At 67.0% G+C, this 56607-nt stretch carries 58 protein-coding genes and 1 pseudogene (1 of these 59 only partly in view); 22 read left to right on the top strand and 37 right to left on the bottom strand.

Annotation, left to right across the window (positions count from 1 at the left end):
* From ORI27_RS23025 to ORI27_RS23005, 5 genes are all read right to left on the bottom strand, one after another.
* On the bottom strand, positions 1-199 hold the beginning of the coding sequence (locus tag ORI27_RS23025) for a xanthine dehydrogenase family protein molybdopterin-binding subunit (protein ID WP_265999350.1). 1949 nt of this gene lie to the left of the window's left edge; 199 of the gene's 2148 nt are visible here — the first part of the coding sequence; it begins with the start codon at positions 197-199; its stop codon lies beyond the left edge, outside the window.
* A 125-nt stretch (positions 200-324) separates the two neighbouring features.
* On the bottom strand, positions 325-537 hold the full coding sequence (locus tag ORI27_RS23020; protein ID WP_265999351.1) for a three-helix bundle dimerization domain-containing protein: 213 nt from the start codon (positions 535-537) through the stop codon (positions 325-327).
* A gap of 98 nt (positions 538-635) precedes the next feature.
* Positions 636-1226: a hypothetical protein gene (locus ORI27_RS23015; RefSeq protein ID WP_265999352.1), complete on the bottom strand. Its 591-nt coding sequence runs from the start codon at positions 1224-1226 to the stop codon at positions 636-638.
* A gap of 102 nt (positions 1227-1328) precedes the next feature.
* Entirely contained in the window at positions 1329-2837 is a 1509-nt protein-coding gene (locus ORI27_RS23010) for a multicopper oxidase family protein (protein WP_265999354.1), read from the bottom strand.
* A 7-nt stretch (positions 2838-2844) separates the two neighbouring features.
* Positions 2845-4515: an FAD-binding dehydrogenase gene (locus tag ORI27_RS23005; RefSeq protein WP_265999355.1), complete on the bottom strand. Its 1671-nt coding sequence runs from the start codon at positions 4513-4515 to the stop codon at positions 2845-2847.
* 91 nt (positions 4516-4606) lie between these two features.
* On the opposite strand from ORI27_RS23005, the gene ORI27_RS23000 reads away from it, so the two are divergent.
* The gene (locus tag ORI27_RS23000; protein WP_265999356.1) at positions 4607-4972 is read left to right on the top strand and encodes a hypothetical protein; all 366 of its coding nucleotides are present in this window, start codon (positions 4607-4609) and stop codon (positions 4970-4972) included.
* 130 nt (positions 4973-5102) lie between these two features.
* On the opposite strand, the gene ORI27_RS22995 is transcribed toward ORI27_RS23000, so the two are convergent.
* From ORI27_RS22995 to ORI27_RS33200, 3 genes are all read right to left on the bottom strand, one after another.
* A complete protein-coding gene (locus ORI27_RS22995) occupies positions 5103-5267 on the bottom strand; it encodes a hypothetical protein (RefSeq protein ID WP_265999357.1) in 165 nt (54 codons plus the stop codon).
* 191 nt (positions 5268-5458) lie between these two features.
* On the bottom strand, positions 5459-5923 hold the full coding sequence (locus ORI27_RS22990) for a GatB/YqeY domain-containing protein (RefSeq protein ID WP_265999358.1): 465 nt from the start codon (positions 5921-5923) through the stop codon (positions 5459-5461).
* 10 nt (positions 5924-5933) lie between these two features.
* Complete coding sequence (locus tag ORI27_RS33200; protein ID WP_407666399.1) at positions 5934-6188, bottom strand: hypothetical protein; 255 nt, start codon at positions 6186-6188, stop codon at positions 5934-5936.
* Between the two features lie 35 nt (positions 6189-6223).
* Here ORI27_RS33200 and ORI27_RS22985 point away from each other — a divergent pair, with 35 nt between their 5' ends.
* The 5 genes from ORI27_RS22985 to ORI27_RS22965 are packed head-to-tail and all read left to right on the top strand — an operon-like array spanning position 6224 to position 11299.
* Positions 6224-7210, top strand: a complete 987-nt coding sequence (locus ORI27_RS22985) for a DUF7847 domain-containing protein (RefSeq protein WP_407666400.1) — start codon at positions 6224-6226, stop codon at positions 7208-7210.
* A gap of 12 nt (positions 7211-7222) precedes the next feature.
* On the top strand, positions 7223-7876 hold the full coding sequence (locus tag ORI27_RS22980) for a DUF4129 domain-containing protein (RefSeq protein WP_265999360.1): 654 nt from the start codon (positions 7223-7225) through the stop codon (positions 7874-7876).
* Entirely contained in the window at positions 7873-8997 is a 1125-nt protein-coding gene (locus tag ORI27_RS22975) for a DUF4350 domain-containing protein (protein ID WP_407666401.1), read from the top strand. The genes ORI27_RS22980 and ORI27_RS22975 overlap by 4 nt, the downstream gene beginning before the upstream one ends.
* The gene (locus tag ORI27_RS22970) at positions 8994-9977 is read left to right on the top strand and encodes an AAA family ATPase (RefSeq protein ID WP_265999361.1); all 984 of its coding nucleotides are present in this window, start codon (positions 8994-8996) and stop codon (positions 9975-9977) included. The genes ORI27_RS22975 and ORI27_RS22970 overlap by 4 nt, the downstream gene beginning before the upstream one ends.
* Positions 9977-11299, top strand: a complete 1323-nt coding sequence (locus tag ORI27_RS22965; protein WP_265999362.1) for a DUF58 domain-containing protein — start codon at positions 9977-9979, stop codon at positions 11297-11299. Before ORI27_RS22970 ends, ORI27_RS22965 begins: the two co-directional genes overlap by 1 nt.
* A 78-nt stretch (positions 11300-11377) precedes the next feature.
* Here ORI27_RS22965 and ORI27_RS22960 read toward each other — a convergent pair whose 3' ends face one another.
* Entirely contained in the window at positions 11378-12370 is a 993-nt protein-coding gene (locus ORI27_RS22960; RefSeq protein WP_265999363.1) for a stage II sporulation protein M, read from the bottom strand.
* An 86-nt stretch (positions 12371-12456) separates the two neighbouring features.
* Here ORI27_RS22960 and ORI27_RS22955 point away from each other — a divergent pair, with 86 nt between their 5' ends.
* On the top strand, positions 12457-13347 hold the full coding sequence (locus ORI27_RS22955; protein ID WP_265999364.1) for an RDD family protein: 891 nt from the start codon (positions 12457-12459) through the stop codon (positions 13345-13347).
* A 100-nt stretch (positions 13348-13447) separates the two neighbouring features.
* Here the strand turns inward: ORI27_RS22955 and ORI27_RS22950 are convergent, their stop codons facing one another.
* From ORI27_RS22950 to ORI27_RS22935, 4 genes are all read right to left on the bottom strand, one after another.
* Positions 13448-14518, bottom strand: a complete 1071-nt coding sequence (locus ORI27_RS22950; protein WP_407666405.1) for a cation:proton antiporter — start codon at positions 14516-14518, stop codon at positions 13448-13450.
* A gap of 174 nt (positions 14519-14692) precedes the next feature.
* A complete protein-coding gene (locus ORI27_RS22945; RefSeq protein WP_407666402.1) occupies positions 14693-15202 on the bottom strand; it encodes a nuclear transport factor 2 family protein in 510 nt (169 codons plus the stop codon).
* Positions 15195-15947, bottom strand: a complete 753-nt coding sequence (locus tag ORI27_RS22940) for an SDR family oxidoreductase (protein ID WP_265999367.1) — start codon at positions 15945-15947, stop codon at positions 15195-15197. Before ORI27_RS22940 ends, ORI27_RS22945 begins: the two co-directional genes overlap by 8 nt.
* 49 nt (positions 15948-15996) lie before the next feature.
* Entirely contained in the window at positions 15997-17343 is a 1347-nt protein-coding gene (locus ORI27_RS22935; protein WP_265999368.1) for a carotenoid oxygenase family protein, read from the bottom strand.
* Between the two features lie 104 nt (positions 17344-17447).
* On the opposite strand from ORI27_RS22935, the gene ORI27_RS22930 reads away from it, so the two are divergent.
* Complete coding sequence (locus tag ORI27_RS22930) at positions 17448-17972, top strand: PadR family transcriptional regulator (protein WP_265999369.1); 525 nt, start codon at positions 17448-17450, stop codon at positions 17970-17972.
* Between the two features lie 83 nt (positions 17973-18055).
* On the top strand, positions 18056-18772 hold the full coding sequence (locus tag ORI27_RS22925; RefSeq protein WP_265999370.1) for a PadR family transcriptional regulator: 717 nt from the start codon (positions 18056-18058) through the stop codon (positions 18770-18772).
* 73 nt (positions 18773-18845) lie between these two features.
* On the opposite strand, the gene glpK is transcribed toward ORI27_RS22925, so the two are convergent.
* The gene (gene glpK / locus ORI27_RS22920; protein WP_265999412.1) at positions 18846-20324 is read right to left on the bottom strand and encodes a glycerol kinase GlpK; all 1479 of its coding nucleotides are present in this window, start codon (positions 20322-20324) and stop codon (positions 18846-18848) included.
* A 102-nt stretch (positions 20325-20426) separates the two neighbouring features.
* Between glpK and ORI27_RS22915 the strand changes: the two genes are divergently transcribed.
* Positions 20427-21185 carry a class I SAM-dependent methyltransferase gene (locus ORI27_RS22915; protein ID WP_265999413.1) on the top strand — a complete coding sequence of 253 codons (759 nt, stop codon included), beginning with the start codon at positions 20427-20429 and terminating at the stop codon, positions 21183-21185.
* A 3-nt stretch (positions 21186-21188) separates the two neighbouring features.
* On the opposite strand, the gene ORI27_RS22910 is transcribed toward ORI27_RS22915, so the two are convergent.
* The gene (locus ORI27_RS22910) at positions 21189-22427 is read right to left on the bottom strand and encodes a BMP family lipoprotein (protein WP_265999371.1); all 1239 of its coding nucleotides are present in this window, start codon (positions 22425-22427) and stop codon (positions 21189-21191) included.
* A gap of 4 nt (positions 22428-22431) precedes the next feature.
* Positions 22432-25347 carry a YncE family protein gene (locus ORI27_RS22905; RefSeq protein ID WP_265999372.1) on the bottom strand — a complete coding sequence of 972 codons (2916 nt, stop codon included), beginning with the start codon at positions 25345-25347 and terminating at the stop codon, positions 22432-22434.
* On the opposite strand from ORI27_RS22905, the gene ORI27_RS22900 reads away from it, so the two are divergent.
* From ORI27_RS22900 to ORI27_RS22885, 4 genes are all read left to right on the top strand, one after another.
* Entirely contained in the window at positions 25313-25819 is a 507-nt protein-coding gene (locus ORI27_RS22900) for a hypothetical protein (protein WP_265999373.1), read from the top strand. The genes ORI27_RS22905 and ORI27_RS22900 overlap by 35 nt on opposite strands.
* 513 nt (positions 25820-26332) lie before the next feature.
* Positions 26333-27814 carry a glutamate--cysteine ligase gene (locus ORI27_RS22895; RefSeq protein ID WP_265999374.1) on the top strand — a complete coding sequence of 494 codons (1482 nt, stop codon included), beginning with the start codon at positions 26333-26335 and terminating at the stop codon, positions 27812-27814.
* 10 nt (positions 27815-27824) lie between these two features.
* Positions 27825-28502 (top strand): class I SAM-dependent methyltransferase, encoded by a 678-nt coding sequence (locus ORI27_RS22890; RefSeq protein ID WP_265999375.1) that lies wholly within the window; start codon positions 27825-27827, stop codon positions 28500-28502.
* Positions 28503-28744: 242 nt separating this feature from the next.
* Positions 28745-28945 carry a hypothetical protein gene (locus tag ORI27_RS22885; protein ID WP_265999376.1) on the top strand — a complete coding sequence of 67 codons (201 nt, stop codon included), beginning with the start codon at positions 28745-28747 and terminating at the stop codon, positions 28943-28945.
* A 3-nt stretch (positions 28946-28948) separates the two neighbouring features.
* Here ORI27_RS22885 and ORI27_RS22880 read toward each other — a convergent pair whose 3' ends face one another.
* A complete protein-coding gene (locus ORI27_RS22880; RefSeq protein ID WP_265999377.1) occupies positions 28949-29746 on the bottom strand; it encodes an alpha/beta fold hydrolase in 798 nt (265 codons plus the stop codon).
* Between the two features lie 55 nt (positions 29747-29801).
* Between ORI27_RS22880 and ORI27_RS22875 the strand changes: the two genes are divergently transcribed.
* A complete protein-coding gene (locus ORI27_RS22875) occupies positions 29802-30362 on the top strand; it encodes a TetR/AcrR family transcriptional regulator (RefSeq protein ID WP_265999378.1) in 561 nt (186 codons plus the stop codon).
* Between the two features lie 6 nt (positions 30363-30368).
* Here ORI27_RS22875 and egtE read toward each other — a convergent pair whose 3' ends face one another.
* From egtE to ORI27_RS22815, 12 genes are all read right to left on the bottom strand, one after another.
* Positions 30369-31484, bottom strand: coding sequence for an ergothioneine biosynthesis PLP-dependent enzyme EgtE (egtE, locus tag ORI27_RS22870; protein WP_265999379.1), 1116 nt, complete (start codon positions 31482-31484; stop codon positions 30369-30371).
* Positions 31481-32446, bottom strand: a complete 966-nt coding sequence (gene egtD / locus ORI27_RS22865; RefSeq protein ID WP_265999380.1) for an L-histidine N(alpha)-methyltransferase — start codon at positions 32444-32446, stop codon at positions 31481-31483. The genes egtE and egtD overlap by 4 nt, the downstream gene beginning before the upstream one ends.
* The gene (gene egtC, locus ORI27_RS22860; RefSeq protein ID WP_265999381.1) at positions 32443-33141 is read right to left on the bottom strand and encodes an ergothioneine biosynthesis protein EgtC; all 699 of its coding nucleotides are present in this window, start codon (positions 33139-33141) and stop codon (positions 32443-32445) included. The genes egtD and egtC overlap by 4 nt, the downstream gene beginning before the upstream one ends.
* Entirely contained in the window at positions 33141-34427 is a 1287-nt protein-coding gene (egtB, locus tag ORI27_RS22855) for an ergothioneine biosynthesis protein EgtB (RefSeq protein WP_265999382.1), read from the bottom strand. Before egtB ends, egtC begins: the two co-directional genes overlap by 1 nt.
* The gene (gene egtA, locus ORI27_RS22850) at positions 34424-35713 is read right to left on the bottom strand and encodes an ergothioneine biosynthesis glutamate--cysteine ligase EgtA (RefSeq protein WP_265999383.1); all 1290 of its coding nucleotides are present in this window, start codon (positions 35711-35713) and stop codon (positions 34424-34426) included. Before egtA ends, egtB begins: the two co-directional genes overlap by 4 nt.
* Positions 35714-35803: 90 nt before the next feature.
* Complete coding sequence (locus ORI27_RS22845; protein ID WP_265999384.1) at positions 35804-36475, bottom strand: sensor domain-containing protein; 672 nt, start codon at positions 36473-36475, stop codon at positions 35804-35806.
* Between the two features lie 4 nt (positions 36476-36479).
* Positions 36480-36908 (bottom strand): organic hydroperoxide resistance protein, encoded by a 429-nt coding sequence (locus tag ORI27_RS22840; protein ID WP_265999385.1) that lies wholly within the window; start codon positions 36906-36908, stop codon positions 36480-36482.
* Between the two features lie 56 nt (positions 36909-36964).
* Positions 36965-38413, bottom strand: coding sequence for a catalase (locus ORI27_RS22835; protein WP_265999386.1), 1449 nt, complete (start codon positions 38411-38413; stop codon positions 36965-36967).
* Positions 38414-38543: 130 nt separating this feature from the next.
* On the bottom strand, positions 38544-38969 hold the full coding sequence (locus tag ORI27_RS22830) for a hypothetical protein (protein ID WP_265999387.1): 426 nt from the start codon (positions 38967-38969) through the stop codon (positions 38544-38546).
* 525 nt (positions 38970-39494) lie between these two features.
* Positions 39495-40580, bottom strand: a complete 1086-nt coding sequence (locus ORI27_RS22825) for a DUF4185 domain-containing protein (RefSeq protein ID WP_265999414.1) — start codon at positions 40578-40580, stop codon at positions 39495-39497.
* A 72-nt stretch (positions 40581-40652) separates the two neighbouring features.
* Positions 40653-41723, bottom strand: a complete 1071-nt coding sequence (locus ORI27_RS22820; RefSeq protein ID WP_265999388.1) for an aspartate-semialdehyde dehydrogenase — start codon at positions 41721-41723, stop codon at positions 40653-40655.
* Between the two features lie 2 nt (positions 41724-41725).
* Positions 41726-42991: an aspartate kinase gene (locus ORI27_RS22815; protein WP_265999389.1), complete on the bottom strand. Its 1266-nt coding sequence runs from the start codon at positions 42989-42991 to the stop codon at positions 41726-41728.
* Positions 42992-43081: 90 nt separating this feature from the next.
* On the opposite strand from ORI27_RS22815, the gene ORI27_RS22810 reads away from it, so the two are divergent.
* Complete coding sequence (locus tag ORI27_RS22810) at positions 43082-43717, top strand: nitroreductase family protein (RefSeq protein WP_265999390.1); 636 nt, start codon at positions 43082-43084, stop codon at positions 43715-43717.
* Here the strand turns inward: ORI27_RS22810 and ORI27_RS22805 are convergent.
* Positions 43658-44101, bottom strand: a complete 444-nt coding sequence (locus ORI27_RS22805) for a hypothetical protein (protein WP_265999391.1) — start codon at positions 44099-44101, stop codon at positions 43658-43660. The genes ORI27_RS22810 and ORI27_RS22805 overlap by 60 nt on opposite strands.
* Positions 44102-44164: 63 nt before the next feature.
* On the opposite strand from ORI27_RS22805, the pseudogene ORI27_RS22800 reads away from it, so the two are divergent.
* A pseudogene (locus ORI27_RS22800) lies at positions 44165-44242 on the top strand (helix-turn-helix domain-containing protein); the annotation flags it as partial.
* On the opposite strand, the gene ORI27_RS22795 reads toward ORI27_RS22800, so the two are convergent.
* Together ORI27_RS22795 and ORI27_RS22790 are read right to left on the bottom strand one after the other, a co-directional pair.
* Complete coding sequence (locus ORI27_RS22795; protein WP_265999393.1) at positions 44214-45083, bottom strand: hypothetical protein; 870 nt, start codon at positions 45081-45083, stop codon at positions 44214-44216. The pseudogene ORI27_RS22800 and the gene ORI27_RS22795 sit on opposite strands and share 29 nt — an antisense overlap.
* A gap of 102 nt (positions 45084-45185) precedes the next feature.
* The gene (locus ORI27_RS22790; protein WP_407666403.1) at positions 45186-46070 is read right to left on the bottom strand and encodes a TauD/TfdA dioxygenase family protein; all 885 of its coding nucleotides are present in this window, start codon (positions 46068-46070) and stop codon (positions 45186-45188) included.
* Positions 46071-46137: 67 nt separating this feature from the next.
* On the opposite strand from ORI27_RS22790, the gene ORI27_RS22785 reads away from it, so the two are divergent.
* From ORI27_RS22785 to ORI27_RS22775, 3 genes are all read left to right on the top strand, one after another.
* Positions 46138-46716, top strand: a complete 579-nt coding sequence (locus tag ORI27_RS22785; protein ID WP_265999394.1) for a helix-turn-helix domain-containing protein — start codon at positions 46138-46140, stop codon at positions 46714-46716.
* A 190-nt stretch (positions 46717-46906) separates the two neighbouring features.
* Complete coding sequence (leuA, locus tag ORI27_RS22780; protein WP_265999417.1) at positions 46907-48706, top strand: 2-isopropylmalate synthase; 1800 nt, start codon at positions 46907-46909, stop codon at positions 48704-48706.
* Between the two features lie 40 nt (positions 48707-48746).
* Entirely contained in the window at positions 48747-49133 is a 387-nt protein-coding gene (locus ORI27_RS22775) for a PLDc N-terminal domain-containing protein (protein WP_265999395.1), read from the top strand.
* Here ORI27_RS22775 and ORI27_RS22770 read toward each other — a convergent pair.
* The 4 genes from ORI27_RS22770 to ORI27_RS22755 are packed head-to-tail and all read right to left on the bottom strand — an operon-like array spanning position 49130 to position 53546.
* On the bottom strand, positions 49130-49702 hold the full coding sequence (locus ORI27_RS22770) for a TetR/AcrR family transcriptional regulator (RefSeq protein ID WP_265999396.1): 573 nt from the start codon (positions 49700-49702) through the stop codon (positions 49130-49132). The genes ORI27_RS22775 and ORI27_RS22770 overlap by 4 nt on opposite strands.
* Complete coding sequence (locus ORI27_RS22765) at positions 49702-50142, bottom strand: hypothetical protein (RefSeq protein ID WP_265999397.1); 441 nt, start codon at positions 50140-50142, stop codon at positions 49702-49704. Before ORI27_RS22765 ends, ORI27_RS22770 begins: the two co-directional genes overlap by 1 nt.
* Positions 50143-50195: 53 nt before the next feature.
* Positions 50196-52508: a putative bifunctional diguanylate cyclase/phosphodiesterase gene (locus ORI27_RS22760; RefSeq protein WP_265999398.1), complete on the bottom strand. Its 2313-nt coding sequence runs from the start codon at positions 52506-52508 to the stop codon at positions 50196-50198.
* A 45-nt stretch (positions 52509-52553) separates the two neighbouring features.
* Entirely contained in the window at positions 52554-53546 is a 993-nt protein-coding gene (locus tag ORI27_RS22755; RefSeq protein WP_265999399.1) for a DEDDh family exonuclease, read from the bottom strand.
* Between the two features lie 102 nt (positions 53547-53648).
* Between ORI27_RS22755 and ORI27_RS22750 the strand changes: the two genes are divergently transcribed.
* Both ORI27_RS22750 and ORI27_RS22745 read left to right on the top strand, forming a co-directional pair.
* Positions 53649-54875, top strand: a complete 1227-nt coding sequence (locus ORI27_RS22750) for a Mur ligase family protein (protein WP_265999418.1) — start codon at positions 53649-53651, stop codon at positions 54873-54875.
* Positions 54872-55573: a type 1 glutamine amidotransferase gene (locus ORI27_RS22745; RefSeq protein ID WP_265999401.1), complete on the top strand. Its 702-nt coding sequence runs from the start codon at positions 54872-54874 to the stop codon at positions 55571-55573. The genes ORI27_RS22750 and ORI27_RS22745 overlap by 4 nt, the downstream gene beginning before the upstream one ends.
* A 22-nt stretch (positions 55574-55595) precedes the next feature.
* On the opposite strand, the gene ORI27_RS22740 is transcribed toward ORI27_RS22745, so the two are convergent.
* On the bottom strand, positions 55596-56477 hold the full coding sequence (locus tag ORI27_RS22740) for a hypothetical protein (RefSeq protein WP_265999402.1): 882 nt from the start codon (positions 56475-56477) through the stop codon (positions 55596-55598).
* Between the last annotated feature and the right edge of the window lie 130 nt (positions 56478-56607).

Raw genomic sequence — 56607 nt, 5'->3', positions numbered from 1 at the left:
CTCGGGCACGCGCCGAGGATTCGGCCATCGACTCGGCGATGATCTCCGCACGGGCAATACCGGCACCGACGAGCACCGCGTATACCGAGCCGGGCACCTCGGTATCGGCCGTGTAGCGGGCCGCACCGGTCACCTTGGCTTCGCCGTCGACCCGGTTCACCGGTGCCCCGACGCGGGGCGCCGCAGGCCCGAGTGCCATGGGGCATCACCTCCGCGCTACGAGCCATCACCCTAGGACCGCCACCGGCCTTCGGCCACCCAACCGCGCGGATCGCCACGGACGCGTGACCAAGTGGGTTTCGTTGGCCAGGCTGCCAGTCGGCACTAGTCGTAGGACACGTTGAGTTCAGTCAACGCGGTGTGGGCCCGACGCTCGACGAAGAGCGGAACGTATTCGCGGATCCGGGCGCCGTTGAACCTGGCATGCAGTTCGCCCACCACCTCGGCGATGGTCGACGCCGACAGGGTCGGATAGCTCAGCGCCAGCCGTTCGATGACTTCCCCGAGCTGCGCCTGTTCGTCCAGCGCCTTGGCCATTACCCAATTTCGCACCACGTTCACCGGCCGTCAACCGGCAAAGCCAGGAAACGACGTTCACCCCCGGGGTTTGCCCCCGAGGGTGAACTATCCCCGCGTCAGAACGATGGCGGCGGCGGCAACGGCGGCGGCCCCGGCAACGGCGGTGGGCCGGGCAGTGGCGGTGAGCCCGGCAGGAACGGAATCCACGGCGGCGGCGGCAACGCCGGAGGCGGTGGCAACGCCGGCGGGCCGATGGCGGGCGGCGGTGGCAGCGGGCCCACCGCCGGCGGCGGCGGCAACGCGGGTGCGCTCAGTGCGGGCACCGCGGCCGCGGCCGGTACCGCCGCGGAGGTCAGGCCCGCGAACGGGTTGAAACCGTTCTGGAATGCCGCGAACACCAGCGCCGATGCCCCAGCCCCAGCCGCCGCGGGCACAACGCCGGCGGCACTATTGGCGATCGGCACCGCGACGGCGGTCGCGATGTTGGCCTGGGTCTGCTCGGTCGCCGAATCGCGCGCCTGGTCCACCGACCGGCCGATGGTGTTGTTGTAGGTGGTCGTCAAGCTGTCGAGATACGTCTGCAGATCCGACCCCTGATCGGCCGGCTGTGCGGGGGCAGCTGATGCCGTGCCCACCGCCGCAAACAACGCCGCCAACGACAATGACGTGGCGGCTACCGCACCCAGCGATGCGTTTCGAAGGCTCATCTCGGCCCCCTTCCTGATGGGGCCATAGTACGGGGCCGAACCACAAATGGACACTTATGGTCTTCTAAGGTTCGACGATTGCACCCAGCAACTCGGGAAGGCTCAGTTCAGGTAGTCGAACGTCGTCATCATCCCGGCTTCCAGGTGGTAGGTGTTGTGACAGTGCAGCGCCCAATATCCGGGGTTGTCGGCCAGGATCGCGATCCGCACCGACTGGTTGGGGAGCACGATCACGGTGTCCTTACGCGCGCCCATCTCGCCATTGGCGTTCAGCACCGCGAAGGTATGCCCGTGCAGATGCATCGGATGCCACATGGCCGTCTTGTTGGCGAACGTCATCATGACCTGCTGACCCTGGTTGATCGCGAACGGCTTGCTGTTCGGGTACGACCCGTTGACTCCCCATTGATAGGTCTTCATGTTGCCGCTGAGCTCCGCGGTCAGATCGACGTCGGCCTGCGTGAACGCCAGCCGCGCCTCCGGTGCGGCGGTGAACATATCGACGGTGCCGATCAGCCCGTCCAGCTCGGGCGGTTTGAATCCCGCGTCGGGCGCGGATCCCGCTCCGGTGGTCAGCAGGGCGCGCGCCAGCGCGTTCTTCCCCTCGGCCAGCGCGACGAGGGGGAACACGCCGTCGCCGACGGTGACGATGGCGTCATAGCGCTCCGCCATCCCCAGGAGGAGGGCATCCACCTCGACGGGTACCACCGGGTATCCGTCGGTGTGGGTCACCGTCATCCGATGTCCGGCGAGCGCGATCCGAAAGGCGGTATCCGCGCCGGCGTTGATGATGCGCAACCGAATCCGCTGGCCGGGCTTGGCGGTGAATGCTGTCGGGGCTTCCGGGATCCTGCCGTTGATCAGATAGTAGGGATAGCTGACGTCACCGGGGTCGCCGCCGAGTAGCTTACTGTCGCTTAGACCCGCGTCGACATCGGCCGCCTCGCCCTTGCGCAGATCGGCGAAGATCTGCCAGGGCGACTTCCCGACGCCGTCGGTCCAATCGTCAAGTACCACAATCCACTCGGCGTCGTAGTCGGCGCGCTCGTTGGGATCGTCGATGATCAGCGGCAGATACAGCCCGGTATCGGCGTTGACGCCGGTGTGCGGATGGGCCCAGTACGTCCCCGGATCGGGAACCGAGAACTTGTAGGTGAACTCGCCGCCCGGCGGGATGTTGGGGGTTGCCGGCTCGACCCCGTCCATGTTGTTGCGCAGCGTGATGCCGTGCCAGTGGACCGATTGCGGCATGTCCAGTTTGTTGGTCACGGCGGCCACGATCTCGTCGCCGACGTTCGCGCGGATCAGCGGACCGGGGACGGCGTCGTGATAGCCCATTGTGTTGGCCACACGCCCACCCAGATCGACGGTGACCGGGCGCGGGGTCAGCGCGACGGTGACGGTCTTGCCACTGTGCGGGCGCGCCGCCTCGGCCGCGTCGATTGCCGCGGTGAGGCTCCCGGGGACTGTGGTCGGCTGGGCCTGCAGCGGCGGAGCGGGGGTGTCGCCCTGTCCACACGCCGCCAGAGCGGCGCCCGCACCGGCGGCCATGGTTGACGCCAAGAATGCTCGTCGGTTCCATAACCAATGCGGAGAACCGGATTCGCTCATACCTACCTCACATTGCCGCCGCGGCCGCCCGCCCGGCGGCCCGACCGGAGAACAGGCAACCGCCGAGGAAGGTCCCCTCCAAAGCGTTGTAGCCGTGTACGCCACCGCCGCCAAAACCGGCGACCTCACCGGCGGCGTACAGACCGTCGATCGGGTTTCCGTCGAGACCCACCGCCCGTGACGATAGATCGGTCTGGATACCGCCGAGGGTCTTTCGGGTCAAGATGTGCAGCTTCACCCCGATCAGCGGGCCCGCGGCCGGGTCGAGGATCCGGTGCGGTGTTGCGGTGCGGCCGATGCGGTCACCGATGTATCGGCGCGAGTTGCGAATCCCTTGCACCTGGGCATCTTTGGAGTAGGGGTTGGCCATCTGCAGGTCCCGGGCCTCGACCTGCGCGCGGATAAGCCCGGGGTCGAGCAGGGGTTCATCGGTCAGCGCGTTCATTTTCGCCACCAGATCGTCGAGGCCGTCGGCCACGACGAAGTCCGCACCATGGCGTTTGAAGGCCTCCACCGGCGCCGGTGCTCCCTTGCTGAGCAACCGCTCTTTGAGGAAGCCGGCGCGGTCCTTGCCGGTGATATCCGGGTTCTGCTCGGACCCCGATAGCGCGAACTCCCGCTCGATGATCTTCTGGGTGAGGATGAACCAGCTGTGGTCGTAGCCGGCGATCTCCGCGGTGGTGCGCAGATAGCGCAGCGTGCCCAGCGTGTCGTAGCCCGGCAGGTACGGCTGCGGTAGCCGCCGACCCAGGGCGTCCAACCACATCGACGACGGCCCGGGCAGGATGCGGATGGCGTGTGCCGGCCAGATCGGATCCCAGTTCTGCACCCCCTCGGTGTAGTGCCACATCCGGTCCCGGTTGACCAGGCGCACCCCGGAGTCGGCGGCGATGTCGAGCATCCTGCCGTCGACGTAGGCGGGCACGCCGGTGATCATCGACTTGGGTGGGGTGCCCATCCGCTGCGGCCAGTACCGGCGCACGATCTCGTGGTTCCCGCCGATGCCCCCGGTCGTGAGGATGACCGCCTGGGCGTGAAGTTCGAACTCACCCAACGGATCCCGATTCGATGGTGCGCCGCGGGGGGCATCGTCGGGAGCCAGCACGGTACCCCGCACACCACTGGCGGTTCCGTCTGCCAGGACAAGTTCGTCGACCCGGTGCCGATGTCGGAAGGTCACCAACCCGCGTTGTGCAGCGTCCAGCGCCGAGGCGACGAAGGGCTCCACCACGCCGGTGCCGGTGCCCCAGGCGACATGGAAGCGTGGCACCGAATTGCCGTGTCCATCCGCGCGCAGGTCGCCGCGTTCAGCCCAGCCGACGGTGGGCAGGAATTTGATGCCGTGCCCGAGCAGCCATGAGCGCTTCTCCCCCGCCGCGAACTCGACGTAGGCGCGAGCCCACCGCACCGCCCAGCGGTCTTCGTCGTCGACCCGGTCGAACTGGGCGCTGCCCGACCAATCGCTCCACGCCAACTCGAAGCTGTCCCTGACGCCGAGTCGCCGCTGTTCAGGGCTGTCGACCAGGAACAGTCCGCCGAACGACCAGAACGCCTGCCCACCGAGGTTCGCCGCGTTCTCCTGATCGATCAGCACCACCTTCTTGCCACGGCTGGTCAATTCATGGGTGGCGACGAGACCGGCCAGGCCGGCGCCAACCACGATGACATCTGCATCCATAGCTCAGAGCCCTTCGGTGTCGAGACAGCCCACGCTACAACTCGGGGCATCCACCGTCCGCGCAGCTGATCAGAGCACTATCGTCGCGACCATGACGGAGATCCGTTTCGACAGCTGGTATCGGCCGCTGGCTACACCGCTGGGCCTCGGCCCGAGCCGTTGCGACGTCACCGTCGCCGACGGCACCCTGCATGTGTCGATGGGCTGGGGTTTCTCGGCCGACATTCCATTGGCGTCCATCACCGAAGCCAAACCTGCCCGCGGACCCTTCCTGGGCTGGGGCGTACACGGCTGGCGCGGACGCTGGCTGGTCAACGGTTCCTCCAAGGGCGTCGTCGAGTTGACCATCGACCCGCCCGTCCAGGCCAAGATCATCGGTGTCCCGACGACGCTGCGCACCCTGCTGGTCAGCGTCACCGACCCTGAAGCCCTCATTGCCGCATGCACCCTGAAGTGACGCACGGGGTTTAGCGTCACACCCGCTCGGCAAAGGTCGATAGGTGACGCGATCAAACGCTGTGAATCATGTTGTGGCGCATAGCCCGCTTACCGGCCGCTGCGAAACCCGCTGATCCGGACTCGCCGAGTCAGTCGGGCGGCTCGTCGCCGGGCAGGTCCGCGACGTCAGGAGCGAGGTCGCGGATGTCCTCGCCGCGCTCGGGACCCGACCCGAGCCGGTCGGCTCTGCGCAACTCTTTGTGGGCGTCGGTGTAGTCGGCGTGGTCGTCTTCGTCGGAAGTCGGATCGGTCATGGCCGTCGGGGTTACCCGCGAGGGGCCGGTTTCAACCCGACGGTGGGCGATATCACGTGCCGGATCCGGCGACGGCGGCGTCGAGCCGAAACCCATCCGCAGCCGAAACGGTGCCAATACACAACATCTTTGGCGCCACTCGGCTCGCGCGTGCCGGATACCCGCACCTCACCCGGGGAAACGGCGCACGACTACAGGCGGGCCTTGACCGCCGCGGACAGCCGCGAACCGTCGGCCTTGCCCGCGGCGATCGCGGTGGCGGCCTTCATCACCAGACCCATGTTCTTCATCGATGGGCGTTCCCCGAGCTCTTCGGCGACCTGGGCGATCGCGGTGTCGGCCACGTCGGCCACCTCGGCTTCGGTCAGCGGGGTCGGGAGGTACTCGTCGATGATCCGGGCCTCGGCATGCTCCTCGGCGGCCAGCTCACCGCGACCGTTCTGGGTGTAGATCTCGGCGGACTCGCTGCGCTTCTTGGACTCCCTGGCCAGCACCTTGAGCACGTCGTCGTCGGAGAGGTCACGCGACTGCTTGCCCGAGACCTCCTCGGTCTGGATCGCCGCGAGCAGCAGCCGCAGCGTCGCGGTACGCAACTTGTCCTGGGTCTTCATCGCTTCGGTGAGGTCCGATCTGAGCCGGTCCTTGAGCTCCGCCATGGTGCAAACGCTACGCGACCGAGATGAGCGGGACGTTGAGAAATGCCCCGCCGGTCGACAGGATGGGCTCATGAGCAACGACGTCGGGAGCACCGCCCGGTGACGGCACCACCTGCCGGACCGCCTGGATGGCCTGGTCAGCCATCGTTCCCGCCGCCCGGGTACCCACCGTATGGGCCAGGGGCCGGATATCCGCCACCCGGATACCCGGCGCCCGGCTACCCGCCACCGCCATACGGCCCACCGGGATACCCCCCTCCGCCATACGGCCCACCGGGGTACCCGCCCCCGGGTTACGGCATGCCGGTACCCATGGCGGCCAAGCCCGGTGTCATCCCACTGCGGCCGCTCTCGCTCAGCGACATCTTCAACGGTGCGGTCGGGTACATCCGGGCCAATCCGAAGGCGACCCTGGGCCTGACCACCGTTGTCGTGGTGGTCACCCAACTTCTGGCGCTGATCCTGCAGCTGGGACCGCTGATTTCCATGGGCGCCAAGGTCGGCGCCCCGACCGGGGAAGAGCTGTCCACCCCGGTGCTCGTGGGGTCCGCGCTGTCCAGCCTCACCACGGCGCTGACCACCTTCCTGGCGGGTATTCTGCTGTCCGGCATGCTCACAGTGGTGGTCGGGAGGGCGGTGTTCGGCGCCAAGATCACCGTCGGCGAGGCCTGGCAGCGGGTGAAGAGCCGGCTGCTGGCACTGCTCGGTTTCAGCGCACTGGAGATACTCGCCGCGATGGTGCTGGTCGGGGTGGTGGCGGGCGTCATCGCCGGAATTGCGGCGGCCGCCAACGGCGCCGCTGCGGTGATCATCGGTATCCCGCTGGTACTTGCGTTGATCGCCGCCCTGACCTACCTGTACACCGCGCTGTCGTTCGGACCGGTGGCGGTCGTGTTGGAGCGAAAGCCCGTGATGGCGTCGATCCGCCGCTCATTCGGACTGGTGCGCAACCACTTCTGGCGAGTCATCGGAATACGGCTGCTGGCCGGACTCGTCGCGGCGGTGATCGCCGGCGCGGTCTCGGTTCCGTTCAGCATCGCCGGACAGGTGCTGCTGCTCGGGGAGACGTCCTCGGGCGGCGTCATCCTGGCGACCACACTGACCGCCGTCGGCGGTGCGATCGCCCAGATCATCACCGCACCATTCACCGCCGGGGTGGTGGTGCTGCTCTACACCGACATCCGGATCCGTGCCGAGGCATTCGATCTGGTGTTGCAGACCGGGGCCGCCGCCGGGCCCGGCGACACGATGGCGGCCGACAATCTGTGGCTGACCCCGTCGAGGTGACGCCATAACACCATGCCCACCATCGACATCGACCGTGAAACCGCGCATGAAGCGGCCCAGCATGAGCTGGCCAAAGCGATCTATCCCAAGCCGTCATTGACCGACCGGCTCGGTGAATGGCTGCAGGAGTTGATCTATCGGGTGATCCTCGAGGGTTCCTCGATCCCGGGTGGTTGGTTGACCATCACGGTGCTGGCCCTCGTCGTACTGGTGGCGTTCATCGTCGCGGTCCGGGTCGCCAGGCGCACGATGCGGACCGACCGCGGCGCGGGTGCCGGACTGTTCGGCGCCCATGAACTCAGCGCGGCCGAGCACCGGGCAACCGCGGAGACGTATGCCACCCAAGGTAACTGGGCGGCCGCGATCCGGCACCGGCTTCGAGCGGTGGGCCGCCAACTCGAACAAGGAGGGCTGCTCAACCCCGTCCCGGGCCGCACCGCCAACGAGCTCGCCCGTGACGCCGGCGAGCTGATGCCCGCATTCGACGGTGAACTACGGCGCGCGGCAGCGGTATTCAACGACGTCACCTACGGTGAGCAACCCGGTACCGAACCCGACTACCGGATGGTCGCCGAACTCGACGATGCGCTGCGTCGTCACGGCGCCCCGAGCACCGCCGACGTGGCCGCTCCCGCCACCCCTGACACCTGGGCACCGCTGCGGTGAGCACCACTATCGGCCAACGCTGGCGCACCGGACGTTGGATTGCCCTGGCGCTGATCACGATCGCGGCGATCGCCGCGGTCAGCGCCTTCCTCACCGCGCCCCGCCCGGGCGGCCGGATGGATCCCGACTCCACCCGCCCCGCCGGTGCACACGCCGTGGTCACCCTGCTTCGCGAGCGCGGTGTCGATGTCGTCGTCGCCGACGACGTAGCCGATGTGGAGCGGGCCGCCCGCCCGGACACGCTGCTGCTGGCGGCAGAGACCTACTACACCCGTGATACGGATCTGCTGAGACGCCTGGCAGCCGTCCCCGGCGACCGCCTGCTGGTGGAACCCACTTCACGCGTGCGGGAGGCGCTTTCTCCCGATATCCGCCTCGGCGGCGCCAGCATGCTCACCATGGAGCCCGATTGCGATCTGCCGGAGGCGAATCGGTCCGGGACAGCGCAACTGGACACCGCCGATACCTATGAGAAGGCCGGCGACATCGATCTGACCCGGTGCTACGGCGGGGCCCTGGTCCGCTACCAGGCTGGGGGCCGCACCATCACCGTCGTCGGCAGCGCGGACTTCATGACCAACGGCGGACTACTCAAACAAGGCAACGCCGCGCTGGCGCTGAACCTGGCCGGCAACCGTCCGCGACTCATCTGGTACGCACCGCAACGCCCCGAGGGTGAAAGCGTCTCGGAGGGCTCTTCGCTGACCGACCTGATGCCCGATGCGGTGGGCTGGATGGTCTGGCAGCTGTGTCTGGTCGTCGTACTGCTCGCCGTGTGGCAGGGCCGCCGGCTGGGCCCGCTGGTCGCCGAGAAGCTACCGGTGGTCGTACGGGCTTCGGAAACGGTCGAAGGACGTGCCCGGCTGTACCGATCCCGGCGCGCCCGCGGGCAAGCGGCCCAAGCACTGCGCGCCGCGACATTGCAGCGACTGGCACCGCGACTGGGGCTGGGCCCCAACGCTTCTCCCGCCGCGGTCGTGGACGCGATCGCTGCGCGCTACCCGGGAGACCCGAACACCGTGCGGCATGTGTTGTTCGGCCCACCACCCTCCACCGATTCCGATCTCCTCCATCTGGCCCACGCACTCGACGACATCGAAAGGCAGGTCACGACGTCGTGACGCATTTTGCCCCACCACCCTCGCCCACCGCCGAGAGCGATGCGGCCCGGGCCGCACTACTGGCCTTGCGCGGTGAGATCGCCAAGGCCGTCGTCGGACAGGACGCCGTGATCAGCGGACTGGTGATCGCCCTGCTGTGCCGCGGCCACGTCCTGCTGGAAGGTGTTCCGGGTGTTGCCAAGACGCTGTTGGTGCGGGCGATGGCCGCGGCACTGCAGCTGGACTTCAAGCGGGTGCAGTTCACACCGGACCTGATGCCAGGCGATGTCACCGGGTCGCTGGTCTACGACGCCAGGACGGCAGCCTTCGTCTTCCGCGAAGGCCCGGTGTTCACCAACCTCATGCTGGCCGACGAAATCAACCGCACCCCACCGAAAACCCAGGCGGCCCTGCTCGAGGCGATGGAGGAACGCCAGGTCAGCGTGGACGGCGAGCCCCGACTGCTACCCGACCCGTTCATCGTCGCCGCCACCCAGAACCCGATCGAGTACGAAGGCACCTATCAGCTGCCCGAGGCGCAGCTGGACCGGTTCCTGCTGAAGCTGAACGTCCCGCTGCCCCCGCGCGACCAGGAGATCGCGATCCTGTCCCGGCACGCCGGCGGCTTCGACCCCCGCGATCTGAGCACCATCCACCCGGTTGCGGGCGCAGCCGAACTCGCCGCAGGCCGCCGGGCGGTGAAACAGGTGCTGATCGCCGATGAGGTGCTCGGCTACATCGTCGATATCGTCGGCGCGACAAGGAATTCGCCATCGCTTCAGCTCGGGGTGTCGCCACGCGGCGCCACCGCACTGCTGGGCACGGCGCGGTCGTGGGCGTGGCTGTCGGGCCGCGGCTACGTCACTCCGGACGACGTCAAGGCCATGGCCCGGCCGACGCTCCGCCACCGGATAGCGCTACGCCCGGAAGCCGAACTCGAGGGTGCCACCCCCGATGGGGTGCTCGACGGCATCCTGGCCTCGGTGCCGGTGCCACGCTAGTGGTCCTCACCGGGCGCGCCGGGCTGATCGCCCTGTTGGGCGTACTGCCGATCGCGCTGTCACCATGGCCGGCAACCACATTCGTGGCCGTGCTGCTGGTGTTGCTGGCCGCGATCGGCGTCGATGTGGCGTTCGCCGGACATCCGGGTGCGCTGCGGTTGACCCGGGCCGGCGATGCATCTGCCCGGTTGGGTCAACCCGTCAACGCCGCCCTGCAGGTACACAACGCCGGATCCCGCCGGTTCCGTGGCGCCTTGCGCGATGCCTGGCCACCCAGCGCATGTGCCGAGCCCCGCGCACATTCGATCGCTGTTCGTGAGACTGAAACACTCACCGTCACAACGGTGCTGCGGCCGGTACGTCGCGGCGACCTGCACTCCGACGGCGTCACCGTCCGCTCGATCGGACCCCTGGGCATCGCCGGCCGCCAGCGGTCCTACCCCGTCACCGGTCAGGTGCGCATCCTGCCACCGTTCCTGTCTCGTAAGCACCTGCCGTCCCGGCTGGCCCGGCTGCGCGAGATCGACGGCCTACTGCCCGTGCTGATCCGCGGCCAAGGCACCGAATTCGACTCGCTGCGCGAATACGTCGTGGGCGACGATGTCCGCTCGATCGACTGGCGGGCCACTGCCCGCCGCGCCGACGTGGTGGTGCGCACCTGGCGACCCGAACGTGACCGGCGGGTGGTGATCGTGCTCGACACCGGCCGGACATCGGCGGGGCGCGTCGGTGTGGATCCCACCGCCAGGGACCCGGGCGGCTGGCCCCGACTGGACTGGTCGATGGACGCCGCGCTGCTGTTGGCCGCGCTGGCCGCGCGCGCCGGCGACCACGTCGACTTCCTCGCCCACGACCGGATCACCCGGGCGGCGGTGTTCGGCGCCTCCCGAACCGAGCTGCTCGCCCAACTGGTGGAGGCCATGGCACCGCTGGAGCCGGCTCTGATCGAGTCGGATGCCACCGCCATGGTCGCCTCCGTGCAGCGCCGGGTGCGCCGCCGGGCGCTGGTGGTGCTGCTGACCGACCTCAACGCCTCGGCGCTCGACGAGGGCCTGCTGCCGGTGTTGCCGCAGCTGTCGGCCCGGCACCAGGTGATCGTCGCGGCGGTGTCTGATCCACGCGTCGATGATCTCGCGGCCGGCCGCTCGGACGCCGCCCAGGTCTACGACGCGGCGGCGGCCGAACGGGCCCGCAATGACCGGCGCACCATCGCCAGCCGGTTGCGGCACAGCGGCGTGGAGGTGGTCGACGCGCCGCCGGAGGACCTGGCGCCGGCCCTGGCCGACCGCTACCTGGCGATGAAGGCCGCCGGCCGCCTCTAACCTCTCTCCCGCGACCAGACGCAAACGTTCCCGACACGCCGAGATTTCGCGCCCGTTTATGTCTGCTCGCCAGGAGAGTTAGCCCGTGGGAACGACGTCGGGGGCGTCCTCGACGTCCCCGGTCTCACCGGCTCGGCCGGCCTTGCGGCCGAAGTAGACGACATAGAACAGGAAGGCTGCCTCGGCGGCCACACCGATGCCGATACGCAGGAAGGTCGGCAGCGGCGACGGCGTCACCAACGCCTCGATCAACCCCGACACCAGCAACACGCCGGTGAGCCCGACCGCCGCCGCGACCACCGCGCGGCCCTGCTCGGCCAGGGCTTGGCTGCGGGGCCGATCACCCGGCGAGATCACTGTCCAACCCAGCCGCATGCCGACCGCGCCGGCAAGGAACACCGCCGTCAGCTCCAACAGCCCGTGCGGGATGAGCAGCCCGAACAGCACGTCGGCCTTGCCGGCGTCCATCATCAACCCACCCATGACGCCGAGGTTGGCGGCGTTCTGGAACAGCACCCACGGGATCGGGATGCCCAGCAGGATCGCGAAGGCGATGCACTGCGCGGCGACCCAGGAGTTGTTCACCCACACCCGCAACGCGAACGAACCGGCCGGGTTCTCGCTGTAATACGAGGCGAAGTCGTGGTTGACCAGGTGTTCGATCTCCGCCGGCGTGCTCAGCGCCGACTGCACCTCGTGGTTTCCGCTCACCCAGATCCCGATGGCCACCGCGACAGCGAAGAACACGATCGCCGTGGCCAGCCACCACCGCCACGCCCGGTAGGCCACCACCGGGAACGACACCGTCCAGAACCGGCCGAACTCGTGCCACATCGGGGCGTGCGCCCCGGTCACGGCCGCGCGTGCCCGCGCCACCAGACTGGACAGCCGGCCGACCAGAACGGAATCCGACGATGCCGAGCGCACCATCGACAGATGGGTGGAGACCCGCTGGTAGAGCTCGACGAGCTCATCCACCTCGGCACCGGACAGCCGACGACGCCGTTTGACCAGCTCGTCGAGCCGCTTCCAGCTGTCCTGGTGAGCGAGCACGAATGCGTCGACGTCCACCCGGCCGACTTTAGCCGGGCGACGATGCCGGCCGGAACGGCCGGAGGCGGGAGGCCGGCACGCCGACACTAGTACCGTTGATCGTCATGGTGCCCGAGACCGTGGTGACCGGGGACGCGGTTGTCCTCGACGTCCAGATCGCCCAGCTGCCGGTGCGGGCCGTCGGCGCGCTGATCGACATCGCCGTCATCATGATCGGCTACATCGTCGGCATCCTGCTGTGGGCGGCGGTCCTCACCCAGCTCGACGATGCACTGTCGGCTGCGATCCTGATCATCTTCACCGTGCTGGCGCTCGTGGGTTATCCCGTCGTCTTCGAAACCGCCACCCGGGGAAGGACACTGGGCAAGATCGTGATGGGCCTTCGGGTGGTCTCCGATGACGGCGGCCCGGAACGGTTCCGGCAGGCCTTGTTTCGCGCCCTGGCCGGGTTCGTGGAGATCTGGATGTTCACCGGTGGCCCCGCGGTGATCTGCAGCCTGATCTCGCCGCGCGGCAAACGCATCGGCGACGTATTCGCCGGCACCGTCGTGATCAGCGAACGAGGCCCCAAGCTGCCGCCGCCACCGGTGATGCCGCCCGCCCTCGCCTGGTGGGCGTCCTCGCTCGAATTGTCCGCGCTGAGCCCCGACCAGGCTGAGCTGGCACGCCAATTCCTGGCACGGGCGCCACAATTGGAGCCATCGGTGCGCGACGAGATGGCCTACCGGATTGCCATCGATGTCGTCGGCCGCATCTCACCACCGCCGCCGCCCGGCGTCCCGCCGCAGTACGTTCTCGCGGCGGTGCTCGCCGAACGGCACCGTCGTGAACTGGCTCGGCTGCGACCGTCCGGACCGCTCCCACCACCGACCCATCCGGCTCCGCCGCCGTCATATCCCAGCGCTCCGCCACCGCCCTACCCCGCCGTCCCACCGCAGGGGCCGGTTGCGCCTGCGCCTGAGCCCCGCACGGACGGGTTCGTGCCGCCGAGCTAGACATCCCACATCGACTCAGAACCGAGAGTGACGGAATCGTCTTAGGCATCGCTCTCACGTCTGACTCGATGTGCCAAGCCGCAATGCCGCCGGAATGCCGTCACGCAGCCGGCGGCGTCGGCTGCTCCCGGTTCCGGCGCGCCGCGGCAACGCTGGCCACCGAGGTGACGCCGATGGTCAGCAGCGCTCCGAGCATCAGCGCCGATGGTTCGCCCGGCGACAGCAGATCCTTCTGGGTGCCCAGGGTGGCCGCGGCAACCGGCACCCCGAGTTGGGCCGCGACACAGTGCGCCAGTACCGCACCCACTCCAAGGCCGACCCCGAGCAGGATGTAGGCGGGATCGTCCCCGAGTTCGCGCACCCGCAGCGAGGCGCCCAGCCAGACGAAGAACAGCGGACTGAACAATCCCTCGGTGATGCCGAACAGCTGGCGCGCCAATCGACGCGGTTCGCCTGCGGCCTTGACCGCCAGGCCCAGCGCGAAACCGGCCAGCATGATCGACACGTGCGTGGTGACCGCAAGGGCGGCGAGCGCGAACAGCACGATCAGGCTGATCCGCAATTCCAGGGCGAACTCGTTGTCCTCGGAGAAATGGTGCAGCCGCTTGCGCAGCCCCCAGCGGTCGAAACCCCACAGCGCACCGAACAGGAGTGCGGCACACAGTGCGATCAGCACCGCCCCGATCGCCGCGGTCACCGCACGGTCCGGGTCGATCACCAAGGGCAGCAGGATGATCGACGTCGCGTCGGCGATCGCGATCTGGGCGGTGACGCTCTTCACCGAGGGCCCGTCGATGCCGAGTGACTGGATGACCGGCAACACCAACGCCGCCGAAGACGAGAACATCAACACCGCATACACGGCGGCGTGGCCGGTGTGGAACACCGTGGCCAACCCGATCGCGAAACCCGTCGCCACGGCGCCGACGAGCACGGCCCGCAATGCCGCCCCCGGAATCGACGAACGCAGAGTGACATCACGGATCGGGACGTGGGTGCCCACCACGAACATCACCAGGGCGAATCCGATGTCGGCCAGCAGGCTGAAAGTCGGATCGGCGGCGTCAACGATCCCGAATCCGGTTCTGCCGATGAGCAATCCGACCGCGAGCTCGCCGATGACCACCGGGATGCGTAATCGCGGTACCGATGCCAGCAGCGGCCCGACCATGCCGACGACCGCGATCAGGGCCAGGGTGGAGAACCCGAAGCTCACGTTGTCCGCCCCCAGGGCAGGGGGCGGCGCGAAACCGACGGGTTCCCGACGGTCAGATAGTGGTCGTCGTGGGCTTCAGGGGCGTCGAGCCAGTTGACCGCCATGGTGTGCTGAGGGTACTCGCACTGTCTACAGGCCAAAGCGTTTCACAAGGACGGACAGCGGGTCGTCACCGTCACGAGTGCCGCGTGGGCCGGGCCGCTCGGGCGCGACGAACACGTCCGGGCGGGTCCATTCGCGCACCGCCCAGCGCTCGGCGATGGCCCACCGACCGTCGCGGCGCTCCATGAGGTCGACGTATCGGGCGCCGGTGGTGAAGTTGGCGCGCCGGTCCTGATCGGGCCGGCCCCAATGCGTTGCCATCAGGTAGGTCTCGCTGATCGCGATATCGTCGCCGACGAAATCGACATGCTGGTTGCCGATGAAATGCATTGTTCCCGCAATGGATTCGAGGTTCTTGTGTAACCACGACACGAACTCGTCAACCGTCCCGTCGAAACCGGTGTGATGGTCGATGCCGTCGGCGTGATACGCCCGTCGCACCAGCTCGAGATCGAGCCGGTCGACGCCGCGACAGTACATCGCCACCACGTCACGAATCGCGTGAATGTCTGCCAGTCGCTCGGGGAGCTCAGACACCGTAGCCTCCGTCGACATCGAGCTTCTGGCCGGTGATGAATCCGGCCCTCGGCGAGGCCAGGAAGCACACCGCTTCGGCGATATCGGTGGCGCAGCCGAAACGTCCCAGCGGTGTGTTCCGCCGAGCGGCCTCGAGTGCCTTCTCGTCGAGGTCGCCGTTCGCGATCAGCCGCTGCGCGTTGCCGTCGACCAGCATGCCGGGGCCCACGCAGTTGGCCCGCACCCCGAACCTGCCCTCCTCGGCCGCGATGCCCCGGATCAGCGCCTCGATGGCAGCCTTCGGAGCGACCGACAAACCGTCGCGAACGGCAAAGCGCCGTGTCGCCGCGGTGGTCACCGCCACCAGGCTGCCGTGTGAGCCGCGTAGGTGCGGTAGGGCTGCGGCCACGACATGGAAGAAGCCGCCGGTGTCGGTACCGAGCTGATGATCGAAGCGATCCGGTTCGAGGGTACTGAGGTGCCGCATCGGCACGTGCGCACCGGCCGCGTGCACGACCGTGTGTACCCCGCCCGCTTGCTCGGCGAATACGTCGACAACCCTCCGTACCTCGGCGGCGTCGGTGATGTCCAGCCGCTCGGCGCCGACGTCATCGGTAACCAGTTCGGCCGCCTTGTCGTGGTTGCCGTGGTAGGTGAAGCCCACCTGGGAACCCCGCGCGGCCAACATCGCGACGATCTCGGTTCCGATCCCGCCGGTGCCGCCGATGACGATCGCCGTGCCAGGCAGCGCGCTGAAGTCACCCATGAGGTCACATCGTCGCAACCGCCCGCGGGCGCTGGTGGCAGCAGTACCGCTAGGCAGGAATCCAGTTGCCGTGGAAGCCGTACGGAACCCGGCGGGGCAGCCGGATCCGGGCGACCGGGTCCCCGGCGAAATCGGACGCGTCGAGGATCACCAGATCGCTGCCGTCGCGCGCGGCGTCGTAGACGTAGCCGAGGTACCAGCCGTTGCTCTCGTCGGCCGGTCCCGATGCCGAGGGCACGAAGACCGCCTCCCCCGGTCCGCCCGGCGCCAACCCGGTGCCGAAGTGGTGTTCGACGGCGCTGCCGGTGGTCAGGTCGTGGCGCACCAGGCTGGCATCGCCGACCGAGACCGAATAGCGGGCCGGCAGGCCGGCCAGCCGGTCGTCGATGCGCGGGAACTCCACCGCCCGGTCGTCGAGCTGGCGCTCGCTGACCGCGCCGGACTGCAGGTCGATCGTCCAGCTCCACAGCACCGCACTTGCGTCGAAACCGCCGTTGTCGCGCCACAGCTCTGGATAGCGAATAGCCTGCAGGACAATCGATTTCCCGTCGGTGCTGTCGTGGGCGTTGGCGACGTGGAAGACGTAGCAGGGGTCGATCTCGAACCAGCGGATCTCGCCGAACGGGTCGTCACGGCGCAACACCCCCAGCCGGGCGCCGTAGTCGTCGTCCCACCGGTAGGGCATATCCCCCTCGCCCTTGAGCGCGATGTCGATGTTGAACACGATCGGCAGGTCCATGAAGATGACGTGTTTCGCGGTCAGGGCGAAGTCGTGCATCATCGTCAGCGCCTTGACGTCAACCGGCCGGTTGATCGTCAGCTCGCCGTTGGCGTCGGCGCGGTGGTAGGTGACATGCGGGGCGAAGATGCTGCCGTAGCCGAAGAAATGCAGTTCGCCTGTGGTGGGACAGATCTTGGGGTGCGCGGTCATCGAGTCGGTCAGCTTGCCGCCGAAGTCGTAGCAGCCCACGGTTTCCAGATCGTTGGTGATCTCGTAGGGGAAGGACGATTCGACCAGCGCGAGCGTCTTACCCGCATGGTTGACGACATGGGTGTTGGCGACCGCCGCGCGCAAGTCGCGGGTTCCGTCCTCGCGGTAGAGCGGGAACGGATCGGTGAAGCTGTCGGTGCGCACCCAGCGGTTGCGGTACCACTTGGCCGCCCCGCCCTCGATACGGACGCCGTGGATCATTCCGTCGCCGGTGAACCAGTGGCCGGTGGCCTCACGCGGGTTCGGTCCGTTGCGCAGATACCAGCCGTCCAGTTCGGGCGGGATGGCACCCTCGACGGGCAAGTCGTTTTCGGAGAGCTCGTCGGGCACCGGCGCGTAGTTGCCGCGCTGGAAGAACTGCCCCTCGGTGGGCAGGTTGGCCGATTCGGTGGTGATGTCCGTCATACCGACCACTGTGACAATCCACTGATGACATGTCAATAGTGAAATATTGCCGGTTCCAGCGCGGGACATTCCACAACTGACATGTCGAGTTCTAGGATGGCCGGGTGAGTCTTCGGTATGCGGCGCTGGGGCTACTGGCACAGCAGCCCGGCAGCGGGTACGACCTGCTCAAACGTTTCGAACTGTCGATGGCCAACGTCTGGCCGGCGACCCAGAGCCAGCTCTACGGTGAACTCAACAAGCTCGCCGACAGCGGGCTCATCGAGGTCAGCGACATCGGCCCGCGGGGGCGCAAGGAATACCGGGTCACCGAGGCGGGCCGCCGGGACCTGTTGCGCTGGATGACCAATCCGGCAGACGACCCGCCGTACCGCAGCGCCGAGCTGCTGCGGGTCTTCCTGCTCGGTGAGATGACAGCCGAGCAGGCCAGGGCCTATGTGGCGTCGGTCGCCGAGCGCGCCGAAGCCGATCTCGTTCGCTACGAGCAGTTGCGCGACGCCGTCGACTGGGACGACAGCGCCGCTAATTTCTACGGACGCGCCGCCCTGGAATTCGGGTTACGCGCCGAGGCGATGGAGGCCGACTGGGCCCGCTGGCTGATCGAGGAGATCGACAAAAAGTTCAACTGACCGTTGCATCGCGATAGTTTCCGATATATCGTCAACGTATCGGAAGCGCATTCGGCGTTTCCTGACCAGAAACGAGAACTTTCATGAACACCCCATTTCCCCAGTTCGGCGGCCCAGACATGGGTCGCCCGGGCTTCGGCCCCGGTTTCGGCTTCGCCCCTGCGGGCCGGTCCCGCCGCCACGACCGCCGTGAGTTCCGCAACCAACTGCGTGAGCAGTTCCGCGAGCACGCCGGCCACGACGGTCCTCCCTTCGGCCCGCGCGGCGGGTTCGGACCCGGGTTTGGTCCCGGGTTTGGTCCCGGCTTCGGCTTCGGTCCCGGTGGTGGACGCGGCGGTCGCCGCGGACACGGCCGTGGCCGCGGTAAGCGCGGCGACGTGCGCGCCGCCATCCTCAAGCTGCTGGCCGAGCGGCCGATGCACGGCTACGAGATGATCCAGGAGATCGCCGAGCGCAGCCAGGATCTGTGGAAGCCGAGCCCCGGCTCGGTCTACCCGACCCTGCAGCTGCTGGTCGACGAAGGTCTGCTGGTGGCAAGCGAAACCGAAGGCAGCAAGAAGCTTTTCGAACTGACCGATGACGGTCGCGCCGCCGCCGAGAAGATCGAGACCGCGCCGTGGGACGAGATCACCGAAGGCGCCGACCCCGGCCAGGTCAACATCCGCGCCGCCGTCGGCCAGTTGTTCGGCGCCGTACGGCAGGCGGCCTTCGCCGCCAACGCCGAGCAGCAGCAGCGCATCATCGACATCGTCAACAATGCGCGCCGCGAGATCTATCAGATCCTCGGCGAATCCGAGTAGAACGATCTGCGCGAGCAGTCACAAAAACCCCGCACGCCTCGGCGTGTCGGGGTCTTTTGTGACTGCTCGCGGGCTAGACCTCGACCCAGTCCAGCGTGCGCTGGACCGCCTTGCGCCAGCCGGCGTAGCCGGACTCGCGCTGCTCGTCAGTCCACGCCGGTGACCACCGGCGGTCCTCCTGCCAATTCGCCCGCAGGTCATCGGGATCGGACCAGAATCCGACAGCCAGCCCGGCCGCGTAGGCCGCGCCCAACGCCGTCGTCTCGGCGACCACTGGGCGCACCACGTCCACGCCCAGTACATCGGCCTGGATCTGCATGCACAATTCGTTCTGGGTGACGCCCCCGTCGACCTTCAGAACCTCAAGGTGCACACCGGAATCGGCTTCCATCGCGTCGACGACATCGCGGCTCTGGTAGCAGATCGCCTCCAACGTCGCCCTGGCCACGTGGGCATTGGAGTTGTAGCGGGACAGTCCGACGATCGCCCCGCGCGCATCCGAGCGCCAGTACGGGGCGAACAATCCCGAGAACGCCGGCACGAAATACACCCCGCCGTTGTCGGTGACCTGCGCGGCCAGCGTCTCACTCTGTGCGGCGCCGCTGATGATACCCAGTTGATCGCGCAACCACTGTACGGCCGATCCGGTCACTGCGATCGAACCCTCAAGGGCGTAAACGGGTTTGGCTTCTCCCCCATCTCTGGGCGCGAACTGATAGCAGACCGTGGTCAACAGTCCGTTGTCACTCCGCACGATCTTCTCACCGGTGTTGAGCAGCAAGAAGTTTCCGGTGCCGTAGGTGTTCTTGGCCTCCCCCGGCGCCAGGCAGACCTGCCCCACCATCGCCGCCTGCTGGTCGCCGAGGCTGGCGGTCAGCGGCACCTCACCGTCGGCGGGACCGTCCGGGTGGGTCATCCCGTAGGGGTCCGGCGACGAGGACGGCCGGATTCGCGGCAACATCGCGCGGGGAATTCCGAAGAGCGCCAACAGTTCGTCGTCCCAGTCCAGGGTCTCCAGGTTCATCAACATGGTGCGGCTGGCGTTGGTGACGTCGGTGATATGCACCCCGCCCTGAGTCCCGCCGGTCAGGTTCCACAGCACCCAGCTGTCGGCGGTGCCGAACAGGGCGTCCCCGCGTTCGGCGTCGGCACGTACGCCGTCGACGTTTTCCAGAATCCACTGCAGCTTGCCGCCGGAGAAGTAGGTCGCCGGCGGCAGACCGGCTTTGCGCCGGATGATGTCGCCCCGACCGTCGCGGTCCAGAGCCGCCGCGATGCGGTCGGTGCGGGTGTCCTGCCACACGATCGCGTTGTAGTACGGCCTGCCGGTTTTGCGATTCCACACCAGCGTGGTCTCCCGCTGGTTGGTGATACCCAGCGCTGCCAAATCGGCCGCGGCCAGCTTGGTCTTGTTCAGCGCCGACATCACGACCGTCTGGGTGCGCTCCCAGATCTCCACCGGGTTGTGCTCGACCCAGCCGGACTGCGGCAGGATCTGCTCGTGTTCGAGCTGGTGCCGGCCGACTTCGGCGCCCTTGTGGTCGAAGATCATGCAGCGGGTACTGGTGGTGCCCTGGTCTATCGATGCGACGAAGTCGGCCAACGGTGCTCCTCTGACGTGGGGTGCTGCCGGCCCGGCCGGCGTTCCTCCATGATGGCCTACATGGCAGAGCAGATCACCGACATCGCCGACATGCCCCGGGGCGGCCCGGATGCTTCCTGGCTGGACAGGCTGCTGGAGACCGACTGTCCCGAATACCTCGACCGCGACGACGTAGACGACGACGTCAAGCGCGGAATCGTGGCGGCCCTGGACCGGATCGGCACCTTGTTCGGAGAACACGACCGCAACGCCGAGCTGGTGCTGCGCGAGGTCGCCGACATCGCCGATCCCGCGATTCTCGAACTCGGTGCGGGCCATGGGGCGTTGTCGCGCAAGGTCCTTGAGCAACACCCCACCGCTCACCTCACGGTCTCCGACCTCGATCCCGAGTCGGTGGCGGCGATGGCGGCCTCAGACTTGGGTGACAACTCACGGGCGACGGTCGCGGTAATCGACGCGACCGCGATCGACGCCGCCGACGGGTCGTTCGATCTCGCGGTCTTCGCACTGTCGTTTCATCATCTGTCGCCGGCCCAGGCGGCGAGGGTCATGGCCGAAGGCACCCGGGTGGCCGACAAGCTACTCGTCATCGATCTCCCGCGACCGCCCTCGACGGTGCACCTGCTCAGGTTGGCCGTCATCGCGCCGTTCGCATTGTGGTGGCCCTTCGCCCACGACGGCCTGATCAGTTCGCTGCGCTCGTACAGCCCCTCGGCGCTGCGGGCGTTGGCCGACCACGCGGGTGTCGACGTCGCGATCGGCGCCGGCCTTCTCGACCCCCAGGTGGTGGTGGCGCGACGACGAAGCTGATCCCTACCCCTGTGCGCTTTTCCCCGTGATGCGGGCCAGGAGCTGCTCGGTATGCCAGAGTTGTTCGTCGGTAGGCGTTGCGCCGGGTGCCAGAAACGGGGTTCCGTCCCGGTAATCGAGCGGCCCGGTGAACAGCGCTAGGCCACCGGCCAATTCGTCGGTGAAAGCGTGTAGCTGAGCTGCGTGCAGTGGGCTGAGTGCGGGCCCGTTGCGGAAGCCCACCAGGCCGCCGTCGGGGCCGGTCAGGTGGTCCCAGTCCGGAGCGATCCAGTCGAACGACTGTCGTAGCTCGCCGGCGCGTGCCGCGGTGATCAGTCGAAGATACTCAGGACCCCAATTGAGGTAGTTCACGCCCAGGCACGCCACGGTGGCGTCAAGGCAGGCCCGCTCGGTGTCGTGGGCCACCGTCCACACGGGCGTGCCTGCGGCGCTGGCGGTTTCGGCGGCAACGATCGGCTCGGGGCTGTCGATGCCCGACACGATCACATCGTTTCCCTGCGCGATCATGTCGGCAGCGACGGTGGCGGCGTCGAGGGTGACGCCGGGGATACTGACCCAGAAACCTATCCAGGTGACCGACAGCGCCACCGCGTCGGCCGATTGATTCCGGTAGTTCTGCATGCAGTACCGGGCACCCAGGTAGGTCGAGTTGACCATCCTGCGTGTCTCGTCGTTGATCAGCGGGCCCAGGTAGGCGATCTTCCCGGTTGCGGTCCGCAATGCCGCCGCACAGCCGGCCAGCATCTTGGCGTACTCGGTGCGACCCATCAGGTTGACGACGTTGGGCGGGGACTTTCCGGCGAGCACATTGTCACCGGAGGTGTGTACGAAGTACACGTCGGGATGTGCCCTGGCGACCGTGTCGGTGGCGTCGGCAAACTCCGCGGAGTTGGTGATCACGAACTTCGCGCCCTGGTCGATCAGTTCCTCGGCCGCCTGTTCGAGGGTCGCCTCCGGCCGATCGGTCGGATTGAGCACGTCGACGTAGATGAATCGGGTTCCGGGTGAGTGCTCGACGGCGTATCTCGCTCCCTCGAAGTGGCTTTGATTCCAGGAGTCGTCGTCGACCGGGCCGGTCAGGACCATGCCGAAGGTGTAGTCGTCGCCGCTGCTGGCGGCCTTGGTCACGGCGATGCGGTCCGGTGCGGCGGAGGGGTCGACCGAGGCCGGCGGGCCGCTACACGCGGACACCACGGCGCACAGCGCCACCAACGCGCGCAGCCAACGGCGGTTCGTCCACATACGATCAACTGCTGCTGATCGTGATTTCGATGACGTCGATGGTGTCGTCGAGGGCGTTGCCGACGTAGACGAAGTAGACGCCGGCGCTGCCGTCAACGACGGCCAGGCTGGCGGGTCCGGAGCCGGCGTCGATGGTTCCGGCGACTTCGGCGGAGTCGATGCGGATGACGGTGATGGTGTCGTCGTGGAAGTTGGCGACGAACGCGTATTCGCCGTCACTGCTGATGACGACATCCGACGGCGCAGAACCCACAGCGACGGTGGAGGTTTCGCCGCTCGCGGCGTCGTAGATCGTCGCTGTGCTGTCACCGGCATTGGCCACCACGACCGTCTGACCGTCGGCGGTGGCCGCCACCGCCGACGGGTAACTGCCGACCTCGACAACGGGGTTCGCCACTCCGGACGGGACAGTGGAGGTCGGGCTCTCGTACGGGGTCAAGTATCCCTCGATGTCCACGACGTAGAGATAGGCCACGCCCGTGGTGCTGTCGTAACCGTAGGCGATGTCGATCGGAATGTAGGTGGCGTCGGCGGCGCGAGACAGCGCATTACCGTCGCTGAGGTCGATGAGGTCCACCGCGGTGGCGCCCTGGTCGACGACGTAGAGCCACTCTTCGCTTTCGTCGAGGGCTAGCCGGGTGGGGATGCCGTCGGTGGTGACGCTCGACTGGCTATCGGTGTGGATGTCGTACACCCACACCGCGTCGGCGGTGGGTTCGGTGACGTAGACAAAGGTGGCGTCGGAGTTGAGCAGGATTCCCAAGGCCGGTTCGTACAAGGCTATTTCAGTCAGGTCGTCCTCGCCCAGGGCGCTAGAGACACGAACGGCCTCTTCGCCCGAGTAGCTGGTGGCCCACAGCGTGAGGCCGTCCGCACTGAGCGCCAAACCGCGCACGTCGTCGAGGTCGGTACTGGCCTGGATGGCTCCTGCCGCGGTGTAGCCGGTGGTGCTGGCCAGGTCGACGTCCGACTGCGAAGTCGTCACGGCGATCAGTGACGCCGCTGAGGTCGTCTCGTCAGAATCAACCTCTTTGGCCACATAGCCGCAGCCGTCGTCGGCGCAGCTGACGTCCCATTCGGCGTCGCCCAGGGAGGTGCCGTCGGACTCGGCGGAGACGACCTTGTAGGTGGTGTCCTGGAGTTCCCACTCGGCATATTGGAGGGTGACGTCCCAATCTCCCTCGATCACATAGATCGGGTATGCCGCGTATAGCGAGCCCGTGGAGTCGGCCGGGACATCGGTGATCTGCAGATCGTAGGTCTTCGACCAGTCATCGGAGACGGTGTAGCCGAATGCCTCCAGTATCGCGGTGTCGATGGTGTCGAGCACCGTGTCCTGCTGCGTGGAGCTCAGGGCCACACTGTAGGTGGTGGAATTGGTGACGGTTTCCTTGGACACCGTTGAGTTAGCGGCCGTGCCGGAGGTGTTGTAGTAGGTGAAGACCGGATCGGAGCCGTAGTCGGTGTAAGACGGGGAGCTCGCTGTAACCGTGAACGTGCACGTCGCACCGGATGCGCTGCACACCGTGTTGAGGATGTCGGCCTGCTTGGCCGCATCATCGGAGTCATAGATCACCGACGCGCCGATGGCGTCCGACATCCAAGACTCGGTGTAGTCGTCGTAGTCACCCGACGAGGTTTCGATAACCGTCGTCGACTCCTCTACCACTCCGCATCCATGAAGGCCACTTGCGGACTGGCATCCGGACACGGAGTTGGCGCCACCCCCCGGATTTGCCTTGAAGACATAGACGCTGATGGTTTCGTTGTTGGTGTTGTCGTCGTTGGGCAGGCCGACGAAGACCGGGTAGACCTCGTAGCCCTCCTCGACTTTGATCGTCGCGGACTCACCGGGCTGGTACATCGCGCCTACGACCGGATAGTCCTCCACGTTGCCCGGATCGGCGGCCAGGTCAGTCTTGTCCCCGCCGACGGCGAAACCGGCGAACATGACCGTTTGGCTGGAGAAGTTGTCGTAGGTGTAGGTGTAGTAGTCACTGTTGCTGGAGCTGGTGCTCAGGTCGCTGCCCGTCAGCGCTGCGGTGTCAATAAGGCTGGCGCTCGCCGGCGGTTCGGCGACTGCTGTGACGGAAATGGGTTCGTCGACTGCGAGCAACCCGTTCTCATCGGAGAGGGCGACGTCAACCCGAACAGTGTGGATGGTGACGACGCCGTTCACCTTTCCGGCATCGACAATGCTGATGTTGACGTGGTCGAACGTCTCCAGGCCGAACTCGGCAGCGTCAGTGGTTTGGGTGTACAGGTAGTTGCCCGCCTCATCGACAGTGAGCTCACCGTAGGCGCCCGGTCTGGCGACGTAGTACTTCAGGTCGGCGTCGGCGCTTTTGGCGTAGTTGAGGCTGCCGGTGGCAACGGTTTTGCCGTCGACGGTGCTGTGGGTGATGTCGTGGTCGTCGACCGATCCAACGGTCACCGTGGTGAAGGTCGACCGCCGGGTGAACAGATGCACGGCCTCGTCGAAGACCCTGACGGTGAATTGATCGGTTTGGCCTTCGGCGAGGTCACCGGTGTACTTGAACCGGCCGTCGTCGAGCAACTCGACGGTACCCAGCTCGGCGTCGTCGACGAGCTCGTAGCGCACGCGGTTGCCTTCGGTGTCGGCGCCGTTGAGGTCACCGATGAGCTCCCCGTCGACGGTCAGGCCGTTGGCGCTCTGGTCGTAGTTTGTGGTGGGGGCCTGGTTGAAGAAGGTGTGTTCGATCTCGCGGCGCACCCAGGCCAGCACCGCCAGGCCGAAGGGCTGGCCGGGATTGGCGTTGGGATCAAACCCGAACCAGCTCAACACCCGGGCGAGCACCGCGCGCAGTAAATTAGCCGGCAGTAGCCGACTCGTCGACGTCAGCGCGGGCATGGCAGGCGAAGCGGTGGTCGCGGCCGCGACCCGATCGACAGCGGTCACGGCGGGCACCGATGCCGACGATCCGCTCTTCGTGGTGGCGGCAGAAGGTGTGGACTTGCGCGCCGACCCCGCGACGGCCGGACCGGAACGACCGTTGACGGCGCTGGTCTTGGCGCCGGTCGCGGCGCTCGCCTCGGCTTTCCGCGGCCCCGAGCGCAGTCCGGCCGACACCGCCCCACCCGAGCTGCGAACCGTCGCCGCCGGCCCCGCAGCGTTGGCCACCCCCGAGGGCCCAACCTCCGAGCGCGGAACACCCGAGCTCGAAACCTGGCTGCGGCCAGCCGAATTCCTACCCAGCACCGAACCCTTACCCGACGACTTCGTCGCCGACGGCGAACCCTGCTCCGACGACCCCACCGACGAGGACGACGAGTCCGAGTCATCAGCGGCGGCGACCGCGCCGCTCGACAACCCCACCCCCACCCCCAGCGCCACCGCGATCGCGCCGACCCGCCCAACGTATTGCCCGTAGCGCGAGGGGCAGGCAGCCGGTGTCCATGGGAGGTGATCCACCCGCCGGATATCGGGGCGGCTCGCGTCAGTCGCAGTATTTCGGAAAATGCACGATGCGCTCATCATGCCTCCTTGGAGGTCTCTTCAATAGACCGACGCGCGTGTCGCTGTTTGCTGGAGAATTCCTATTTCAGTAGCATCGCATAGAAGGAAGGTCCGATCGGCAGTTTTGGAGAAATCCGTTAATCCTTATGACGTGCTCAGATGCCGATTTCTAGCAAATATTTCCACTGAATTGGAATAATTATTGGTTAGATTAATTATTTACTTTTTCGTTTGCCCGATAACGCGTGCTTTTTGCATACGAAATAACCTTGGCACCGCGGCGTCCACGTGCGAGCCCGTTCCAGACCTTGATAGAGCAACCGGCCCTGTACCTCACCGTTCGAATGCCGGGTACTACTGGCCCGATGGCGCCGGGATCTCGGTGATTCGCTTGCGCGGCATCCCCCGAACCGGTTGCATCAACGCCGTGGGCGAAGAGGTCAAGCACGCCAGCTACAGCCGGGCACACCGGCAGGAGTACCGGCGCAAGGTGCAGCTGTGTCTCGACGTGTTCGAAACGATGCTGGCGCAGTCCAGCTTCGACTTCGACCGCCCGCTGACCGGGATGGAGATCGAGTGCAATCTGGTCGACGATGACTACCATCCGGCGATGGTCAATCAAGAGGTACTGGCCGCGATCGCCGACCCGGCCTATCAGACCGAATTGGGCGCCTACAACATCGAATTCAATGTTCCGCCGCGCCCGCTGCCCGGCCGCACCGCGCTCGAGCTGGAGGCGGAGATCCGCGCCAGCCTGAATGCCGCCGAGACCAAGGCCAACACCGACGATGCCCACATCGTCATGATCGGCATCCTGCCGACCCTGATGCCGCAGCACCTCACCGGCAGCTGGATGAGCCCGTCGCTGCGCTACCAGGCCCTCAACGACTCGATCTTCACCGCCCGCGGCGAGGACATCCTCATCGACATCACCGGGCCCGAGCGGCTGAGCCTGCACTCGGAGTCCATCGCTCCCGAATCCGCTTGCACCAGTATGCAATTGCATCTGCAGGTGTCGCCCACTGACTTCGCCGCGAACTGGAACGCGGCCCAGGTGCTGGCCGGCCCTCAGCTGGCTCTCGGCGCCAACTCGCCCTTCTTCTTCGGACATCACTTGTGGTCGGAAACGCGCATCGAGCTCTTCGCGCAGGCCACCGACACCCGGGCCGACGAGCTGAAGGCCCAGGGGGTGCGCCCGCGAGTGTGGTTCGGGGAGCGCTGGATCACCTCGATCTTCGACCTGTTCGAAGAGAACGTCCGCTACTTCCCCTCGCTGCTGCCCGAACTATCCGACGAGGACCCGATCGCCGAGCTGGCCGCCGGGCGGACCCCGCACCTCCCCGAGCTCAGGCTGCACAACGGCACGGTGTACCGGTGGAATCGGCCGGTCTACGACGTCGTCAACGGCCGCCCGCATCTGCGGGTGGAGAATCGGGTGTTACCCGCGGGACCGACTGTCGTGGACATGATGGCCAACTCCGCGTTCTATTACGGTGCACTGCGTGTGCTGTCCGACGAGGACCGTCCACTGTGGACCAAGATGAGTTTCACTGCCGCACACGATAATTTTGTCGAAGCGGCGCGGCACGGTATGGATGCCCGGCTGTACTGGCCCGGCCTGGGTGAGATCACCCCCGACGAGCTGGTCCTGCGCATCCTGCTCCCGATGGCCGATGAGGGCTTGCGCCGCTGGGGGGTGGCCGGGGAGGTGCGCGAACGCTATCTCGGCGTGATCGAAGGCCGGGCCAAGACCGGGCGCAACGGATCGGCGTGGCAGGTCGCGACAGTGGAGGCGCTGCAACGGCAGGGCATGACGCGCCCGAGAGCACTGGCCGAGATGCTGCGTCGCTACTGCGTTCTGATGCACACCAACGATCCGGTTCACACTTGGGACGCTGTCGCCGAGTAGGTTGTGGGCCATGGATTCTGAGTTGATGGATTGGGACAGCATCTACCGGGAGGAAGGCGCCTTCCCCGGCCCGCCGCCGTGGAACATCGGCGAGCCGCAACCCGAGCTCGCCGTGCTGATCCGGGATGGGAAGATCAACGGCGATGTGCTTGACGCAGGTTGCGGGCACGCCGAGTTGGCGTTGATGCTCGCAGCGATGGGACACACCGTCGTGGGGATCGACCTGGCGCCCACCGCCATCGCCGCAGCGACCAGGGCCGCGCAGGAACGCGGTCTGAGCAACGCAAGCTTCGCGTGCGCCGACATCACCTCGTTCACCGGCTACGACGGCCAGTTCAACACGATCGTCGACAGCACGCTGTTCCATTCCCTGCCGGTCGAAGCTCGCGAGGCCTATCTGCGTGCCATCCACCGAGCTGCCGCACCGGGCGCCCAGCTCTACATCCTGGTGTTCGCGAAAGGCGCCTTCCCGCCCGAGCTGGAGACCAAGCCCAACGAGGTCGACGAGGACGAACTGCGGAAGGCGGTCTCGAAGTACTTCGTGATCGACGACATCCGGCCGGCCACCATCCATGCCTACCAGCCGGAGCTCCCCGACATCCCCGCCGGGGCGGTGCCGCCCGACCTGGACGACAAGGGCCGGGCGAAGATGCCGGCCTTCCTGCTCAGCGCGCACAAGGCGAGCTGAATCTGTGGATTGCGCCAGGGAGCAGCGCAATCCGGACCCTTGCACTTCCGCGGCCGCCGCGTTTGTCCCATCGTCTGATCGCCGTCCGCGAAGTCTGGACACCCCCTCGATGATCCAAACCGGTTTCATCCCAATGTATTCCGGTTCCAACGCGGCCCATTGGGAACTGCACGGATGAGCTCCGGCCCAGGCGGTGGCCGGCTTGCACTGCGGGACGGCCAGGTTCGCATTACGATCGGTGAATGCGCGACCGAATCAGCGAGCGCCATATCGTGTGCGAAGTATGTACCGCGTCAATCGATCTGACCGTGCGTGCCGACGGCAGGGTCAGGTTCGAGATCCACGCGACCGAGGAGTTGCTGGTCGACTACGGCTGGCTGCCGACAACGCGGGGGGCGTACTGCCCCGATCACGCCCGTCGGGTGCGCGGCAACCAATCCTGAGCGCTACGCGGCCGCCGCGATCGCCTCGTCCAGGAATGGTCTGACCACTGCAAGGAACTTCTGCGGCTGCGACGAGAACGGCAGATGCCCGGTGTCCTGCACTTCCAGGCGCGAGCCGGCAATGGCGCGCGCAGTGCCGCGGCCGAACCGCACCGGGATCGCCGTGTCGCGCGCTCCCCACACGATCAGGGTCGGCGCGCTGATCCGCGGCGCGCGACCCCGCAGGTCCGCATCTGCGGCGGCGAAACTCCGCCACAACGCGGCGGCCAGCCGGACTCCCTGGTCGGTGTTCGCGCGTTCGGTAACGCGGCGTAGGACGGCTTGGTCGTTGTCGCTCTGCGCACCTAGGTAGCTGCGGACGAAACGCGGAAGCACCCTGCGCATAACCGCGGGCATCCCAAGGATCCGGCAGTACATGTTGGTCAGCGGGCCGCCGAGGAAGCCACCGGTGTCGACCAGAACCAGCGCGGCGACTCGGGTCGGGTCGGTGATGGCCAGCCGCGCCGCGCAATAGCCCCCCACCGAGCTTCCGATGAATACCGCCGGCGGCAGGTCGAGCGCGGCGACCAGGTCTTCGAGGATATCGGCATATAGCGCCGCGCTCGGGGTCGACGACGGTGCCGGCGATTCGCCGTGGTCCGGCCAGTCCACGGCGATGACCCGATAGTCACGGACGAGTTCGGGCTTGATTGCGTCAAAATCGTGCCGGTCGTGCAACACCGCGTGCAACAGGACGACGACGGGTCCGGCGCCTTCATCGCAGTAGGCCACCGGGCCCACCCTGGTCGACACAGTGGACATCGTTGCTCCTTTCATTGACCGACCGGTCGGTCAACTAGATGTTATCGTCGTAACCGTGGCACCACAACCCGCAATCGGCCGCAAGGCCGCCGCCGCGGCGACCCGCACCAAGCTGATCGAGTCCGGCCTGCGCCTGGCCGAGCGCACCGGGCTCACCGGACTGAGCGTGAACCAACTGGTCGAGGACGCGGGCGTCTCCAAGGGCAGTTTCTTTCACCATTTCGGCGACCGGGCGAGCTATCTACTGGCGCTGCACCGCGAATTTCACGACCACATCGCCGAGCTCATCGATCGGGCGATCGGTGAACTCCCGCCCGGCCGCGACCGGTTGATGGCGGGGGCGCGGGTCTACCTCGACACGTGTCTGCAGCAACGTGGCATCCGGGCGCTACTGCTGGAGGCCCGCGCAGAACCCGCTGTCGCAGCGGAGATCGGCCGGCGCAACGCCGAGTTCGCAGGTAAGTGCGAGGCGGACTTCGAAGTCTTGGGGCGCCGGCATCCGTTGGAAAGCGCCCAACTGTGGGTCGCCATGACCGCCGAAGCTGCGCTGATCGAGCTCGCCGAGGGGTCGGAGGCCCCATCCGTGCGCGCGGCACTCGATGAGTTCTTGGGCTGAGCCGCTTCAGGTTACGGCGCGCAGCGCGGTGACGAACCTCTCGAGATCATCGGTGTAGGCGTCGACGTGGGGTGAGACCCGCAGCACCGGTGTCGTCATCTCCAGTGGTGCCCGCTCGACACCGGCCGCCGTTGTCACGATGCCATGCTCGGAAATCAGCCGGGCACGAACCTGCACCGGATCAGCTCCGTCGGTCGGCGCCAGGGTGGTGATCGCGGTGGGCTCATCCTCGGGTTCCACCACCCGCCAGCCGGCGACGTCGGCGAGCATGGTGCGAGTCAGGGATCCCAGTGCGGCCAGCCGCTGCCGTACCAGCTCCGGACCGGCCGCCAGATGCTGACCAACCGCCACCGAGAAGCCCACCCGCGCAGCAATATTGGCCTCCCCGATTTCCAGGCACTGCAGCGCCGAGAGCGAGCCGGCCCACTCCGGGGACTGCAGCAGGTCGGCCAGGGCCGGCCGAACGGCCAGGACACCCACCCCGCGCGGGCCGGCCAGCCACTTTCGCGACGAGGAGTACACCGCATCGGCGTCGGCGACGCAGTCGATCTGTGCGAGCGCTTGAGCGGCGTCCACAACCAGCGGGACACCGACGTCCCGGCACACTTCGGCGATCGCCGAGACCGGCTGCACGACACCGCGATGGCTGCCGACCGCGGTCAGGTGCACCATCGCCGGCGGGTTGTCCGCCAACACGGTGCGCGCCGCGTCAGGGTCCACCCGGCCCAGATCGTCGACCGGCAGCGCCCGTCGCGCGAACCCGCGGGCGAAGAATGCCGCGAGGTTGGGCCCGTACTCGCCGGGCAGGCAGGCCACCGTGCGTTCCATTGGCCACGCACCGAGTAAAAGCTCGAGCGCGTTGCCGGAGCCGGTGGTGAAAACCACGTCTTCCGGTGACAGTCCGGTCAGCGCGGCTATCCCGGCGCGGCCCGCGTCCAACAGCGATGCGGCCGCCTCGGCGGCGACGTACCCGCCGACCTCGGACTCGTGGCGGGCGTGCGCCGCGGCGGCCTCGATCACCGCCAGGCTCTGCCGCGAACACGCGGCGCTGTCCAGGTGTACACCGGCGGCGGGCAGCCGGGCATCACGCCAGTTCTGCGCCAGCGTTTCCGGCGTGCTCACTTCACCGCCAGCGACAGGCCGAAGTCACCCGCCGGATCGGTCCACCAGTGGGTGCGGCGCAGCCCAGCCGCGGCGAGTTCCTCCGCAACGGCCTCCGGCCGGAACTTGCACGACACCTCGGTCAGCATCTCCTCCCCTGCGGCGAAGTCAACCTGCAGCCCCAATGATCCGATAGTCGCCTGCTGCGAAGTCGTTGCCCGCAGCCACATCTCGATGCGCTCCTCGGCGGTGTTCCAGCGTGCGACGTGTTCGAAGGCGGCGAGGTCGAAGTCCGCGTCCAGTTCGCGATTGACCACCGCCAGCACGTTGAGGTTGAACCGGGCGGTGACACCGGCGCCGTCGTCATAGGCACGGACCAACCGACCGGCGTCCTTCACCAGGTCGGTACCCAACAGCAGCTTGTCGCCCGGATCGAGCGTATCGGCCAAGGCGGCCAGGAACTGCGCGCGCGGGCCAGGCGTGAGATTGCCGATCGTCGAACCGAGGAAGACGAAGAGGCGCCGTCCGCCGCGCGGGATCTTGGCCAGATGCTCCTCGAAGTCGCCGCACACCGCGTCGATCTCGAGATCGGGATACTCACGTCCCAACGCTGCGCCCGCCGACTCCAACACCCCCGAGTCGACGTCGAACGGTACGAAGCGCCGTAGTGATCCGGTGTCTCGCAGCGCGGCCAACAGCTGTCTGGTCTTCTCCGAGGTACCGCTGCCGAGCTCGACGAGGGTGTCGGCGTCACTTGCCGCGGCGATCGCCGGTGACTGGGCACGCAGGATCTGCGCCTCGGCCCGGGTCGGGTAATACTCGGGGAGCCTGGTGATCTGGTCGAAGAGATCGCTACCAACGGCGTCGTAAAACCACTTGGGCGGCAATGATTTCGGGGTTTGCGTCAGCCCGCTGCGCACATCGTCGCGCAGCGCCTGGGTGGCCGAGTCGGCGGCCAGGTAGTTCGACAGCGTGAAAGTCACGAGGATCCTTTCAGGGGGGTCAGCGACACTCGCCCGGCGCTCACGTCGACCAGGTGGCGGTCGGGGACGTCCTGCCAATCGGGATGGTCATCATAGGGCTCGCTGGCCAGTACCACGCCCTCGTCGCGGCGCAGCACCGACAGTGTGTCGCCCCAGGTGGTGGCCAGCAGGCGAGATCCGTTGCCCGCCAGAATGTTCAGCCGTGCCCCCGGATCCGCCGACCCCACCTCGACAACGGTGTCGGCGAGGTGGTCCAACCCCCGCTCGAAGATCAACGCGGCCAAGATCGCGCTGTCGACCGTCGACTCGGCAGCCGGGCTGGCCGGCAGTACCCGGCGGTCGACGACACCGTTGTGCGACAGCAACCAGGCGCCGTCGCTGAACGGCGCCGTGGCACTCGCCTCGATCGGCATGCCCACTGTCGCCGAACGTACCGCTGCGACAACGCAACCGCTCCGCAGTGCCGGCGCCACCGACGCGAAGGACACATCCCCCCACAGCGGTGCCGCGCTGCGCCACCGTCGCAGGTCACCTCCGTCGACGTCGAAGAAACCCACGCCCCAACCGTCGGCGTTGAGCAACCCGTGCTTCTGCCGTCGCGGGGCATAGGACTGCACCCGAAGCCCGCTGGACGGATCGAGGACGAGCGACGAGATCGACACCGGCTCGCCCAACCACCCGAGATGTCGGCACATCAGGCGTCCCAGGCCAGCCGGACACCGGAGAAGATCTGCCGGCGGATCGGGTGATCCCAGTTGCGGAAGCTCGGGCGCAGCGTGTCGGCGGCCACCGCCCACGAACCGCCGCGCAACACCTTGTAGTCACCGTCGAAGAACGGCTCCGAGTACCGCTGATAGATCATCGGCGTGAACCCCGGCCACGGCCGCAGCGGGGAGGTGGTCCACTCCCACACGTCGCCGAGCATCTGCTCGGCACCGTAGGCCGACGCTCCGGCCGGATAGGCGCCGACCGGCGCGGGCCGCAACGCCTCACCACCGAGATTGGCGACACGGTGGCTCGGGGAGGTCGAACCCCACGGGTAGCGGCGACGGGCGCCGGCGCCGGGATCCCAGGCCGCGGCCTTCTCCCACTCGATCTCGGTGGGCAACCGCGCACCCGCCCACGTGGCATAGGCCTCGGCTTCGAAGAAGGTGACATGCTGCACCGGTTCGTCGGCGGGTATGTCCTCGACATGACCGAACCGGGTCCGGCTGCCGTCGCGATTCCAGAACTCCGGAGCGCTCAGGTCGGCCTGCACCCGGTGCTCCCACCCACGCGGCGACCACCACCGCTGCTGGGCGTAGCCACCATCGTCGACGAATTGCCGCCACTCGGCGTTGGTCACCGGCACCCGGCCGATCAGGAAGGCCGGCACGTCGACCACGTGGGCGGGGCGCTCGTTGTCCAGTGACAGCGGCTCGGTCTGTGCGTCGACACCGAGGACGAACGGACCGCCCGGCACCAGCACCGAAGTGCCGGCCACACCGGGCCTACCGCCGGGCAATGCACTGCGCGGGGACAGGATCGGGGCTCCGATGCGCAGGTTGAGCGCCTGCAGCATGGTTTCGTCGTGCTGGTTCTCATGACTGATCACCAGGCCGAACCGGAACGCGATCTCGGCTTCGTCATCGCGGTCGGGCAGGCTGTCCAGCATGTCGAGCGCCGCGGCCCGCACACTGCCGCAGTAGGCGCGCGACTGCGCGGGCGACAGCAGGGGCAGATCGACGCGGCTGGCCCTGCTGTGCACGAATGCGTCGTACAGGCCCTCGATGTCGGCAGGCAACATGCCCGGCCGGTTCGGGTCGCCGTCGCGCAGCAGCCACAGCTCCTCCTGCTGCCCGATGTGGGCGAGATCCCACACCAGCGGGCTCATAAGCGGGCTGTACTGGCGATGTAACTCGGCGTCGTCGAAGTCGGTGAGGGCCAGGGTGCGCTGACGGGCCCGGTCGAGATCGAGGGCCAGGGTGTCTCGCCCGATCACGATGCCGGCCTGGCCATCTGCAGCAGGGCGCGCTCGATGCCACTGCGAATAGCTTGGTCGGCGAAATCGTCGGCTGGGCAGCGGCCACTCTCCACGTTGTGCACCAACCGCTGCATCGACTCGGATAATTCCGCCGGGGCACGTTCGGCCGCGATGGCCACACAGCGGTTGGCTGCCTCGTAGAGCCGGTTGTCGACCAGGCCGGCGCGGGCGGCCAGATCCCATGCCGTGGCGACCGGTTCGACGGCTTCAGCGGCCAGCCCGGCGGCGACCGGATCGTCGAGCAGCGTCACCATCACGAACACCACCGCCGCCAACAGCTCGTCGGGCACGCTGTCGAGGTAGCGGATCTCCAGCCAGCGCCGCGGACGCACCGGCGGGAACAAGGTGGTGAGGTGGTAGTCGAGGTCCGTGGTGGTGGGCCGGCGACCCCCCAACAACACCAGACCGTCAACCCAGTCGGCGAACGGGACATGCTCGGTGACCGCCACCGCATCGGGCGTGTGCACCAACATCACCGGCGCCTTGAGCGCGTAGCGGGCCCAGTCGGTGCACGGGTCGTCACCACTGGCGCCGAGGATCGGTCCGCAGCGTGCCGAGTCCAACTGGCTCCACACCCGTTGGCGGCTGGAGACCCAGCCGGTGAACCGTCCGGCGAGCAGCGGCGAGTTGGCGGCGATCGCGATCATCGTCGGGCCGAGTGCGTGGGCCAGCCGCACCCGGTCGGCCCAGCCGTCGCGCGGACCGGCGTCGAGGTTGACCTGGACAGACGCCGTCGACGTCATCATCGCCGCGCCCGCACCACCGGTACGGGAGGCGGCGAAGAACCGCTCCATCGCCTGATAGCGGGCACCCGGGTTGACCCGGCGCGGACGGCGCAACGGGTCGGCGCCCAGCAGTGCCAGGCCGAGACCCGCCTCGGCGAACGCCGAACGCAGCGCTTCCCGGTCGGCCGTCAACGCGGCGATCGCGGCCACCGGTCCGTCGACCGGCGGGCCGGACAGCTCGACCGCACCGCCGGGTTCCACGGTGACGGCACTTCCACCGGGCAGCGCCCCGACGGTGGCGATCACGTCGTTGAGTTCCGACCACGCTGGGCGACGCCGCGGATCGTGCAGGTCGAAGCAATGCGCCTCGAGTTCCAGGCCGACCCGTCCGGTCGGGCCGTGTTCCAGAGACGCACCGGCGACGTGCAAAGCGGCCGAGGACGAACTGGTCAGAACACGCTCAGCGGCGCCGGGGCCGCTTCGCACTCGACCCGGCGCGGACGTGACGACGAACGTCATGAGAACCATCTTCCAGACCGCACCGACAAATTTCCCCGATCCCCGGCTGACACGTCGGTGACGTGTACCCAAACCGGCGGTTCGTTACGGCTATTGACCCAATGTGTTCTGCATGGCACCGGCAAGCACATTCACCGCCGGCCCGCCGTTGCCCGACTGGCAGACCTTGGCCTGCAGTAGCACGTTCTCCCGCAGCCGGGTCTGGGTGAAGCAGCGCCGATCGGTGACCGGAGCCGCCGGGCCGGCGACATCAGGCAGAGCCTCCTGTTTGACCCAGACCGCGTCGGTGGCCGTCGGCGCCGGGCCGCCGAACGACCACACCTGTGTGGTTCCGTCGGCGAGGTGCATCGCGGTGGTCTGTCCGGCGCATCCAACGGTGCGATCGGTGACGCGATGGAACGCACGGTTGGCGGCCTCGACCGTGGCGAACACCCCGACCGCCTGCTTGACCAGGTGGTTTTGATCGGTCGCCGAGGTCTGCGTCGTGGCGCTGTTGAACGACGCGAGATCGGGATCGTAGAACACCTCCGGCAGCCCGATATCGGCCCAGTTGTTGCACACGGGCAGGTCGACCCAGTACGCCTGCACCGGTTCGGTGCTCACCGCCTCCCAGGTCATCGGGGCCCCGACGATGTTGCCGACCGAACCCTTGCCCAGCACGGCGTAGGACACCACCCCCGGATCCGACGGACCTGCGGCGGCCGGGGCGGCGACGGTGACACTGGCGACGAGCACAGCGGCTGCGGCGGCGATGGTACGCATCACCTCACACCTTGGCGGCCAGCGTGACGTCGATATTGCCGCGGGTGGCCTTGGAGTACGGACAAGCCTGGTGTGCCTTGATCATCAACTCCTCGGCCTGCGCCTGCTCCAAGCCCGGCAGATAACCGATGAGGTGGGCGTTGATGCCGTACCCACCGTCGGCGTCCTTACCGAATCCGACCTGGGCGGTGACACCCGATGCGCTATCGAGAGAGATCTTCTCCGCGCGCGCGATCAGTTGCAGCGCACCCAGAAAGCAGGCCGCGTAGCCCGCCGAGAACAGCTGCTCGGGATTGGTGCCCTCACCGCTGCCGCCTGCCGCTTTCGGCGGTCTGGTGTCCAGATCGATTCGATTGTCCGATGACTTCACATGACCGTCACGACCTCCGCCGCTGGCCGTCGACTCCGCGGTGTAGATGACATCGATACTCATGGGTTCGATCATGCCAGCCGACCCGCGCCGGGCAAGGTGTCGATCTCGGCGACCATTTAGTCACTGTTCCCGCGCACCCCTTCTTCGACCTTCTTGCCGAGGTCGGGGTCGACATTGCGCCAGTACTCGAACGCCCTGGACAGCACCGGTTCCTTCACCCCCTTGGACACATGGCCGATGATGTTGTGTGCCAACCGGTCCCGGGCATCGTCGTCGAGGACCTCACGCACCATCGTGCCCGCCTGACCCCAGTCGTCGTCGTCGCTGCGAAGCGCATACGCCGAGCGGACCATGTCACCGTCGGAGGCCCAGTGCGCCTCCGCGGCCCGTGCCGGATCGGCCTCCGGGCCGCCCATCGAGTTCGGTGCGTACACCGGATCGGTGGCGTTGCGGATACGCATCGCGCCGTCCTTGGAATAGCTGCGCACCTCAACCTTGGGTGTGTTGACCGGGATCTGCTTGTAGTTCACCCCCAGCCGGGCGCGATGAGCGTCGCTGTAGGAGAAGCCGCGGGCCAGCAGCATCTTGTCCGGGCTCAAGCCTGTTCCGGGGACCAGGTTGTTGGGTTCGAAGGCGGCCTGTTCGATCTCGGCGTGGTAGTCGGTGACGTTGCGGTTCAACGTCATTCGACCGACCTCCTGTAGTGGATAGTCACTGTGCGGCCACACCTTGGTCAGGTCGAACGGATTGAACCGGTAGGTCTTGGCGTCCTCGAACGGCATGATCTGCACCTGCAGGGTCCAGCTCGGGTAGTTGCCGCCCTCGATGGACTCGTACAGATCGCGCTGGTGGTAGTCGCCGTCGCTGCCGGCCAGTTGATCGCCTTCCTCCTGGGTGAGGAATTCGTTGCCCTGGTCGGTCTTGAAGTGGTACTTCACCCAGAACAGTTCGCCTGCCGGGTTGATCCAGCTGTAGGTGTGACTCGAATAGCCGTTCATGTTGCGCCAGGTCTTGGGGATCCCGCGGTCGCCCATCAGCCAGGTGACCTGGTGGGCGGATTCCGGTGACAACGTCCAGAAATCCCATTGCATGTGGTGGTCGCGAAGGTTGGACGACTGCAGGCGTTTCTGGGAGCGGATGAAATTCTGGAATTTCATCGGGTCCCGGATGAAGAACACCGGGGTGTTGTTGCCGACGAGGTCGAAGTTGCCCTCGCTGGTGTAGAACTTCAGCGCGAAGCCGCGCGGATCACGCCAGGTGTCTGGGCTGCCCCGTTCGCCTGCGACGGTGGAGAACCGGGCCACCATCTCGGTTTTGGTCCCGGGCTGCAGAAACGCCGCCCGGGTGAACGCGCTGACATCCTGGGTGACCTCGAACGACCCGAACGCGCCGCCGCCCTTGGCGTGCGGTTGGCGTTCCGGGATGCGCTCGCGGTTGAAGTTGGCCATCTGCTCGATCAGGTAGTGGTCCTGCAGCAGAATCGGACCGTCGGGCCCAACGGTCAGGGAATGCTCGAAACTCGGGACCGGTGCGCCGGCATCGGTTGTCGCGTACTTCTCTGTCATCTCACGTGCTCCTCTCTCGGGCGGTCGACGCCCGTCGGAGAGCGAGTACCCGCGAAGCACGGTCCCATCACAACCGAAAGCCCAGCGCCCCCTGGGGGGGTGGGGGCGCTGGGCGGCTCGGTGGAACTGGCTACGGACGCGGAGGTGGGGTGGCAGTAGCTCCGGGACCACCGGGTGCCCCTGGCCCGCCCGGACCCGAACCCGGACCGGACCCCGGACCACCGGGTCCCATCGGTCCCCCGGGTCCCGCACCCGGCCTCATCGGCATCATCGGCATCATCGGCGGCCCACCGCGGTTGTGGAACTGCTGGGAACTCTCGTCGTCGCGGTGATGCCAGCCGCCGTTGTAGCCGCTGTGACGGCCAAGGGCGAAGCCGCTGAAGAAGACAGCGCCGACGATGAAGACGATTCCCGCAACGATCGCCACCCAAGCGGCGGCCTGGTAGAGCCGGTTGGGTCGGGCCGGAACCGGGACGGGCTCGACGTACGCCGGGGGCGGGGGCGGGGCAACGGGGCCAGTGGCGGGTTCCTCGGCTCGTTCAGGTGTTTCGGTCATAGTTCGATCATGCGAGGCCGCTACCTAGTGCCGGTTAGGTAACAGCTATGAAATCGCTGTGAATGGGTACCCGACCCTCTAGACGGCCTCAGCGAACTTTGGAACCATCGTGTCGAAGTTGCTTTGAAGGAGAGTGCACGGTGTTGATTTGGCTGTATCCCGCCGGCATTCCGATATTCAGCTTTCTGGCGTGGGTGTTCTCCGAGGCCTTCTGCACAGGTGAGAGGGTTCGCAATCGAGTCCGCATCCCCCTCGCCCTGGTGGCGGGTGCGTTGTGGCCGATCCTTCTCGTGGGAGTTGCTCAAATACAGTGCTTGTGGCTCCAGGCGAAGTTACTCAGCCGTCAACACGATGGCCTGCCCGGATCCGTCGCGAACTCGTTTCTGAGCGGCTAGCAACCCGAAGCCAGGGTGCACGTGCCCCGCTCCCTCAGGTTCCGGGCCAATCTCGTTTCGCCGGGCAAATGCGGCGTGGTCAGCCGGCCGCTGCTCGGAAGACCCGCCGTAGGCCGGCGTTCCGGCTGGATCACGACCACGGCTTGAACGGGTTCACCGCGAACTGGAGAACCCGGTAAGGCGCACGGTCGCGCGGTTCGGTATTCCACTGGCTGACGAACACCCGCACCTCGTCCAGGGTCGACCCGGGCGAGATGTAACCGCCGTAGGGCTGCGCGAGCCGGTTGTCGCCGGGTGGAGGCAGGCTCTCGGCGGGTACGGGCCAGTCACCCGCCTGCACCACCGTGGTAACCGGGGCGGTGCCCAGACCGGTCGGGTCGTAGGCCACCCGCATCTCCATGTTGCCGGTGCTGGCATTGAAGTAGGACAGCACCGGCTTGCCGTCGACCTCTCGCATGCTCATCTCGCCGACCTGATCGGGCCACAACGGTGTCGGCGTTTTGTTCCAGCCGCCGTCGGGACCGCCGGCCCAGCCCTGCCAGCGTGAGCGGTCGGTGAACGTCTGCGGCGTGGCGCGGTACAGCACGACGGGACCCGACCGGTCAAAGTTGTTGGCCACGATGTACACCCAGCCGGTCGGCGATTCAGGTGTGGGGATCGGGTCGTAGTAGCCGCTGATCTGGGTCTGTCGCCCGCCGGCGTAAGACGCCGGCCGCTGCGAACCGCGTACGGTCTGCCAACTACCTTGTCCGGCGACTGCTTTCACCAGGCGTGACGTCTGCGGCACCAGATCCTCGGTGGTGGTCACCAGCAGGTAGTTCTGCCGGTTGATCTGCACCACCCCGGCGGGTAGCTGCGAGGATCCCGGCGGGGTGGGGTCGGCCAGCAGTGGCTTGTCCACCCCGGTGACCCCGGTGTAGCGCACCCCATCGGGATCGTCGACCGAGCCACCGGCGACACGCAGGGCGACCGGCGAGAACCAACCGCCGAATCCGACCCCCTGACCGGCGAAACTGTCACCGCAGATCTGTAGCAATTCGGTTGGGAATTCCATGAATTCGCACAGGTCGGTAGCGCCTATGCCGTAGTCGCGGGTCGGTGTCCCGGTACCCGCGATCGGACCGATCCGCACCACCTGCCCTAAGGCCAGGGGTGGCAGGATCGGCCCGGGCGCGGGGCTGGGCGGGTCAGCGGCCGCTCCCGGGACCGACACCAGTGCCCAGATCGACGAAATGGCGCAGAGTACTCGCAGTTTCGCGCCCAAACTCCCGTTTCGGCGCAAGGGAAATCAGAGCTCGGCGGCCAGCAGCTCGGCGATCTGAATAGTGTTGAGCGCAGCGCCTTTTCGCAAATTGTCGCCCGAGAGGAACAGTGCCAGCCCGCGGCCGTCCGGGACGCCGGGATCCTGGCGGATCCGCCCGACCAGGGTCTCGTCCGCCCCGGCGGCAGCCAGGGGGGTAGGCACGTCGACCAACTTCACTCCCGGCGCACCGCCCAGCAGCTTCGCGGCGCGACTCGGCGAAATCGGTTGGGCGAATTCGGCATTGATGGACAGCGAGTGGCCGGTGAATACCGGAACCCGAACACACGTGCCGGACACCGCCAAGTCCGGGATGCCGAGGATCTTGCGGCTTTCGTTGCGCAGCTTCTGGTCCTCGTCGGTCTCCCCGGAGTCGTCGTCGACTAGCGAACCGGCCAGCGGTACCACGTTGAACGCGATCGGGGCGACGTACTTGTTCGGCTCGGGGAACTCCAGTGCGGAGCCGTCGTGCACCAGTTCCTCGACGCCCGAGATCACCGCACGCGCCTGAGTCGCCAGCTCTTCCACGCCGGCCAGGCCGCTGCCCGAGACCGCCTGGTAGGTCGAGGCGATCATCCGCACCAATTGCGCCTCGTCGTGCAACACCTTGAGCACCGGCATCGCGGCCATGGTGGTGCAGTTCGGGTTGGCGATGATGCCTTTCGGGCGATGACCGGCGTCGCGCGCGAAGTTGACCTCCGAGACCACTAGCGGCACCTCGGGGTCCTTGCGCCAGGCCGACGAGTTGTCGATGACAACCACCCCGGCTTCGGCGAACCGCGGCGCCTGCACCCGCGACATCGTCGCGCCCGCCGAGAACAACGCGATATCCAGGCCGGCAGGATCAGCCGTCGCGGCGTCCTCGACCTCGATCTCCTGGCCGCGGAACGGCAGCTTCTTGCCGGCCGAGCGCGCCGAGGCGAAAAACCGTACACCGGTGACCGGGAAGTCACGCTCCTCGAGCAGGGTGCGCATCACCTGACCGACCTGGCCGGTGGCTCCCACCACGCCGATGTTGACTCCCCGGTCGCTTCGCTCCTGCCCTCCGATCGAAACCATGGCTAGCGTCCTGTCCCCGCGTACACGACGGCTTCTTCCTCACCGCCGAGCCCGAACGCTTCGTGCAGCGTGGCGACGGCCTTGTCCAACTCGGTGTCCTTGACCAGCACCGAGATTCGGATCTCGGAGGTTGAGATCAGCTCGATGTTCACCCCGACCCGGGCCAGCGCCTCGCAGAAGGTCGCGGTCACCCCCGGGTGGCTGCGCATACCGGCGCCCACCAGCGAGACCTTGCCGATGTGGTCGTCGTAGAGGACTTTGGCGAAGCCGATCTCGTCCTGCAGGGCGGTGAGCTTCTCCACCGCTGTCGGCCCGAGATCGCGGGGGCAAGTGAACGTGATGTCGGTCTTGCCGTCCTCGATCTTGGAGATGTTCTGCAGCACCATGTCGATGTTCACATCGGCGTCGGCGACCGCCCGGAACACCTTGGCCGCGAAGCCGGGCACGTCGGGCAGCCCGACCACGGTGACTTTGGCCTCGCTGCGGTCGTGGGCAACTCCGGTCAGGATGGCGTCTTCCATGGGGATGTCCTCGATAGATCCGGTGACGATCGTGCCCGGTTTGTCGGTGTACGACGACCGGACATGAATCGGAACGTGGTAACGGCGCGCGTATTCCACGCAGCGCAGCATGAGTACTTTGGCGCCGCAGGCCGCCATCTCGAGCATTTCCTCGAAACTGACGGTGTCCAGGCGGCGCGCATTCGCGACGATGCGCGGGTCGGCGGTGAAGATGCCGTCGACATCGGTGTAGATCTCACAGACGTCGGCGTGCAGGGCGGCGGCCAGGGCGACGGCGGTGGTGTCCGAACCGCCGCGGCCCAGGGTGGTGACGTCCTTGCTGTCCTGGCTGACGCCCTGGAACCCGGCGACCAGCACGATCTGGCCCTCGTCGAGGGCCGACCGCAGCCGGCCCGGGGTCACGTCGATGATCTTGGCGTTGCCGTGCGTACCGGTGGTGATCACCCCGGCCTGCGAACCGGTGAACGAGCGGGCCTGAGCACCCAACGACTCGATCGCCATCGCGACCAGTGCGTTGGAGATCCGCTCACCTGCGGTCAGCAACATGTCCAATTCGCGCGGTGGTGGTGCCGGGCATACCTGGAGAGCCAGATCCAGCAGGTCGTCGGTGGTGTCGCCCATCGCCGACACGACGACGACGACGTCGTTGCCTGCCTTCTTGGTCTCGACGATGCGCTCGGCGACGCGCCGGATCCGGTCGGCGTCGCCCACCGAGGATCCGCCGTACTTTTGCACGACGAGCGCCACTGTCTGCCCTTTCTGTCGAGAGGTCGGCTCTAAGGATAAGGGGTCACCGCACCTGCTTTTCCCGCCCGGATCGGCGGTAACGTCGCGGCCGTGGCTGACCTACCCGCCGACCGTCACGCCCCGACCCGGGTGCCGATCCACCCGCCGATCGCCGCCAGATGGAGTCCACGCGCCTTCGACCCCGACGCGATGGTGACTGCCGAGCAGTTGATCGGCCTGCTCGAGGCGGCCCGCTGGGCAGCGACGTGGGGGCATCGGCAGCCGGTGCGGTTCGTGGTCGGCCGGCACGGCACCGAGGCGTTCACCACTCTGGCCGGCCTGCTACGCCGCGGCAACAGCTACGCCCATGCCGCCGGTGCGCTGATCCTGGTGTGCGCCGATGAGGGCGAGGACGACCGCACCGCGCTGTACTCCGCGGTCGACGCCGGTGCCGCGATCGCGAACCTGTCCGTCGAGGCGGTGGCCCGGGGACTGATCGTCCACCCGATGGCCGGTTTCGACGTCGATGGCGCCCGGAACGCGTTTCACCTGCCGGACGGGGTGCGCCCGCTGGCGGTGGTGGCGGTCGGGTTCCAGGCCGACTATGCGCGGGTGGGCCCGGAGATCGCCGAGCGCGACGGCCGCCCTCGGGAGCGGCTGCCACTGGATCAGATCGTGCTCAACTGGTCAGGAACAGGCCTTGCGGAGTTCGCCCAGCTTGGCGACGATCCGGTCGTTGAGCAGTGACATCTCGAAGACCTGGGGCGGGGCCGGTGCGCCGGGAGCCCGCGATTCCGTCTGGGCACGCAGCGTCGGCAGCCCGGCGACGAACTGGTTGGCCAGTTGGGCCACCTCGGTGGCCTGCGCCGCCAGTGCGGGATCGCTGACCTTCTGCGCCCGTTCGGCCAGGCCGTCCGCCCACTGCTGGTAGACCACATCCTCGGCCACCGTCGGCACCCCGTCGCCGCCCTTGGCGTCGATCTTCGCCGCCTGCGACCGGCTGAAGTCCAACAGGTCGAGCACCGGCTTGCACTTCTCCGGCGGACCGTCGAAGTACGTCGACCACACCCAGGCGCCCAGTGCGATGACCACCACGGTGATGGTGAGGACCCAGCGCGGTCGTCGGTGCATGGTCAGCCAGCGTAGCCGCGCGTCAACGATTGACGCGCCGGCATCACCCCAAGGCCGCTACAGGCACACGAGCCCGCAGACCTGATCGACGTGCCGATCCGATTTCTGTCGGTTATAGCGTTCCCCGACTCGCAGGTTTAGCGTCGCGCGCCGAATGCCCCGTGCCATCCGCAGGCGTCGTCTCCCTCGCGCTGGCGTCGGCAGCCTTCCGAGCCGTGCCGGGCCGCGCGGCGGCGCGCGGGGCGAGCGTCTTCTGCGGGGTGGCGACCAACTGCGATCGGCGGCTGTGCGCGACGGTTCGAGCCGGGGCCGATTGTTTCGCGGCCGCCTGCGGAGCCGGACCGTCAGCCGCAGGAGCGGCGCTGACCGCCGGCGCCGACGGAGTATCTATCTGCATGGCGGTCGCGATCGCGGGCGCGAACGCCAGCAGGTAGCCGAGAGGCCCGGGGTTGAGCAGACCGAAGGCCGCGTTGAACAGCGGGGTGGAGCAGCAATTGAACGTGGTGTTGAGGTACACCGCCGGTGCGTCGATGAACGCTTGCAGGACGGTCTCCGGAGTCGACGGGTACGAAGCGGTGTCCGCGATCAGTTGAACGACCATGACGCCGGGCGCGATGAACGGGCCGATGAAACTGAGCGGTGCGAGGATCGCGAAGGTGGCCACCGTGGTGGCCACGGCCACGGCATGTTGGGAGATCGTCTGCGCGACCAATGTGGGGCTGCCCCCGTGCGAGCCGGTCATCCAATACGCATACGTGGTGAGGTTGGATGAGAGCTGCGACAGGATCGGCAACGGCGGATAGTTGGTGATCGCGGCCGACAGATTGGCCAGATCCTCGTTGAGGTTGTCGGACAGTTCCTGCCAGGCACCGGTCAGGGCGACGGGTTCGGCGCGTGTGACCGTCGAACCCGCCGGAGCCGCTGGCGGAGGCGCCAGGGCGATGGCGGCAGCAACGGTGAGCGAAGTACCGGTCGCGAGCATGGAGCGAATGCTCAGATGCACGAATGACCCCCGATCAAGGCTTGCGACGACGTCAATTTACCTTGGTCGGCCGTCCTCGGGTCGCGTATTGAGCACTGGGTCTCAGGCCGCGGCGACGGTGCTGTTCGCCTGGCCTATCCCCCGGCTGCGGTCTCCGCCGACCGACACCGGTACATCTCCGGCCAGGGTGACCCGATGCATCACCCGGCGTTGATCGTCGTAGTCGTCGATCGCGCGGTGCTGGGTGGCGCGGTTGTCCCACATCGCCACGTCACCGAGTTGCCACAGCCATCGGATCGTGTTCTCGGGTTGGGTGATTCGCCGCTGGAGCAATTCCAGGACCGCCGTCGATTCGACGCTGTCCAGGCCGATGATCTGCCGGACGAAACCACCCAACAGCAGGGAATGCTCGCCGGTCTCGGGATGAATCCGCACCACCGGGTGCTCGGTGCGGAAGTCGGGCGCGACGAACGCGGCCGCCTCGTGACGCAACCGTGCTTCCGCCGCAGGATCGGCGTAGTCGTAGCGATTGCTGTGCAGCGCCCACAGATTGTCGGCGAAAGCCCGCAGTGGGCCGGGCAGGGCCTGGTAGGCGGCCACCGTCGATGCCCAGAGCGTCGAGCCGCCGTAGTCGGGCAGGGTCACCGCTCGAAGGATCGATGCCTTCGGATAGTCGGTGGTGAAGGTCACGTCGGTATGCCACACGGCGGCCTTGACGAAGTCGGAGTCGATGGGCTGGATCATTGCTCCGCCCTCGTCGGCGAGACGAAGGCTGGGGTGGCCCACCGGCGTTCCCAGCAGCCGCGCGAACTCCTGCTGCCCGCGATCATCGAGGTGGTCCTGCCCTCGGAAGAAGACCACCTTGTGCTCGAGCAGCGCGGCGTGGATGGCGTCGATATCGGCGGCGCCCAGGTCACCGCCCAGCCGAACGCCATCGATGCGGGCGCCGATGCGGCTGCCCAGCTTGGTCACCGAGATTCCGGGCATGATGTTGTCCTTTCACGCGAATGTGTAGTCACTTGTCTACGCGCTCCGTCCCAGCTACTGTAGTCGCATGACTACGGAAGGTGCAATCACCGTCGGAGAACGGGCCGCCACGCCGGTTGGGCGCGACGAGGTGGTGGCCGCGACGCTGGAAGCCGCAGCCGACCTGTTCGCCGCACGAGGTCCTGCGGCTACCTCGATCCGGGACGTCGCCGCACGCGCCGGCGTGAACCACGGCCTCCTCCACCGCCACTTCGGCACCAAAGAACAACTTGTCGGCGCCGTGCTCGACTACCTGGGCCAACAACTGGCCGCGGCGCTGGCGAGCGCACAGGCCGCGGAGATCGACGCGGCGGCAGATCGACAGTTGCGCGTGATAGCGCGAGCCATCCTCGACGGTTATCCCGTCGGCCAGCTGCAGACCGGGTTTCCCAACATCGGCCTGCTGCTGAGCCAGCTGCGCGACAGCCATCCCACCGAGGAGAGCGCGCGACTGGCGGCCGCCCACCTCATGGCACTGCAGCTCGGCTGGCGACTGTTCGGCGATTTCCTCCGTGCCTCGACCGGTATCGACGGCATCGACGACGAGACCCTGCAACACTCGATCGGCGAGGCCGCGAAGCGCGCGGGCTCCCCGGCCGGGAGCTGACAACCGATCGGAGTTTGGCCAGCTCGCACGGCGGGAGTACAGTACGTCCTTGTGCAGCGGGTGCTCCTCCTCGAACGCCGCGACGGGGTCTGATCCAGACCGGCTTCCCGTCGCGGGTGTTCGCGATGCGCCGGTCTGAAGTCCAACCCAAGACACCCGGAGCCCAATCGTGACCACCCAGAACTCGTCCATCGATCCCGTGGACGCCTACGTATCCGCCCGCACCATCAAAACGCCCGCCGGCCCGCGCCGCGACGGTCAGCCGTCCTGGAACACTCAGCGGGCCTCATCCATGGCGGTCGACCGGTACCGCCCATTCGCGGCGGAAGTCGAGCCGATCACCCTGCCGGACCGCACCTGGCCGGACAAAGTCATCGAGCGGGCCCCGATGTGGTGCGCCGTCGACCTGCGTGACGGAAACCAGGCACTGATCGACCCGATGAGCCCGGCCCGCAAGCGCCGCATGTTCGAATTACTGGTCAACATGGGCTACAAGGAGATCGAGGTCGGATTCCCGTCGGCCAGCCAAACCGACTACGACTTCGTCCGCGAGATCATCGAGCAGGGCGCCATCCCCGACGACGTCACCATCCAGGTGCTGACGCAGTGCCGTCCCGAACTGATCGAGCGGACCTTCGAAGCCTGCCAGGGTGCCCCCAGGGCGATCGTGCACTTCTACAACTCGACCTCGATCCTGCAGCGCCGCGTGGTATTCCGCGCGGACCGCGAGACCGTCAAGAAGATCGCCACCGATGGCGCCCGGATGTGCGTCGAGGAGGCGGCGAAGTACCCCGACACCCAGTGGCGGTTCGAGTACTCCCCGGAGTCCTACACCGGCACCGAGCTGGAATACGCCGTCGACGTGTGCAATGCCGTCGCCGAGATCGTGCGGCCCACTCCTGACGTACCGCTGATCGTGAATCTGCCGGCCACGGTCGAGATGGCCACCCCGAACGTCTACGCCGATTCGATCGAGTGGATGAATCGCCATCTGGCGCCCCGCGATTCGATCATCTTGAGCCTGCATCCGCACAACGACCGCGGAACCGCGGTTGCGGCAGCTGAATTGGGCTATCAAGCCGGAGCGGACCGCATCGAGGGCTGCCTGTTCGGCAACGGCGAACGCACCGGCAATGTGTGTTTGGTGACGCTGGGACTGAACCAGTTCTCCCGCGGTGTCGATCCCCAGATCGACTTCTCCAACATCGACGAGATCCGTCGCACCGTCGAGTACTGCAATCAGTTGCCCGTACACGAGCGCCACCCCTATGGTGGCGATCTGGTGTACACCGCATTCTCGGGCAGCCATCAGGACGCCATCAACAAGGGCCTGGATGCGATGAAAATCGCTGCGGACGAGGCGGATTCCGATGTCGACGACATCGTCTGGCAGGTGCCGTATCTGCCGATCGACCCCAAGGACGTCGGCCGTACCTATGAGGCCGTGATCCGGGTCAACTCGCAGTCCGGCAAAGGCGGGGTCGCCTACATCATGAAGGCCGATCACGGGCTGGTGCTGCCGCGACGGCTGCAGATCGAGTTCTCCCAGGCGATCCAGAAGATCACCGACGGGGAAGGCGGCGAGGTGTCGCCCAAGGAGATGTGGGACGCGTTCGCCGACGAGTACCTGGCGCCGGTCCGACCGCTGGAACGGATCCGGCAGAAGGTGGTCGCCTCGGAGGTCGACGGCGGCACCGACGTCATCGAGGCCATCGTCAAGATCGACGGGGTGGAGACCGAGATCACCGGTCGCGGCAACGGGCCGCTGGCCGCGTTCGTCGACGCGCTGGGCACGGTCGGCTTCGACGTCAGCGTGCTGGACTACTCCGAGCATGCAATGTCGGCCGGTGAGGAGGCCGCGGCCGCGGCCTACGTCGAGGCGTCTGTGGACGGACGCACGGTGTGGGGTGTCGGCATCGCGACATCGATCACGACTGCATCACTACGGGCAGTGGTCTCTGCCGTGAACCGGTCCGCGCGGATAGGGTAAAGCCTGCACGAACCGTCCCCAACGACTTAAGGAGTAGGCCGTGGACTGGGGTTCGACATGGGATTTCCTGTGGCACTTCCTGATCATCTTCGCCTGGATCGCCTACCTGCTGGTGCTGTTCCAGATCCTGGTGGATCTGTTCTGGCGCGATCACACGACCTCGGGCTGGATCAAAGCGGTCTGGGTGATCTTCCTGATCGTGTTCCCGTGGATCACCGCGCTGATCTACCTGATCGCACGCGGTAAGGGGATGACCGAACGGGCTCAGGCGGCCGCGCTCGCCGCCAAGAAGGAGACCGACGCTTACATCCGCCAGGCGGCTGGACGGTCGCCCGCCGAGGAGATCGCCCATGCCAAGGAACTCCTGGACGCGGGCACCGTTTCCCCAGCGGAGTACGAGTCGCTGAAGGCCAAGGCCCTCAGCTAGCTCGTCAGGACAGCATCGAGTATCCGGTCGATCAGCCCGGCCGGGTCATTCCCGTCGGGCTGATCGATCGTGAGATTGCTGAACGTGAGCCCGTTGAGCAATCGGGTGAGTTGATCGACTTGCTCGGCGGAAGCCTCGATGCCGGCCGAGGCCAGAATCAGGCCTGCCGTCTTCATGGCGGCGTGCTGCAATTCGTGGAGGAACGGCCGCAGTTCGGGCCGTCGGGTCGCCTCGATGAAGAGCTCGAACCGGGCCAGATGCCGGCGTCGCGCCGCTTCGTCGGGGTCGGCCACCATCCGGGTCATCAGCGCCGCCACGCTCGCGCGGTTCATCGGTGAGGGCAGAGCGGACTGCAGCGCCTCGACATGACGCCAGTGCAGGTCGACGACGTGGGTGGCCGTCGCCTCCAGCAGCGCCAGCCGGGTCCGGAAGTAATTCGATGTGGTTCCCGCCGGCAATCCCGCTCGCTCGTCGATCTGGCGGTGGGTGAGGCCGCCGATACCCACGTCGACGACGATGTCGATCGCGGTGTCCAGGATGGCGGTGCGGCGCTCGGGATTAGGGGGCATCAGGGACGTAAGCGTAGCCGCCAGAACATCGTCACCAACGCGACGTAGAACGGCAGCAGCAGGTAGCTGAACCACACCCCGAAGAACCTCAGGTAGAAGCCGACATCTCCCCTGATCAGGCCGACGTAGACGTGCAGCGGGACACTGAGGGTGAGGTAAACCAGTGACCAGGTGAAGAACACCTTGTGCGCGGTGTTGACGAACTCCACCCGCCGCCAGATCAGGATGCCGGTCACCGCGGCATAGGTCATCGGGATGAGCAGCAGCGCGTCGGTGGTCGGATTCAGTACGTACCGCAGAGTCATCTCGTCCCCGTAGACGATCCGGTACAGGTGCAAGCAGCATCCCAGCGCGATGGTCAGGATGGCCGCCGGCTTGAAGAAGTATCCGCGTGCGGCGAAAACCGAGCGCTTGTTCACTACGTTCGTAGTGGTTTTCATGCGGCAAGAGTACAACTACGTCCGTAGTGGCTGCAAGCGTGACCCGGGTGTGGTCAGCTGGTGCGCTCCGCCACCAACCCGGGGATCTCGGTGGCCGGGACGGGCCCGCCGAAGTAGTACCCCTGTCCGACGTCGCAACCGTGCTCGCGCAGCCATGCGGCGGTCTCGCCATCCTCGACCCCTTCGGCGACCACAGTGATCCCCAGCTTGTGGTTCAGTTCGATCACCGCGTTGACCACGGTCGCGGCCCGCTCGTCCGTGGCGACCGACACGATGAAGTGTCGATCCATTTTCACTTCGTCGATCGGCAGATCCCGAAGATAACTGAATGCTGAATAGCCGCTGCCGAAGTCGTCGATGGCGATCCGGATCCCGTTGTCGCGCAACTTCTGCAGGACGCCGGTAACCCGGCCTACCTCGTCGAGGACCAGGTCTTCGGTGATCTCGATGGTCAGCAGCCGGGCCGGGATCGCCCGCTCTTTCAGAACTCGGTTCACGGTCTCGGGAAGCCGCGTATCGCGGAGCAGCGGCGCGAACAGGTTGACCGCGACGGGGATCTCCCTCCCCATCGACACCCATCCTGCGGCGTCGTCGAGAACCTTCTTGAAGACCAGATCGGTAACCGGCCGCATCAACCCGTGCCTCTCCACCAGCGGCAAAAATGCCGCTGGGCGTAGGACTTTCAGCCGCGGATGAGGCCATCGCAGCAGCGCTTCGACGCCGACCAGCCGCCCGGTACGCAAATCCAGTTTGGGTTGATAAACCATCTCAAGACCACCCTGGTCGATGGTGCGCCGCAGTTCCCCGAGCAGTCGTACCTGCGCCGCTCCGCTTCCAGTCGAGCGACTCCCGGCTTCGTTCGCCAGCTCCTCGATACCAGGATCCAACAGCGTCATGTCAGCACTGAACGTATGCACCGCCGAGTTGCGGGAGCGTTTCGCTAAGTACATCGCGGTGTCGGCACGCTTCACCAATTCCTCTGCCTCGAGGCCGACATCGGCCGGCGACGTGACGGCGATGCCGGCGCTCGGACGTACGAAGACTTCGTGACCGTCGATGAGGAAGGGGGTGTCGAAAGCCGCTTTCACGCGCTCGCACACCAGGTGTGCCTCGTCGGCGCTCCCCTCCAGCAGCAGCGCGAATTCGTCACCGCCGAGCCGTGCGACGGTGTCGCCGGCCCGCACGCACCCGGCGATGCGCTCACCCACCCGGACCAGAAGCGCGTCCGCGGCCGGATGCCCCATGCTGTCGTTGATCAGTTTGAAGTCATCGAGATCCAGCGATATCACCCCGACCGAACGATCGTCGCGGCGACGCAGCGCCATCGCATGCGCCAGTCGATCCTGAAACAGGGTCCGGTTGGCCAGGCCGGTCAACGGATCGCGCAGTGCCTGCTCGGCCGCTTCGGAGAGCATCTTGCGGTTCTCCCACCCCGAGAGCACCTGCCGAACGCAGATGAGCGCCATCAGCACCGGCACGCCGATCTGTAGAAGACCTGTGAGCACGAGCGCGGGCCCGACGGTGCCCGCGATGAGCAGCGGCACGTAAGGCAACCACAGTACGGATGTCGATCGAGTCGGGTTTGGCGGCGGGGCAGGTGATCTCGGCTGCCTGCTCAACAGCGCGGCAGCGCCGAAGCACGACATCCCGAGTACCCAGCCGATGCTGGTGAGGTGGCCAGGGTGATAGCGGTTGGCGCCCTGAAGGAAGGCGAAGGTGACACCGGAGAACGCCATCAGCGTGACGCCACCTAGAAGCAGCCACATCACGATGCTGTCGCCGGAACCCCCTCGGGCGACGAAAACCACTGCGGCAACGAACATGATCAAGACGAACAGCGGATAGAGCAGCGCGCGCCCCTGAAGGACACTGTCGACACCCTTGGCGTCGTAGACATTGCCGAGCACCGCCACCCACAGCACCAGGAACAACGCGACGGCGGCAACGAGCGCATCGAAGAGCACCCGGGTCCGCGAGCCCCGGATCGGTTCCGGCGGGAACTGCACGAAGGCGACGGAGATCAGCACGACGAAGGTGGCGTACAGAAAGTCCGCGGGCGACGGGAACAGAGCACGATGCAGGACCAGGACGTACACAGCCCGGGTCAGTTCTCCCCCCGTCCAGGCCGCCTGGGCGATCGCCATCGTGGTCCACGCGTTGCGGTTTCGCCCTTGGGTGGCGCGGGCGGCGAGGACCGAACAGACGGCGGCATAGGCCCCGAATACCGCGAAGGCCAGGGCGTCGACGACCAGTAGGGTGCGGTCTCCGCCCCATTTGAAGGTAAATCCGAGCGCGAGTAGGACGCTGCTGACCGCCGAGGCAAGAATTGGCAGGACCGACCGCGGCTTCCGTCTGCGATCGGCCACCACATCACCCCGATCGATGATGCTAGCGAAGCAAACGATCCGATTTCAGAAAAGGGCGAACTGCTGGCCTTGATCGACTGACGGGGTGAACTCGTCGATCCCGGTGCCGTTGGCCACCGACGCGACCGAATCCATGAACTGCCGGTCGGAGACCACCGGCACACCCAGCTCGCGCGCCAGATAGCCCTTGCCCTGCTCCGGGGTCGGCTCGTTGCAGATCACCAGCGAGGTCTGCGGATCGACGGCGTCCGCGTAAGCCAGGCCGGCATGAATGATGCGCTCCACGAGCTCCTCGTGAGTGCGATTCACCTCCGCGGACAACGCGACTCGCATGCCCTGGACCAACGGCCCGCCCCGCCGGTACGGGCCGGGGTTCAGGTAGGGGCACGGCATCCGGGAAGCCAGCATCTTCAGCGGCCGCAGTTCGTCGTGGGTGATCCTGCCGTTGGGCCAGCGGCGCCGGGTGGCGGGACGTACCGGAAGCCACACCTCGCGGTCGCGGGCCCGTTTCAGGGCCGGGACGAGCACCCGCGACAACACCAGAGCGTCATCGAAGGCGTCGTGGGCGCGGGTCTGTGGCACCGCCCAGTGCCGGGCCAGGGTCTCCAGGCGCAGGTTCTCCAGGCCCAGGTCAAGGCGGCGGGCCAGCTCCACGGTGCACATCACGGTGTCGACCGGCAGGGCCGTGCCGGCCAGCTCGGCCTCGCTGGCGAGGAATGCGTAGTCGAACCCGACGTTGTGGGCGACCAGGGTGCGGCCGTGCAGCAGGTCGACGACGTCTGCGGCGATATCGGCGAACGTCGGCTGGTCCTCCAGCATCTCGGCGGTCAGGCCGTGGATGTGAGTGGGGCCGGGATCCACACCGGGGTTGAGCAGGCTGACCACCGAGTGTTCGACGCGACCCTCAGGATCGAGCGCCAGGGCGGCCAGGCTGATGATCCGTGCGTGGCCGGGTCGAAAACCCGAGGTCTCGACATCGACGACCACCCAGCCGTCTCCCGGCTCGCGGGCGGGTCGACCCCAGGTGTGGCTCACCATCTCAGGATGGCACGCGGGTCCGACAGTGCCCGGGACATCGAATCCGTGTCGGCCCGGCTACCTCGACTGCGCATAAACTGCCTTCCGATGCCCAGGCCGACGATGACATTGCGGGGGCGCGCCGCGCTGGCCGCCGGTTCCGCCGCGCGCTGGGCATCCCGGGCAACCGGCCGCGGCGCCGGCGCCATGATCGGCGGCCTGGTCGCGATGACCCTGGACCGCTCCATCCTGACCCAGCTCGGCGTCGGTCGGCGCACCGTCGTCGTGACCGGCACCAACGGCAAGTCCACCACCACCCGGATGACCGCGGCCGCGCTGGCGACGCTCGGCGCGGTGGCGAGCAACACCGAGGGCGCCAACATGGACGCCGGACTGGTGGCCGCGCTGGCCGGCACCCGTGACGCGCCGCTGGCCGCGCTCGAGGTCGACGAGATGCACGTCCCGCATGTCGCCGACGCGGTCGACCCCGCCGTGATCGTGCTACTCAACCTGTCCCGCGATCAATTGGACCGGGTGGGCGAAATCAACCACATCGAGCGCACCCTGCGCGCCGGGCTCGCCCATCATCCCGAGGCGATCGTGGTCGCCAACTGCGACGACGTGCTGATGACCTCGGCTGCCTACGACTGTCCGCGGGTGGTGTGGGTGGCCGCCGGAGGTGGCTGGGCCAACGACTCGGTCAGTTGCCCGCGCAGCGGCGAGGTGATCGTGCGCGACGGCTCGCACTGGTACTCGACGGGTAGCGACTTCAAACGCCCCGACCCGCAGTGGTGGTTCGACGACACCACGCTGTACGGACCCGACGGGCTGGAGCTGCCGATGCGACTGTCCCTGCCGGGAAAGGTCAACCGCGGCAACGCCGCCCAGGCCGTAGCCGCGGCCGTCGCGCTGGGCGCGGATCCCGCCGCCGCGGTGGCCGCCGTCTCCACGGTGGCCGAGGTCGCCGGCCGCTACCAGACCGTGCCGATGGGCGATCACACCGCGCGCATCCTGCTGGCCAAGAATCCGGCCGGGTGGCAGGAGGCGCTGTCCATGGTCGACACGACGGCCGATGGGGTGGTGATCGCCGTCAACGGCCAAGTACCCGACGGTGAGGACTTGTCCTGGCTGTGGGATGTCGATTTCGAGCACTTCGAAGGCGTGCCCGTCGTCGCCGCCGGCGAGCGGGGAACGGACCTGGCGGTGCGGCTGGGCTATGCCAGTGTGCCGCACACATTGGTGCACAACACCATTGACGCGATCGTGTCGTGCCCGAAGGGACACGTCGAGGTGGTGGCCAACTACACCGCGTTCCTGCAGTTGACCCGCACTCTGGGACGGATGCGATGAACACCGTTCAAATCGGGCTGGTGCTGCCCGATGTGATGGGCACCTACGGTGACGGCGGCAATGCCGTCGTGTTGCGTCAGAGGTTGCGATTGCGGGGGATTGCCGCCGAGATCGTCGAAATCACGCTGGCCGAGCCGGTTCCCGATTCCCTGGACCTCTACACCCTCGGCGGCGCCGAAGACTACGCGCAACGGCTGGCCACCAAACACCTACTGACACATCAGGGTTTGCAGCGGGCGGCGGCCCGGGGCGCCCCGGTACTGGCGATCTGCGCGGCGATCCAGGTGCTGGGTCATTGGTATGAGACGTCGGCCGGCGAGCGGGTCGAGGGTGTGGGTCTGCTCGATGTGACGACCTCACCTCAGCCAAGGCGCACCATCGGCGAAGTGGTGTCCACACCCTTGCTGGACGGGATGACGCAGCCGTTGACCGGATTCGAGAACCACCGCGGCGGAACCGTTCTAGGGGCCGATGCCCGCCCCCTGGCCGCGGTGGTCAAAGGTGCCGGCAATCGCGAGGGCGACGGGTACGACGGCGCGGTGCAGGGCAGCGTGGTCGCGACCTACCTGCACGGACCGTGTCTGGCACGCAATCCCGAACTGGCCGACCTGCTGCTGTCGCGGGTCGTCGGCCCGCTGGAGCCTTTGGTATTGCCCGAGGTCGAGCAGCTGCGCCGCGAGCGCCTGGCTGCCCGCTGACTTCTTTGCGCCCAAACCGACGTTACGCAGCGAAAGTGCGAGTAGATCGCCGCATTTCGTCGATCTCGGCACCGCCGCGACGCAGGAATGCCTCCTTCGCACGCCACAACACTTCCGCATGCCTGTCTTCCGCGATGACCCGAATGACTTCCCATCCGTGACGTTCGACCATCGGTAGACGGCGGACATCCCGGACGTATTGACGACGGTCGCTGCGGTGTTGGTCACCGTCGTATTCGAAGGCCAGCTTGATGTCGCGATATCCCATGTCGAGATAGGCGACCGGAACTCCGCCTTCGAAGATCGGAATCTGTGTCTCGGGTGCCGGCAATCCACCGTCGATCAGGAGGAGCCGAAGCCAACTCTCCTTCGGGGACTGAGCACCCGCATCAACCAGCGGCAGGAGGTCGCGGAGTTGGCGGACGCCTCGGACGGGCCCGTACCGCCTCATGAGCAGCTCCACGCCGGCAGTAGCGAATGGCGCAACGCGCATCAACGCATCCAGGCGACCCAACGCCTCCGCACGTTTGAGGTACCGACCCATGTCGAAGGCGGTCCGCGACGGCGTGGTCACAGGAAGGCCGGCGACCGTCACGACTTCATCACCGGACAAACGATCCATTCGCACGATCAGGCCCGGTTGGCGCCGTCGTTCACCCACGAGCACTTCGATTGGTTCATCGTCGTCAACCCATTGCGCCCCGTGCAATGCCGACGCCGCCACGCCGCCGATGACACCAGTTCGGTCGGTATACAGCCACGTACCCAACGCCCGATCCTTCAACGATGGTGAGGCATATTTCGGCATATAGACGCCGCGAAACATCTGCCGGTACCAGCGCTGCAGATCATGACGAGACGAGCCGTCGGCCAGCGCTTCTCTGCCCAGAAATACTTCAGTCATGTCGGCATCGTCGCCCCAAGGTCCGACATTTAGATTTTGTGTGAGTCCACGGGCAGGTCCGAGGGTCCGACTGGGACACGTGGTGATTCCTGGAATCTGAGCGGCCTCCCGTGGACTTCGGTGTCTGGTC

It is taken from the genome of Mycobacterium pinniadriaticum, assembly GCF_026242045.1.
Lineage (GTDB): Bacteria > Actinomycetota > Actinomycetes > Mycobacteriales > Mycobacteriaceae > Mycobacterium > Mycobacterium pinniadriaticum.
The sequence above is the reverse complement of the archived record's forward strand: the minus strand, read 5'-3'. Positions and strand labels throughout refer to the sequence as shown.

Bases quoted from the DNA above. Each gene is read 5' to 3' on its own strand.
- ORI27_RS23020 (WP_265999351.1), bottom strand. From the start codon at position 537: ATGGCCAAGGCGCTGGACGAACAGGCGCAGCTCGGGGAAGTCATCGAA.
- ORI27_RS23015 (WP_265999352.1), bottom strand. From the start codon at position 1,226: ATGAGCCTTCGAAACGCATCGCTGGGTGCGGTAGCCGCCACGTCATTG.
- ORI27_RS23010 (WP_265999354.1), bottom strand. From the start codon at position 2,837: ATGAGCGAATCCGGTTCTCCGCATTGGTTATGGAACCGACGAGCATTC.
- ORI27_RS23005 (WP_265999355.1), bottom strand. From the start codon at position 4,515: ATGGATGCAGATGTCATCGTGGTTGGCGCCGGCCTGGCCGGTCTCGTC.
- ORI27_RS23000 (WP_265999356.1), top strand. From the start codon at position 4,607: ATGACGGAGATCCGTTTCGACAGCTGGTATCGGCCGCTGGCTACACCG.
- ORI27_RS22995 (WP_265999357.1), bottom strand. From the start codon at position 5,267: ATGACCGATCCGACTTCCGACGAAGACGACCACGCCGACTACACCGAC.
- ORI27_RS22990 (WP_265999358.1), bottom strand. From the start codon at position 5,923: ATGGCGGAGCTCAAGGACCGGCTCAGATCGGACCTCACCGAAGCGATG.
- ORI27_RS33200 (WP_407666399.1), bottom strand. From the start codon at position 6,188: ATGGCGGAGGGGGGTATCCCGGTGGGCCGTATGGCGGTGGCGGGTAGC.
- ORI27_RS22985 (WP_407666400.1), top strand. From the start codon at position 6,224: ATGCCGGTACCCATGGCGGCCAAGCCCGGTGTCATCCCACTGCGGCCG.
- ORI27_RS22980 (WP_265999360.1), top strand. From the start codon at position 7,223: ATGCCCACCATCGACATCGACCGTGAAACCGCGCATGAAGCGGCCCAG.
- ORI27_RS22955 (WP_265999364.1), top strand. From the start codon at position 12,457: ATGGTGCCCGAGACCGTGGTGACCGGGGACGCGGTTGTCCTCGACGTC.
- ORI27_RS22950 (WP_407666405.1), bottom strand. From the start codon at position 14,518: ATGGTCGGGCCGCTGCTGGCATCGGTACCGCGATTACGCATCCCGGTG.
- ORI27_RS22940 (WP_265999367.1), bottom strand. From the start codon at position 15,947: ATGGGTGACTTCAGCGCGCTGCCTGGCACGGCGATCGTCATCGGCGGC.
- ORI27_RS22935 (WP_265999368.1), bottom strand. From the start codon at position 17,343: ATGACGGACATCACCACCGAATCGGCCAACCTGCCCACCGAGGGGCAG.
- ORI27_RS22925 (WP_265999370.1), top strand. From the start codon at position 18,056: ATGAACACCCCATTTCCCCAGTTCGGCGGCCCAGACATGGGTCGCCCG.
- glpK (WP_265999412.1), bottom strand. From the start codon at position 20,324: ATGATCTTCGACCACAAGGGCGCCGAAGTCGGCCGGCACCAGCTCGAA.
- ORI27_RS22915 (WP_265999413.1), top strand. From the start codon at position 20,427: ATGGCCTACATGGCAGAGCAGATCACCGACATCGCCGACATGCCCCGG.
- ORI27_RS22910 (WP_265999371.1), bottom strand. From the start codon at position 22,427: ATGTGGACGAACCGCCGTTGGCTGCGCGCGTTGGTGGCGCTGTGCGCC.
- ORI27_RS22890 (WP_265999375.1), top strand. From the start codon at position 27,825: ATGGATTCTGAGTTGATGGATTGGGACAGCATCTACCGGGAGGAAGGC.
- ORI27_RS22885 (WP_265999376.1), top strand. From the start codon at position 28,745: ATGCGCGACCGAATCAGCGAGCGCCATATCGTGTGCGAAGTATGTACC.
- ORI27_RS22880 (WP_265999377.1), bottom strand. From the start codon at position 29,746: ATGTCCACTGTGTCGACCAGGGTGGGCCCGGTGGCCTACTGCGATGAA.
- egtC (WP_265999381.1), bottom strand. From the start codon at position 33,141: ATGTGCCGACATCTCGGGTGGTTGGGCGAGCCGGTGTCGATCTCGTCG.
- egtA (WP_265999383.1), bottom strand. From the start codon at position 35,713: ATGACGTTCGTCGTCACGTCCGCGCCGGGTCGAGTGCGAAGCGGCCCC.
- ORI27_RS22845 (WP_265999384.1), bottom strand. From the start codon at position 36,475: ATGCGTACCATCGCCGCCGCAGCCGCTGTGCTCGTCGCCAGTGTCACC.
- ORI27_RS22840 (WP_265999385.1), bottom strand. From the start codon at position 36,908: ATGAGTATCGATGTCATCTACACCGCGGAGTCGACGGCCAGCGGCGGA.
- ORI27_RS22835 (WP_265999386.1), bottom strand. From the start codon at position 38,413: ATGACAGAGAAGTACGCGACAACCGATGCCGGCGCACCGGTCCCGAGT.
- ORI27_RS22830 (WP_265999387.1), bottom strand. From the start codon at position 38,969: ATGACCGAAACACCTGAACGAGCCGAGGAACCCGCCACTGGCCCCGTT.
- ORI27_RS22820 (WP_265999388.1), bottom strand. From the start codon at position 41,723: ATGGTTTCGATCGGAGGGCAGGAGCGAAGCGACCGGGGAGTCAACATC.
- ORI27_RS22805 (WP_265999391.1), bottom strand. From the start codon at position 44,101: ATGCACCGACGACCGCGCTGGGTCCTCACCATCACCGTGGTGGTCATC.
- ORI27_RS22795 (WP_265999393.1), bottom strand. From the start codon at position 45,083: ATGCTCGCGACCGGTACTTCGCTCACCGTTGCTGCCGCCATCGCCCTG.
- ORI27_RS22790 (WP_407666403.1), bottom strand. From the start codon at position 46,070: ATGCCCGGAATCTCGGTGACCAAGCTGGGCAGCCGCATCGGCGCCCGC.
- ORI27_RS22785 (WP_265999394.1), top strand. From the start codon at position 46,138: ATGACTACGGAAGGTGCAATCACCGTCGGAGAACGGGCCGCCACGCCG.
- ORI27_RS22770 (WP_265999396.1), bottom strand. From the start codon at position 49,702: ATGCCCCCTAATCCCGAGCGCCGCACCGCCATCCTGGACACCGCGATC.
- ORI27_RS22765 (WP_265999397.1), bottom strand. From the start codon at position 50,142: ATGAAAACCACTACGAACGTAGTGAACAAGCGCTCGGTTTTCGCCGCA.
- ORI27_RS22755 (WP_265999399.1), bottom strand. From the start codon at position 53,546: ATGGTGAGCCACACCTGGGGTCGACCCGCCCGCGAGCCGGGAGACGGC.
- ORI27_RS22750 (WP_265999418.1), top strand. From the start codon at position 53,649: ATGACATTGCGGGGGCGCGCCGCGCTGGCCGCCGGTTCCGCCGCGCGC.
- ORI27_RS22745 (WP_265999401.1), top strand. From the start codon at position 54,872: ATGAACACCGTTCAAATCGGGCTGGTGCTGCCCGATGTGATGGGCACC.
- ORI27_RS22740 (WP_265999402.1), bottom strand. From the start codon at position 56,477: ATGACTGAAGTATTTCTGGGCAGAGAAGCGCTGGCCGACGGCTCGTCT.